This is a genomic window from Pontibacter lucknowensis, assembly GCF_900156415.1.
Lineage (GTDB): Bacteria > Bacteroidota > Bacteroidia > Cytophagales > Hymenobacteraceae > Pontibacter > Pontibacter lucknowensis.
The window spans coordinates 1-57671 of the sequence record NZ_FTNM01000004.1; the positions used below are offsets into that span (position 1 = coordinate 1).

A 57671-nucleotide genomic window follows, 5' to 3' on the forward strand; every position below is an offset into this window, starting at 1 on the left:
AGGTGGCCGCCAACCCCAACAACGCACGGCCCCTGATTCGCAAGAGTCAGGGGCCGTACGCGTTTAATACCCCCCACCGCAATGAAGGGGAAGGCTGCAAGTTGGGCTAAAAGCACGAGAGGCCGGGAGAAGTAAAGTGCAGGAGAGTAGAGTACTAAGCGTAGAATCCTTTTATATTTCCTTTCATAGTATCAGATTATGTTAGAAAGCGTATGGTAATGTTCGGCTGGTGCGTTGTATATTACAAACATCCTCTCTAACTTGTTGACATGGCATTCCTCTATCCTTCTTTTCTATGGGCTCTTGCAGCGATCGCTATTCCGATCGTATTACACCTCATACAGTTACGGCGAGCAAAACGGGTAGAATTCAGCAATGTTAAGTTTATCCAGGTTTCCAAAGATCTTACGGCTAGTCAGCGAAATCTGAAGGAATTACTTATTCTAGCTGCCCGTATTCTGTTCATTACCTTTCTGGTATTAGCATTCGCACAACCTTTTCTACCTGCCTCAGAAACGGTGCGCCCTATCGACTCTTCTCAGGTAACGATTGCGCTGGATAATTCATTGAGTATGCAGAACCTTCATGCAGAAGATGATCTGACACTATTGACTGTAGCTGCTGATCAGGCCAAAAAGGTTCTGGATATTTTCCCCTCTACAACAGCTATCAGCATCAATACTAATTCAAATTATAACAGAGCAGTAACAATGGGTACAAATGATGCTGTGAATGAGCTTGATCAGTTATCCCATTCCACCAGGCCTTTTGTGAGTCAACAGGTGATGAGTGCCAGCCAGGTAGCTGCTGAGCATGTGTTTCTGTTCTCTGATTTCCAGAAGTCATACTTCGAGCCCTCTTTGCTGAGTCGCGTTGACAGTAACCGGGTTTATCATCTTGTACCACTAAAAGCTGAAGGTACTTCCAATGTATTTGTAGATTCAGTATACCTGGCTGATGAGTTTGTTCGACCTGGTACAGAGGGCACTTTATATGTCAGGCTTTATAATGCGGGGGATAAGGCCATTGCTGATTGTCCTGTTAAATTAGTGATTGACAATGTGCAGCTTGCAACTTTAAGTATCGATCTGCCACCAAAGCAGATTACGGAAACAGCGATTAATTTCATAATAAGAGGCGAGGGAAGTAAGCGTGCCTGGGTAGAAGTAGAGGACTATCCAGTGGAGTTTGATAATCTTTATTATTTTGTTCTTCAACCTTCCGGCCGACTGTCAATCACTGAAATCAGTGGAAATGAAGCAAGCCCTCTGCAACGGTTATACCGGAACGAGCCATTATTCCAAATTCAGCGCTTCTCCCCTAATAATATTGATTATGCCCGTCTCAATAGTTCTGACATTATCATACTTCAGGGGGTAGATGAAATACCAGCTGCGCTTGTTTCTACACTTGATACATATGTTAAGTCTGGCGGAACACTAGCTATAGTTCCCCCATCAACTGAGCGTAGTAGCTCTTATGTTACATTGATGCAATCGCTTTCTATACCTGCCAGTTTAAACGCCGGTAGCAGCACAAAGACATCACTTGCTATTCCCGACCGTGATAATCCTTTTTTTAAAACCATATTTGCGGACTATGACCCAAAAATGCAGATGCCTGCTTCTGTTAGAAAATTGGTATGGTCACGTTCCTCTGAGGATATTCTGAAATATAGAGGTGGTGCGCCCTATTTGTCACGTTTCGACAGAGGACAGGGGAAGGTATACCTGATGGCGGCTCCCTTGCTGCCCGAGCAGAATGAACTAGTTAATCATGCACTCTTTGTGCCGGTGATGTACCGTTTAGCGATCAGCAGTTATAAGCAGGAGCAGCAGATTGCTTATCGTTTGCAGAATATGGCAATCACAGTTCCTATTCAAAAGCAGGTAGGAGGTGAGAACATTTTTAAATTGGTGAAGGACAGTACTGTTTTCATACCGGAGCAGCAGGTCAGAGGTGGGCGCTTGGTATTTAATGTGCCGCCTGATCTAGATGAAGCTGGTTTTTATGAGCTGCAACATCAGGGAGAGGTAGTGAGTAGCTTCGCTTTCAACTTTGATAAACAGGAGTCTGTGCTTGATCAGTATAGCCCTGCAGAATTGCGGGGTTTCCTGCCCGAAGGACAGCGGCATGTGCATGTTTATGACTACAGCGATACCTTCTCTTTGAAGAGCGAATTCGAAAAACGATTTTTTGGCGTCACCCTTTGGAAATATTGCCTATTATTGTGTCTGATTTTCTTGATGGCAGAAATAGCTCTAATCAGATTCCTCTAACATGAAACTTCTTCTCAAAGCAGTCCGCATCTACGATCCCTCATCAATTTTTCATCTTCAGCAACAAAATATACTTATTGATAACGGCCTGATCACCTCAATAGGAGGAAATGATCAGCAGGCAGACCAGACGATCGAGATGGAAGGTCTTTGTGTGTCTCCGGGCTGGGTTGACTTGTACGCACAGGTCGGTGAGCCGGGGCTGGAGCACAAGGAAGACCTGGAGTCGCTGGGTGAGGCTGCAGCCGCTGGTGGTTTCACGGATGTGCTGTGCATGCCTAATGTGCAACCTGTCGTGCAAACCAAAGGTGCTATCAATTTTATAAAGGCCAAGTCTGCTGGCCTTCCTGTTAATTTAATGCCGACTGGTGCTGTGACGGTTGATACACAAGGCAAGGAGCTGACGGAGATGATCGACCTGCAGCGTGCGGGGGCCGTAGCTTTTAGCGATGGTGCAAAGCCACTGCAGGCAGCGGAAGTGATCGTGAAAGCTCTGCAATATCTGCAGCCTTTTGATGGCGTGCTGATAAACCGACCGGAACATACCCGTCTGACGGAATACGGGCAGGTGCATGAAGGCATTGTAAGCACGCAGCTAGGTATGAAAGGTATACCTGCCCTGGCTGAGGAGGTAATGGTGACACGCGACCTGCAGCTGCTGGAATACACGGGAGGGCGACTGCATTTCTCGCTTATTTCTACAGCCGCCGCCGTGGAGGCGATACGTGCCGCTAAGGCCAAAGGCTTGCATGTAAGCTGTGATGTGGCTAGTTACCAGGTTGCCTATACCGATCATACCATGGTACCCTTCGATACTAATTATAAAGTATCCCCTCCTTTCAGAAGCGAAGCCGACAAAGAAGCAATATTGCAGGGACTTGCCGATGGCACCATTGATGCCATCGTATCCGGGCACCAGCCACAGGACACTGAAAGTAAGAAGCTGGAGTTTGACCTGGCGGACTTTGGAATCATCAACCTCGAAACAGCCTTTGCCGTGGCCAATACGACGATGTGCGATACGCTGCCGCTGGAGCAATTGATTGATAAGTTTACCACCGCTCCCCGTCAGATACTGCAGATGCCGGCATTTGGTATAGCTGAAGGAGCACCAGCCTGCCTCACACTTTTTCATCCGGAACTAAAATGGACTCCGTCGGCAGCAGGAACCCGGTCCAAATCTAAAAATTCCCCTTTCCTGGGACGTGAGCTTACAGGCAAGGTTATTGGCCTGGTCAACAAAGGGCAGGTAGTACTTAATCATTCTTTTTAATATCTTTATAGCTATATTTTTGTCAGCGGTATTGCTGACGCTGAATAAGCACATAACAAATGCTGAATCAAACGATTGTAAGGGTGGGGGTACGTTATGGCGTACTGTGCGGATTGGCTTCTTTTGTGATCATACTAGCCTTGCACCTGATGGGCTATAACGCATTGGGAGATGCGGGGCGCTGGAGTTACCTACCCTTGCCGATATTTATCTTCATGGGCCTGCGTTATTTCAAGCAGTTTCACGATGCTGAGGTTGGTTTCTGGAGAGGGGTTCGCGTGAGTCTGTCGGTTACATTCTATACTGCGTTGAGTGCTGCCATGCTGCTATACCTGATGCTATACCTGGCAGGACCTGAGATCATTCAGCAACATGTAGTAGAGCTGAGAGCATTGCTTGACCAGAGTCGGGAGGCACAGATCAAGTTATTGGGCGAAGCAAACTTTGAGCAAGCTTACAAGGAACTCGACAACCTGTCGCCGAGTATGCTGGCCACACATGATTTTTTGGGGAGGATGTTAGTAGGGGCGATGTTTTCTGTAGTGGCAGCTGTATTTTTCAGAAAGTAAATCATCTTCACATAAATCTCTCTAATCATGACTGAAACCCAACCCTCTGTATCTTCTGTAGCGCTCAAGTATGGCTTCATCGGCGCACTGGTATCTGTTGTATTTACTGCAGTTCTGCTAATAACCGGCGTTAATGTAAGCGGTTGGGTAGGCTCCTTGGGCTACCTTATCCTGATTGCTTTTATGGTCATTGCCATGAAGGAGTACAAAAAGCAGAATTACGGCTACATGTCCTATGGTCAGGGCCTCGGTATAGGTACCCTGGTATCACTGGCCTTCGGTGTGTTGGGGGGGGTGTTTATGTTCATTTATACCTCATTTGTTGATACCGAATATACTTCCAATATGATGGATAAACAGCGTATTGAGCTGGAAGAAAGAGGTATGAGCGATGAGCAGATTGAGCAGGCTATTTCCATGGGAGAATCTTTCTCCAGCCCGATGATGATGATCGTTTGGTCTATTGTAGGATACCTGTTCATCGGTTTCCTGATTTCGCTTATCGTAGCAGCCGTGATGAAGAACAAGCGTCCGGAGTTTGAATAAAAAGCATGCAATACCCTTATGATATATCAGTGGTGGTTCCTCTTTTGAACGAAGAGGAATCGCTGCCTGAACTGGTCCGCTGGATCAAGCGTGTGATGCACGCACATAGTTTTACTTATGAAATCATCCTGGTGGACGACGGCAGCACCGACCGATCCTGGGATGTTATCACAGAACTCAGCGCCGAAGACAATACTGTCAAAGGCATCAGTTTTAACCGAAATTACGGCAAGTCTGCCGCTCTGAACGAGGGTTTTAAGCGCTGTAGCGGCGAAGTGGTCATCACCATGGATGCCGACTTGCAGGACAGCCCGGAGGAAATCCCAGCCCTGTATGACATGATCAAGCACCAGCGCTTTGATCTTGTGTCGGGCTGGAAACAGAAGCGATTTGATCCGGTAAGCAAAACCATTCCTACTAAACTGTTTAATGCAGCTACCCGCGGCCTTTCCGGCATTAAGCTACACGATTTCAACTGCGGACTCAAAGCCTATCGTCAGTTGCTCGTGAAGAGCATCGAAGTACATGGCGAAATGCACCGTTACATACCTGTTATCGCCAAATGGCACGGCTTCACGCGCATTGGCGAAAAAGTGGTGCAGCACCAGGAGCGTAAGTATGGCACGACAAAGTTCGGGCTCGAACGATTCGTGTACGGCTTCCTGGACCTGCTCTCCATTACGTTTGTGAGTCGCTTCAAAAAGCGCCCAATGCACTTTTTTGGTACATTCGGCACCCTGTCTTTCTTTGTGGGCTTGGGTATTACGCTGTGGCTGATCATTCAGAAAGTATTTAGCCTGTATCCGGATGGGCGCGTACGTGACGTGGTAGATCAGCCCCTGTTCTATCTCTCGCTGGTGGCGGTGATTCTGGGTGTACAGCTTTTCCTGGCTGGTTTCCTGGCCGAAATGATCTCTATGACTTCCAGTAAAAAGAATGAGTACCTGATCCGTGACCGGGCAGGTTTGATCAAGAAATAATGGCAGGGAGGCGCATTGTGATCGTGGGACCTGCGCACCCTTTGCGGGGTGGGGGCATGTCTACATTCAACGAGCGCCTGGCAATGGCATTTCAGGAGGCTGGTGACGAAGTGGAGATCGTTTCGTTCAGCCTGCAGTATCCTTCCTTTCTGTTTCCCGGCAAAAGCCAGTTTACCAATGAGCCTGCTCCGAAGGGCATCACCATTAAAGCGCTGATCAACTCCGTCAATCCCATCAGTTGGGTGCGTGCAGGGAACTACATCAGTAGCCAGAGGCCAGATCTGGTTATTTTCAGGTATTGGCTGCCTTTTATGGGTCCTGCTCTGGGCACCATTGCCCGCCTGGTTAAGCGCAACAGGTATAGCCGTATCCTGGCCATTACCGACAACGTGATTCCGCACGAGAAGCGACCAGGCGATGTTCCGTTTACAAAATACTTTTTGAGCGCCTGTCATGGCTTCCTGACCATGTCGCGGGCCGTGCAGCAAGACTTGCAGCGTTTTGAGCCAAACAAACTCAACATATACCTGCCACATCCCCTTTACGACAATTTCGGGTCAGCCGAAAGCAAAGCAGAGGCCTGTGCCGCACTCGGGCTGGATACCAATTTTAAATATCTCTTGTTTTTTGGTTTTATTCGGGCTTATAAAGGGCTCGACTTACTGCTTGAAGCCATGGCTATACCTGCACTGCAGGCCATACCTGATCTTAAACTGCTGATCGCCGGGGAGTTTTATGAAGATGCCAAACCCTACCGCGACCTGATCGAAAAACATGGGCTGCAGGACCGGCTGGTACTGCGGACAGACTTTATCCCGAATGCCGAAGTCCGCCATTACTTCTGCGCTGCCGATCTGGTGGTTCAGCCTTATAAGCATGCCACCCAAAGCGGCGTAACACAGGTTGCTTACCATTTTGATAAGCCGATGGTGGTGACAAATGTAGGTGGCCTGTCAGAGTTGGTGCCCCATGGAGAGGTAGGGTATGTAGTAGCGCCACAACCAAAAGAGATCGCAGCTGCTATAATTGATTTCTATACCTTAGGCAAAGCGCATGTATACGCGCAGCAGATCAAAACCTATAAGTTGCGTTTCAGTTGGAGTCAGTTCGTGAAAGCAGTGTATGAGCTGGCAGATAAGGTATAGCTTTATCGCCTGTGCTGTATCAATAAGAATTATGCTAACCTGAGGATTACAGATCACCGGATTTGGCTAAATGAAATTAATACAAATTAGGTAATTGCCTGTACCAAAGCCTGTAATACTATACCTACTCTGTGGCAAAATGATTTAGGCCGGTTTAACGGACACGTGCTAAGAATTATTGAACCGCCTACGATTAAGGACTTTTGGTGTTTGATAATAAGACTGAGGTGGGCAAGGTTTAAGTTATATTTCAGGGTGATGGTTTTGCCCAACTGTATGATAATATACTGTAATATTTTTTGAAATAATTTATCTGCAAGCTTGTCATAACATCAAATATACTTTATATTTAATGTCGATTTAAGTTGCAAAGCAACCTTTGATTTGATATGCGCAAAAGCCCTGCTTACCTGGTTCTCATCCTTTTAATGCCCTTTCTGCCCTTTGCTGCCATTGCCCAAGCTGACAGCAGTTTTGTAGACAATGCAGTTTCGAATGCGCTGCAGCAATACCGTACTGCAGTTGGTGTGCACGCCCATTTGTACAACGGCCCGGAGTATCATGTGCCTGTCAAGACTTACGTGGAAGGGCACCAATTCTACCTGGATAAGATCTACCAGAACGGAACCGTAAAGTATGACGGTGCCTGGTTTGAGGATGTGCCGATGCTGTACGACCTGGTACAGGACGAACTCCTGATTGTCAACCATGGAAGCGGGCAGCCTCAACGGCTTGTGAAAAACCGGGTGGAGGCCTTCAAACTGCACGGACATACCTTTGTGAAGTTGCAGCCAGACACCACGACCAGCTCAGTAATTCGTCCGGGCTTTTATGATCTGCTTTACAGCGGAGAGGTGCAGGTGTTGATGAAGCGCGAAAAGACCCTGTTTGAAAGGGCTAGCACAGACGGTCTGGAGGGTGAGTACAGGGATGCCAGTAAATTCTACCTGGTGAAGGATGGCGTGTACCATCCGGTCAGTAACAAGCGCTCGGTGATGCGTGTGCTGCAAGACCAGAAAAAGCCGCTGAAGAAGTATGCCAGCGCGAATAGACTTCGCTTCGGTAAAGAGCGGGAATATGCTATCGTGAAAACTGCGGAGCACTACGATTCGCTCAAACGATAAAGTGGCACACTTCCGATCTATCTAAAAATCTGTTTAAGCTCTCCCCCTTTTTTATGACCCATTTCTACAGAGCACTTTTGCTGGTATTGTTGTGCTGTATGACCTTGACGGTGCCGGTGCATGCCCAACAGCGGAACGAGTCCCCGCTTATAAGCGGATCATTCCGCAACATGACGTTTCAGGATTTTGTACAGCGGCTGGAAACCAGGCTACCCTACAAATTTTACTACGAGCAGGCTGTGGCCGATAGCCTGATGGTTAATCTGGAGGTAGAGGGCGAACCGCTCAACCAGGCGCTCTCTCAAATACTGAAAGGAACGGACTATAAATTTGCCATCACGGAACAGCGGCAGGTTTTTATCACGCGGCAAAACCCGATCATGACGAACCTGCCTTCCAATTTCTTCAAGGACGATGAAGAGGCAAAACGGAACAGCCAAATGGCCACGCCAGCCTACCTGCCGCAGCAGCAGGATAACAAGAAGAGGATACAGTCAGAAATTAAGCTATATGAAATAGGCACGCCTAATGGAAGCAAAACAGGTAAAGCAAACCTGGCCGGAACCCTGCGCGATGCCAACACAGGCGAGCCAATCATTGGAGCCCATATTTACATTGAATCTCCGTCCATTGGCACCGCATCAGATCAGTATGGCTACTACTCCCTTTCGCTCCCGGTGGGCCGTCACGAGCTGAACATACGGGCAGTAGGGCTAAAGAACACCAAGCGTCAGGTTATACTCCACAGTGATGGAAAGCTGGATATTGAGGTGGAAGAAGATATCCGCTCTCTGAAAGAAGTGCTGGTGGAGGCTGAAAAAGACCGCAATGTTACGGGCCTGCAGATGGGTATGGAACGCCTTGATATCCGGACGATCAGGCAGGTGCCGACAGCATTTGGTGAAACCGACATCCTGCGTGTGGTGCTGACGCTGCCTGGCGTTAAATCAGTGGGAGAGGGCGCTACGGGTATGAACGTACGCGGTGGCTCCACTGACCAGAACCTGATCCTGCTCAACGATGCCACCATCTATAATCCATCACACCTGTTTGGTTTCTTCTCCGCTTTCAACCCGGACGTGATCAAGTCGGTGGAACTCTATAAAAGTGCCGTGCCAGCCCGCTACGGCGGACGACTGTCCTCTGTGTTGGAAGTAACCTCACGAGAAGGTAACAAAAAGCAGTTTAGCGGAACCGGCGGTATCGGTCTGCTCACGAGCCGTCTCACACTGGAGGGGCCAATCATCAAAGACAAGACCTCGATCCTGGTGGGAGGGCGCTCTACCTACTCTGACTGGCTGCTCAAAAAGATTCCGAATAAGTCGTTCAGCAACAGTGAGGCTTCATTCTATGACGTGAACACGCACATCAGTCACGAGATCAACGAGAAGAACAGCCTGTACCTGACCGGTTATATGAGCAAAGACCGCTTCAAACTGGCTGCTGACACCCTTTACCGTTTCCAGAACCAGAACGCCAGCCTCAAGTGGAAGCACAACTTCCATAACAAGCTATACAGTGTGGTGACCGGAACATACAGCCACTACGGCTACGATATTTCAAACGAGGAGAATGCCGCGAACGCTTCTAAAATGGATTTTGGCATCAGCCAGACAGGTATGCAGATAGACTTCAACTACTTCCCTGATTCTAAACATACCCTGGACTTCGGTGCCAGCGCTATTCGCTACGAGGTGAACCCGGGTAGTCTGGTGCCAAACCACGCAGAGTCATTGATCAAGGCAGATAAGTTGCAGCAGGAGAAAGCCATTGAAAGTGCCTTGTACCTTTCTGATCGTTATGATATTAATCAGAACCTTTCGATTTCAGCTGGTTTACGCTACTCTTTCTTCACGGCACTTGGCCAGCGAGATGTGCTGCAGTATGCGCCAGGTATGCCAAAGACGCTGAACACGATCGTCGACACGGTTTCTTATGGCAGTGGAAAATCGATCGCGACCTACCACGGACCTGAGTTCAGGCTTTCGGCCCGTTACGTGCTGTCAGGCAACTCATCAGTGAAGGTGAGCTTCAACAGGCTGCGCCAGTACGTGCACATGCTCTCCAACACGGCTACTATGGCCCCGACTGATACCTGGAAGCTGAGCGACAGCAACATCAAGCCACAGGTAGGCGATCAGGTGGCGGTTGGCTACTACCGCAACCTGCGCGCCAATACCATCGAGTTTTCAGCGGAGGCTTACTACAAGTGGATGCAGGACTTCCTGGATTACAGAAGCGGCGCCAGCATCATCATGAATCACCACATCGAGACGGATGTAGCCAATGCCGAGGGCAAGGCTTATGGCGTGGAACTGATGCTCAAGAAAGCGACAGGTAAACTCAACGGCTGGGTAAGCTATACCTACTCCCGCACCATGGTGCGCCTGGATGATCCGGCTGTGTCAGAAGTGATCAACAGAGGGGAGTGGTATGCGAGTAACTTTGACAAGCCGCACGACCTGACCATGATCAGCAACTACCGCTTCAGTCAGCGTTTCAGCACGTCGGTAAACTTTACCTACAGCACCGGTCGTCCTATTACGCTGCCGCTGGGCAAATACTATGATGGCGCTTCACACCGCATCCTGTACTCAGACCGCAACCAGTACCGCATCCCGGACTACTACCGCGTAGACCTGGCTCTGAACATAGAGGGCAACCATAAGATTGCAAAGCTGGCGCACAGCTCCTGGACCGTGGCAGTATACAACCTGACAGGTCGTAAAAACCCTTACTCTGTTTATTTCAAATCACAGAAAGGACAGATCAGAGGGTACAAAATGTCCATCTTCGGGCATCCAATTCCTACTATCACCTATAATTTTAAGTTTTAATTGCCATGAAGATCCGGAACTGGAAAAACCCAATTGTCTGGCTTGTGATGCTCCTGGTGAGCGGTTGCGTAGAACCATATTTTCCTGAAGTACTGGAGTCGCCTAGCAGCTTTCTGGTGGTCAATGGCTTCCTGAACGCAAACGGGCGCACCAGCATACAACTGTTGCGAAGCCAAAACCTCAACGATACAGAAGCTCCACCTGCAGAAGAAAGCGCCACAGTGGTGGTAGAGTCAGAGAGCGGCGAGCGCTACGGGCTGCATGAAATAGGTTATGGTACTTACATGCACCCTAACCTGCAACTGAGAACCGATATGAAGTACCGGCTGTACATCCGTACGAAGAGCGGGCAGGAATATGCGTCGGATTATGTAGAGGTAAAACCTGCGCCCGCTATCGACAACGTGCATTGGAAAGCGGTAAATGGAGAAGTTAAGGTGTATGTGAATACGCACGATGCCAATAATAATACACATTATTATAAGTGGGAGTATGAGCAAACCTGGCAATTCAGAACCGCTTTCTACTCTGTTTTCAGATACGAAAATGAGGAAGTTGTTCAGCGCACACCAAGCGACAGTCCAATCTATATTTGTTGGAAATCAGAAAACTCAACTACTATTGAAGTAGGGTCATCGGTGAAATTGAATGAGGACAGAATCAACGACTATAACATACTTTCGATACCTTATAATTCGGAGAAGGTTAGTATGAAGAATAGCATCCTGATAAAGCAATATGCACTGACCCGGGAAGCGTTTGAGTACCTGGAACTACTGAAGAAGAACACAGAAAGCATTGGGACGCTCTTTGATCCGCTGCCATCTCAGTTGACCAGCAACATCCGCAGCCTGTCTAACCCTAATGAAACAGTGATAGGCTATATGACGGCCACTACCATGTCGACTAAGCGAATATTTGTAGACAGCCGTGATCTTCCGCGTGACTGGCGCTTGTACAATCCGACCTGTGAGCTTGATACCGTTATGAACGGCATGTTGAAGGAGCGATTTGAAGGAGGTTCGCTGGTGCCTGTTGACGCGATATATGGTATGTCACCGGACCCGATTGGTTATACTGCTGCATTACGCCCCTGCGTGGACTGCACTATGCAGGGCACCAATGTTAAACCAGCTTTTTGGGAATAAATGCCATACCTGAAACAAAAGCCCGAAATGATGATCAACTCTGAACATAATCAACCTCAGCCTGGCATGAAAAGGTATGCGCTGCGCACCTTGCTCTGCTTTGCGTTGGGATTAGCAGGTATAGGAAATGTAAGCGCCCAGTCTGGCCAGGCTAATGAGGCTGTCAACAGTCTGCAGAAGCACCGGCAGGCATCGCTGCAAGAGAAGCTATACCTGCACATCGACAGACCCGTGTATGCCTGTGGCGATGAAATGTGGTTTAAGGTATACAATGTAGACGGAAGCCTGCACCGCCCCCTGGATATGAGCAAGGTGACGTATGTGGAGTTGCTGGATGCGGACCAGAAGCCTGCCCTGCAAGCCAAGGTAGCCATGAAGGATGGGGCTGGCAGTGGCTATTTGCAACTGCCCACCACGCTGAAATCTGGCAACTACACAGTGCGGGCCTATACCAGCTGGATGAAAAACTTCGATCCTGAGTTCTACTTCCAGCAGCAGGTAACGATTATCAACACCTTTGAGCAGCTGCCGAAGCCGGAGGCGCCAAAAGCAAAGGGCTATACCTTGCAGTTTTTCCCGGAAGGCGGGAGTTTGCTTGCAGGTGTGGCCAGCCAGGTTGCCTTTAAAGTAACAGAAAGCCAGAGCGGCAAAGGAACTGGGCTGGGTGGCCAGATTTTCGATCAGGATGGAAATGAAGTAGCAACGTTTGCACCACACAAGTTTGGAATGGGCCGTTTTACGTTTACGCCCGAGCAGGACAGGCGCTACACTGCCAAACTCCAGTTGCCTGATGGAAGCACCCTGGAACAGACCTTACCGCAGGTACACGAGCGTGGCTATACCTTACAACTGGCAGATACTACTACTAACTATGTGCATATTGCGGTACATTCGGTAGGCAAACCAGATGAAAATGTATACCTGCTGGGGCATACCCGTCAGCAGGTGGTCAGCTCAGAAAGGGCGCTGCTGCAAAACGGCAAGTATGTGTTCAGGATAAATAAAGCTGACCTGGCAGACGGCATTACGCACTTCACTGTATTCAACACAGCTGGGCAGCCGGTAAGTGAGCGCCTGTACTTCAAGAACCCTTCAAAAGAACTAGCCTTACAGGTTGCTGCGTCACAGTCGCAATATAGTCTGCGCGATAAGGTAAGCCTGGAGCTGCAGGCCTCTTCACAGGCCCCGGCAAATCTGTCGCTGGCGGTGTACAAGCTGGACTCGCTGCAAATGCAGCCTCAGGCGCACATTGCCAGCTACATCTGGTTGGAGTCCGATCTGAAAGGATCCATCGAGAACCCTGGCTATTACTTCTCCAAAGAGGGGCAGGCAGACCGGCTGGGTATGGATAACCTGATGCTAACTCATGGCTGGAGCCGCTTCACATGGAATGAAATACTGGAAAAGGAACCGGCTAAGCATGCTTTTTTGCCTGAAAACCATGGACATCTGCTCTTTGGTAAGGTAACGCATAAGAGTTCGGGACAGGCTGCTCCGGGTATCATGACTTACCTGGCGTCACCGGGCAAGCCGATTCGTTTTTACAATGCCAGCAGCAACGCCGATGGCAGACTGATGTTTGAGCTGAAGGACTTCTATGGCAATAAGGATGTTGTGCTGCAAACTGATTTCACAAAGGACAGTACCTATCACTTTGAGCTGTTCAGTCCTTTCTCTTCACGCTATACCTCCAGGACGTCATCTACGCTTCAGCTTGCTGAGTCAAGAGAAGGGGACATCAGAGAGCGCCACATGCAGGTGCAGGTGGAGCATGCTTACTACGGGGCGCATCGCAATAGATTCCACACGCCAGGCATAGACAGCACCGCTTTTTATGGGCAGCCATCGGAGCGTTACCTGCTCGATGATTACAAGCGCTTTAAAGTAATGGAGGAAGTGATGCGGGAGTATGTACAGGGTGTACAGGTGCGCTTGAGAGGCCGCAGTTTTCACTTCATGGTCCTGAACCGCCCCTACAAGTCTATTTTCCGCCAGAACCCGATGGTGCTGCTGGATGGCGTGCCGGTATTCAACATTGACAAGATCATGGCTTTTGATCCGCTGAAGGTCAAGCAGCTGGATGTGATTGCGAGCCGTTTCTTCCACGGTCCGCTGGCTTACGAAGGTTTGGTGAGTTACCAGACCTATACAGGTGATCTGGCCGGCTTTGACCTGGATCCGCGTGCCCTGATGCAGGCATACGAGGGACTACAGCAGAAGCGCGAGTTCTACGCACCGGCCTACGACACACCCGAGCAGAAGCGCAGCCGACTAGCCGACTTCAGAAATCTCCTGCACTGGTCTCCTGAGATCAGGCTGCAGCCTGGCAAAGGAGAGCAGGTGAGTTTTTATACCTCCGATCAGCCGGGTACGTACCTGGTGGTGGTGCAGGGCCTGACAGCTGCCGGCGAAACCGGTTACGAACTGCTGCAGATCAGGGTGAACGGCCCGGTTGCGCAAGGGCAGTAATCAGTTAGCACAGGTATAGAAAAAGCCCCTACCAGTACGAACCGGCAGGGGCTTTTTTATGAAGGAGGCTATACCTTACAGCAGTTGCACACCGGTATAGGTATAAGGACTTATTTTTTTCAATTCAGCCTTGATGGCATCACTCACCTGCAGGGTGTCGATGAAATTGGCTATTGTCTGCTCGGTGATCTTCTCGTTTTTGCGGGTCAGGTCTTTCAATGCCTCGTAAGGCTGCGGGTAGCCTTCGCGACGCAGCACAGTCTGTATACCTTCTGCCACAACAGCCCAGTTTTCTTCCAGGTGATGGCGCAGGGCAGCCTCGTTCAGTTCCAGTTTTCCTATACCACGCTCCAACGATTTCAGGGCTATGAGCACATGAGCCAGCGGCACGCCAACGTTTCGCAGAACGGTAGAGTCTGTGAGGTCGCGCTGCAGGCGGGAGATCGGCAGCTTGGCCGAGAGATGCTCCAGTACAGCGTTGGCTATACCTAAGTTACCCTCCGCGTTTTCGAAATCGATCGGATTAACCTTGTGCGGCATGGCTGAAGAGCCTACTTCGCCGGCTTTGATCTTCTGCTTGAAATAGCCCATCGACACATACTGCCACACATCGCGCGAGAAGTCGATCAGGATGGTGTTGAGGCGCTTAATGCCGTCGAAGTAAGCGGCCAGATTGTCGTAGTGTTCGATCTGGGTAGTGTACTGGCTACGGCGCAGGCCCAGGGCCTCCTGCACGAAACGGTTTCCGAACGCAGGCCAGTTTACATCCGGGTAGGCCACATGGTGGGCGTTGAAGTTACCGGTCGCTCCGCCAAACTTAGCCGAAAAAGGCACCTGGCGCACCTGCTCCAGCTGGGCTTCGAGCCGCTCAGCAAACACCATGATCTCTTTGCCCAGTCGGGTAGGAGAGGCAGGCTGTCCGTGGGTATGGGCCAGCATCGGGATGTCTTTCCAGGATTTTGCCAGGTTCACCAGCGTCTGGTGCAGCTGCTGGTATAGCGGCATAAGCACCTTTTCATCGGCTTCGCGCAGGGAGAGCGGGATGGCCGTATTGTTCACATCCTGCGATGTCAGGCCAAAGTGAATGAACTCCTTGTACTGGCTGAGGCCGAGGTTGTCGAATTTCTCTTTAATGAAATACTCTACCGCCTTCACATCATGGTTGGTGGTCTTTTCCGTTTCCTTGATGCGCAGGGCATCGGCCTCTGAGAACTGCTCGTAAATGGCCCGCAGTTCAGCAAATTGGTAGGGAGGTACGCCTTCCAGCTGTGGCAGCGGCAATTCGCACAGGGCAATGAAATACTCCACCTCTACCAGCACGCGGTAGCGGATCAGTCCGAACTCAGAAAAATAAGCAGCTAGCTCTGAAGTATTGCGGCGGTAGCGGCCATCCACCGGTGATATGGCCGTGAGTGATGTCAGATTCATGGAAATGAGAATGTTTCGTCTGTCAAAGATAAGCAGTAATGCCAATGCACGCCAAATAAGCAGATGCCTATTTAGCAGGTATCGGTGGCTTAGGACCAATTGTAGTGTTATGGCACATAAAAAAGAACGGAAGGGTGAATTTGCCTGTTAGTTTAATGTAAAATGCTGTTAATGAAACAATTGGTATCTTTCTTGCGGTTGAAGCAGCCAGTTAGTGCCTGAAGTCATATCCAAATCCGACTAAGGTCGTATGCGGGGTAGATAACATATACCATACGGTATTACGTATGCGTGATGAAGTGATATATTATATCAGCACTATATTTTGATACTAAATCTTATTAGCGTAATTCGCATCTTGATATTTTGGACCAGCGATTGAAAAAAAGAATACTGATAGGAGTCGGCGTTGTGCTGGGCTTCTTCCTGATTCTCCTAATCTCCCTTTTAGTGTTTAGGAGTAGCCTGCTTAGCTATACCGTAAACCGTGTGGTAGAGAAAGTGGAGAACCGTTATCCTGTTGATTTTAACATCGGTAAAGCAGAGTTCAATGGCCTAACCTCTGTCATACTCAGTGATATAACCCTGGTGCCGCACGGGCAGCCCCAGCTTTTCAGAACCGACAGCGTGCATGCGACCGTTGGCTTTCGCTCCCTCTTTAAAGGGCGCATTGTGCTACGCAGCCTAGATGTAGCCAATGGTTATCTTACTGCCGTGAAGGACGGGGACCAGAATAACTTCGCCTTCCTGTTTAAGAAAGACGATACACAGCCTGTCGACACCACTGCTAAAACTGACCGAAACTACGGTGAGCTGCTTAACCGTGTGCTCGAAACTGCTTTTGATAACGTGCCCGACCAGGTGGACTTCAGCAATCTGAACGTGACTTATACTTCTCCGAATCGGGTCATCGACGTTAAAATGCCTTTCCTTACCATAGAAGACGGCAACATTGCATCACAAGTATCTATTCGCACTGACTCCCTGATCAATAACCTGATAGTGAAAGGTACAATTGATCCGCGTGACTACAACATCATGGCCAGTCTGTACACCGCTGATACGTCCGGCATCAGACTGCCTTATGTAAAAGAGAAATTTGACGGTATAGTGGCTTTTGACACGCTGCACCTGGGCCTCAACGAGAAGCGCTACCGCCGCGATAGGCTCACTGTAAAAGGAAGAGCCATGGTTAATAATCTGCTTTTGAACCACGAAAAGCTTTCAGATGAGAATATCTACCTGAAAGAAGGCGCTGTAGACTATGTGGTATCGCTGGGACAGAACCTTTTTGAAGTGGATAGCCTGACGGAAGTGCGCGTGAACAAGGCTCGCGCCAATGTATACGCCTCTTACAACAACGCCGACTCCAAGATCATCGCTCTGAAAGTGCGCACTGAGGCACTCCCTGCTAACGATTTCTTCGAGTCTTTGCCTAACGGCCTTTTCGAAACGCTGGAAGGTATACAGGCTGAGGGAAAGCTGCAGTACAAAATGAACTTTCACGTCAACCTGGACAGTGTAGAGCGTGTCGTGTTCGATTCTGACTTGGATGCTTCTGAGGATTTCAGGGTAGTAAAGTGGGGCAAAGCCAACCTGGACAAGCTGAAAGGCCCGTTTATGCACACCATGTACGAGTATGGCAAACCGATCCGGACCTTCATGGTGGGGCCTTCTAACCCGTTCTACGCACCGATTGGGCAGATTTCGCCCTACCTGCGAAATGCCGTGCTCACAGCAGAAGATGCTGGTTTCTACAGTCACAAAGGCTTCCACGAAGAGGCTTTCCGGCAGGCCATCGCGACCAATATCAAGAACAGGGAGTTTGTGCGCGGCGGTAGTACCATCTCGATGCAGCTGGTCAAGAACGTGTTCCTGACGCGTAAGAAAACCGTGTCACGCAAAGTGGAGGAGGCCATCATTGTGTGGCTGATCGAGAACCTGGAGATCGTGTCGAAGAACCGGATGTTTGAGATATACCTGAACATCATCGAATGGGGGCCGGATGTATACGGTGCCAAAGATGCTTCGAGATTCTACTTCGGTAAGCAGCCTTCGGAACTTAACCTGGCGGAGTCTATCTTCCTGACCAGCATCATTCCGAGTCCGAAGCGCTACCGCTCCTCATTTGACAGCTATGGTAACCTTCGTAGCTGGAAGTCGGGCTACTATCGCCTGATCGGTGGCATCATGGCGAGGCGGGGACTCATTTCGCAGGCCGAATACGAGAACCTGCAACCAAACGTGCGACTTTACGGTCGTGCCCGCGACCTGATCGTGACGGCACCCGATGCAGACTACGAAGATACCACCGAGTTTGAACTGGAAACCATTGATATGCTGGGCTTTTAAGTCCTGATTATACCTAAAACAACGGCCGTCGCTTGTAATTGCGCCGGCCGTTGTTTTGTTTTGGAGCCAGCTATACCTGATTTTTACTTTCATATGAACAAAGCATACCTGTGAGCATACCCAAGACTCCTCTGCCTGACAATCCTGATCCCCAAGCGACGAAGCCAAAGTTTGGGGTGCGCAGTGTGCAGGAGCTGTTGGTGCGGGCTGGCTTCGACTGGTTTCTGCTGGCGCTGATCGGCATGATCGTGCTGGCCTGGTTGTGGCCGGAAGGAGGTATAGACCGGGAACCTGTCTCCCTGAGTGATGTCGCTGGTATAGGTGTTTCTGTCATCTTCTTTTTCTACGGACTGCGTCTGAGTCCCGAAAAGCTTCGTGCAGGCTTGGGAAGCTGGCGACTTCACCTGGTGGTGCAGGCATCCACCTTTTTGCTTTTTCCGCTGCTGATCATCCCCTTGCATGGCTTTTTTGAAGGCACCTCATATGAGATGCTCTGGTTGGGAGTATTCTATCTGGCTGCCTTACCTTCCACGGTATCATCGTCGGTGGTCATGGTATCGATTGCGGGGGGGAATATACCTGCAGCTATCTTTAATGCCAGTATCTCGAGTCTGGTGGGGGTGTTTATCACACCGCTCTGGATGGGACTATACCTGACGGCGGGCTCTGGTGATTTTGATATGGGGCAGGTGATGGGTAAACTGGTGCTGCAGGTACTGGTACCAGTAGCCTTGGGTGTGGTGCTGCACCGTTATTGGGGAAGCTTTGCAGAGCGTAACCGTAAACAGCTTCGTTTATCTGATCAGGTGATCATTCTGCTGATCGTCTATACCTCTTTCTGTGAATCTTTTGCCCGCGATATGTTCAGTGGCTACAGCCTTGGCAACCTGCTGCTGCTCGGGTTAGCTATGATCGGCCTGTTCTTTCTGGTGTATGGCATCGTGCATATTATCAGCCGCCTGATGGGCTTCAGCCCTGCTGACCGTATTACGGCAATCTTCTGTGGCTCGAAAAAGTCGCTGGTGCACGGCACGGTGATGGCCAAAGTGCTGTTCCCCGATGCTGACATGGTGGGCCTGATGCTCTTGCCGATCATGATCTACCATGCGCTGCAACTGCTGGCCTCCAGCGTGATTGCCCAATCTATCGCCCGCCGAGCCGGCATCAATGTGCAGGGCGAATAAGTACTTTTTCTGGTCGCTCAGGACCTTTCCAAACTTTAACTTTTGATTAACCTTTCGTTAACAGTCCTTAACACCTAGGGATAACATATTGCTGTACTTTTATCAGAAAAAAGATAGCATATGAAAAACTTCTTCTCCGGAATACTGACACTGGCGCTGCTGCTGTTGGCAGTGGTTGTTTACGCCCAGGAGGGTGTGATTACCTACGAAAACACGATGAACATGCACCGTAGACTCGGCTCTGAGCAGGAGGCTATGAAAAGCATGATCCCGGAGTACCGCACCACCAAACAGCAGCTCTTCTACAATGCCCAGGAATCGCTTTACAAGGCACTGGAAGAGGACGAGGACCAGTTTACGGCAAGTGGCGGCGGCATGCGCATCAACATGCGGGTACCGCTCAACGAAAGTTATTACGATCAGGGCACAGCCCGGAAAGTGTTGCTGACCGAGTTCATGGGCAAAAAGTACATCATAGAAGACTCCATCCGCATCAGCCCGTGGAAATTTGGAACGGAGACCAAAGAAATACAAGGCTATACCTGCAAGCAGGCCTACTACGAAGACGAGGCAAAAAAGCTAGCGGTGGTAGCCTGGTATACTGACAAACTCAGGCCGGCACTTGGCCCTGAGTCCTTCAACACACTGCCGGGGGCGGTGCTGGCTGTTGATATCAACAATGGGGAGCGTGTGATCAAGGCGATTAAAGTAGAGCAACGCCCGCTCAGGAAAGGAGAGATGTCACGTCCAAGCAAAGGTCAGAAAGTCACTCAGCAGGAGTACCAGGCGATGGTAGACGAGCAGATGGAGCGCATGCGCCAGAACGGCGGCCGTAACGTGATCATCCGCTAATAGGGGAGCGCTAACCATACGGCTATGAAAAAATCTATACTTCTCTCACTTGTCGCCTTTCTTTGTCTGGCTGACTTTGCGACAGCCCAGCGCTATACCTTAAAGGGACAGGTGCAGGACGAAAAACAGGCCGGGTTGCCGGGTGCCACCGTGCTGATCCTGCAGGCAAAGGACTCCTCCTTGGTAAGTTTTGCCGCCACCAATCCGCAGGGTGAGTTCGAGATCAAAAACGTAAACAAAGGCGACCTGCTCCTCAAGGCGACTTTTCTGGGCTACTCGCCTTATTTCAATCAGCTACAGTTTCCGGAAGAAGGAAATATACTGGATCTGGGTAAACTCACAATGCGACCACTTTCGAATGAACTGAAGGAAGTGATGGTGCAGGGCGAGAAAAGCCCGGTGGTGTTCAAAAAAGATACCATTGAGTACAACGCCGGCTCCTTTAAGACCCAGCCCAATGCCGTAGCTGAAGACCTGCTAAAAAAGCTGCCCGGTGTGGATGTGGAAACAGACGGCTCCATCTCAGTGAAAGGCGAGAAGGTGCAGCGTGTGACAGTGGATGGCAAGGAGTTCTTTGGTCGTGATCCGAAGCTGGCCACCCGCAATCTGCCCGCCGATGCTATCGACAAGGTGCAGGTTTTCGATAAGAAATCAGACCAGGCCATGTTTACAGGTATAGACGATGGGCAGCGCGAGAAAACCATTAACCTGCAGCTGAAAGAAGAGAAACGCAACAGCGCCTTTGGCAACGCCATGGCAGGTATAGGCACCGATGACCGTTACCAGGCCAAGGCAAGCCTCAACCGGTTCAGCAATGGCAAGCAGCTTTCTTTCCTGGGTATGGCCAACAACGTGAACGCACAGGGCTTTGGCTTTGACGAATACATGACCTTTAGCGGTGGCATGCAGCAGATGGCTGGCGGTGGCGGGGCTCGTATAACCATCTCATCCGATAACAGCTCCGGTGTGCCCTTAAATTTTGGAGGACGCACTAATGGTTTGATGGACAGCTATGCAGCCGGTCTGAACTTTAACAACCAGCTAAGCAAAAAGGCTGAGGCCAATGGCAGTTACTTCTTCAACAAACTCAATCACACCATAGCCCGTGACCTGGAGCGCCTGGAGTTTCTGCGGAATGCAGATGTACGCACAGACCAGCGCAGCCGCCAGCTCAACGGCAACAGCAACCACCGCGCTAACTTCACGGTCGACTACAAAATAGACTCGGCTAATTCGGTGAAAGTGACGGGTGCCATCGGGTATAATGAAACGAGTTCTGATCAGCGCAGCCAGGTTGAAACTTACAATGGAGAGAACCAGCTTCAGAACCAGAGCGCTAATACAGCTTTTTCGGATGGCTCTGCTCTCAATGCTAACGGTAGCATCCTGTTCCGGCACCGCTTCCCGAAGGCGGGTCGAACTATCTCCTCTAACACCGAGTTCAGAACCGGCATCAACAATAACGAGGGTGCCCTGCAGGCTGTGAATACCTTTGCCGATGGACTTGTGAATGTGCTGGACCAGGAAAACAAACAGGAAACGGAGAACCATAGCCTAAGCACCAACCTGGCCTATACCGAGCCGCTCGGTAACCGACGATACCTGGAGGCCAACTACAATTACCGCCAGAACACCAACAAAGTTGACCGCCAGGTATACGACCTGGAAGAAGATGGCTCACGCCTGTACAATGAAATGCTTAGCAACAGCTATACCAGCAATTACCAGTACCACCGCGCGGGTATGAACTTCCGGATGAACAGGAGAGAGTATAGCCTGACGGTCGGCTCCAGCCTGCAGCACACTGACCTGACAGGGGAGATCCTGGGATTTGAAGATGATATCCGCCAATCGTACCAGAACGTGCTGCCTACTTTGCGATTCAACTACGAATTCACGGGCAACCGACGCATCGACTTCAACTACGAGACCATGGTGCAGGAGCCTACTATACGCCAGCTGCAGCCTGTTGTGGATAACTCTAATCCGCTGAACATTTACGAAGGCAATCCTGAGCTGCGACCGGCCTATATGCACCAGTGGCGCCTCAACTTCAGTACTTTTGATCCGGGTACGCTAATCAACTTCTTTACGTTTGTGAACGCCTCCTATACTAACAATGCCATCACAAACGCTCAAAGCTACACCGACCGCCTGATCCGTATCACACAGCCGGTCAATGTGAGTCACAATACTATGGTCAGTGGTTTTGCCTCCCTGGGTTTTCCGGTTAAGAAGTTAAACAGCCGTTTTAACCTCGGAGCAAATGTGCGGCAGCAGGAGAGCATCAACCTGGTGAACGAGGTGGCAAACGACATCCGGATACAGAATCTGAATGGCAACCTGCGCTACGAGTACCGCCTGAAGGAGCTCTTTGATTTGAACCTGCGGGCAAACTGCACTGTACAACGCACGAGGTATGAGTTCGGAGACGATCAGCAGTTCTTTAACCAGACCTACTCAGCCGAAACGAACCTATACCTGCCGAAGCTCTTCAACTTCAACACTAACTTCGACTACATGCTGTTCGACAACCCGGGCTTTGACTTTAGCCAGCGTATACCGATGCTGAACATGTCAGTATCGAAGCAGTTCCTGAAAAACAATAGTGGAGAGTTGAAGCTATCTGCCCTCAATGTGCTCGACGAGAATCTGGGCGTGAACCAAACGGCCAATATTAACTATGTAGAGCGGGAGACGCTGAACTCACTGGGACGCTATTTCATGCTGAGTTTTACTTACTCCATCAATAAACATCTTAACCCAATGGCTAACCGTGGTGCTCGTGGAGGTGACATCCGGATCGTGAACTAAGGCTTGAGGCTTAAAAACAAAAAAGGGCTGCCCACGTGGGGCAGCCCTTTTTGATACTATTGGCTAAATAGTTGAGGGTTGTTGTTATGCAACCTGCTTTTGTTTGGCAGGCTTCTCTTTTCTGTTTTCCTCTTCTTTGAGCAGTTTCTTATCCAAAATAAAAGGTCCGAATGGCAGGAGCGATGCGATCACCGCAGCAGCTACTTTCTTGATAGACCAGTTATGTGTGAGTGTTACCTCCAGTACCGACACCATATACAATACAAACAGCACACCGTGTGCCCAGCCAGTATACTTCACCATCTCAGGCATACCTGCCATATACTTCAGCGGCATAGCAATGCCGAGCAGGAGCAGGTAAGATATACCCTCGTATATACCAATGGTGCGAAGTCTTGAAATAGGGGTTCTCATAATGTATAGCTTTTGTTCAGCTGCAATTTAGCACTTAACAGCCGAGTTACCTGAATCGTGCCATTGGAATGCATAAAATTACGGCAGATAGCAGATATAGCTACCATAGAAAAGCAAACAGGCTACCCCAAAGGTAGCCTGTTTGCTTTAAAAGGGATGATGCAATTAATTTACAGTTACTGGGGGTGCAACAATTTTAATTTTTTTACCAGTATCATTTGTGCCTTCAACAGACCAATCGCCTGTAATTTCACCTTCCTGGTTATTTTTAAAGTTCTTAAATGTGATGGTAAATGTATTGCTGTAACCAGAAGTTAAGTTGCCTAATTGCCATGAAATTTTGCTGTTGCTCTTATCATTGCCTATAGCCGTATCTTCCTCTTTTGCTCCTACATCATTTCCGTCAACTGCTGAAACAAACTCAGTAAATGCTGTCAAGCCTCCTTGGATTTTGGCATCATTGATATTAATACAAGAGTTAAAAGTATATTCAACTGTATACTGAGTATAAGCACCTTTATCCTCTAAACCAGTTTTTGTTTCAGAATCAATTAATCTACCTGTTAACTCCGTCTTTTGGCAACTTGCAACTACTTCAAGCTGAGAACGAAAAGTATTAATATTTTCTATATTTCCTCCAGCTCCTATATATTTAATATTATAGTAAATGAAACCAACAGATTCAGGAGTAAAGGTGTAGATAATACTTTCTGATTTTACAATTTGAACCCATTCTGTTCCGATAAGTTGCTGTAACATTAGTTCACCTTTTGGTAATATAGTGCCATCTGGTGCTGTAGCTGTAATAGTCATAGTTACAGGTTGTCCTACGATTGCAGTGGACGGAGAATAAGTTACAGTGATTACGGGAGTCAACTTATCATTGCCATTATCAGCACTCACTTCTTTCTTCGCCGCATCAATAGACGAAGCGTTCAAGCCAACCTCGTCGAGGTCTTTCGTACAGCTTGTAAATGTTCCGGCTAGCATAAGTAGCGCCGTAGAGATAGTGTATAATTTCTTCATTTTGATTTTTATAAGGGTTGTTAGTTAAATATAGATATATTTTAATCTTCGTGCTTTAACTTATGTTATGGTAAAATTGTTTCAATTAATTTTATTATTCAAATATTTAAATAGAAATATTTTTAAATAAAAGCAGTATAGTTATAACATTGATTTTGGAATTAGTATTAAAAGTGGTGTGATCTAATAGGAGTATTGGGTGAAAATGCAGAAAATAAGATGATTGCTGATATTTTTAGATTCTTGATTGCACAGAAAAGCCCTCCTCTGTAACTGCATATCCAGCTTCAGAGGAGGGCTTTTTTTGTAACTAGCGATTAGCTAAGAACTCAAGCCGTAGTTATACAGGTGTGTACGGGCATATTGAGAGCGTACTTCCTGGAATATGGTTTTCACAAAAGACTGGTCTATACCTGCGCTGCTGGCTTGGTGCAGGAGGTTTTCCAATACCAAATCCCAACGTACCGGATCAGGCGACTCTACAGTCTGCTCAGCGGCATTGCCATAGTCGCCGAGCTGCGCTGTGACTTTGGTACGGCGTGACAGCAAAGTCAACAACTCATCGTCCAGGTGCTCGATCTCTTTGCGCAACTTTTCCAGCTGGGCACTCTGCTTCAACTTCTCGGCAGGGGCCTGCTGTTGCTTCAAAGCCTGCAACAGCATGTGCAATTCCTGCGGCATGATCTGCTGCTGGGCATCGCTCAAGGCGGCAGCAGGGTTGTAATGCGACTCTACCATCAGGCCATCATAGCCCAGGTCGAGGGCACGCTGACTCACCGGGCGCAACAGACTGCGACGACCTGCTATGTGACTGGCGTCGCAGTACATGGCCAGGTCAGGTACCTGCTGGCGCAACTCAAGGGCATGCTCCCACTTCGGGTGGTTGCGGTATGGGGCACTGTCCAGGGTTGAGAAGCCACGGTGCATGGCACCAAGCTCCGTGATGCCGCTGTTGTGCAAGCGCTCCAAAGCGCCAAGCCACAAGGCCAGGTCCGGGTTTACCGGGTTTTTTACAAGTACAGCCACCTGCACGCCTTTTAGAACATCGGCTATCTCCTGCACCAGAAAGGGGTTTACCGTCGTGTGGGCACCGATCAGCAGGATGTCCACGCCATGCTGAAGGGCCTGCTCTGTTTGGGTAGCATTGGCTACTTCACAAGCGGTGCGCAGACCTGTTTCCTGTTTTACGGCGCGCAACCACTCTAGCCCGATTGTGCCTACTCCATTGAAGCTGCCCGGACGGGTGCGTGGCTTCCAGATGCCTGCTCTGAATACCGATACTCCTTTTACCTTTTTCAGGCCAAGGGCGGTTTGCAACATTTGCGCTTCACTCTCAGCGCTGCACGGACCCGCAATCACCATGGGGCGCTTCTGGCTTACCAATTGGCTCTGTTGTCCTGCTAATTTCATGCTGCTGTGTGCTGCTGTACTCATGGGTGTATGTAATTTAAAATATGCCTTAAAACAAAAAAGCCCCGCTTGTGGCGGGGCTCCTGTGGTACCTGTGTATGTTGATGTTTTACCTAACGCACAAAGTTCTACCAGGGAGCCCCGTCGGAGGCACCAGCATAGAATTCGTAAAAATGGAGGCGTTAGCGAAAATCATTTCTTCTCAATTAATATGCAATTGAAGTTATTAATACTGACAAAAGCAAATATAAGCAATGAATTTTAGTGAAAAGTTTTAAAGTCCAGCTTTAAGGGAGTGTAATGTCAGGCGGCGGTGGCAGTTCATTATCCTTCTTCGGGAAGAGGAGTGAAGCAACAATGGAAACCGTCAGTATAGTGCCTACTACGAGCAAAGCATAGCGCATATCCAGATGGTAAATATCGCTCAGCAGCAGCTTGGCACCGATGAAAACCAGGATCAGCGACAGGCCATAGTGCAGGTAATGGAACAGCTGCATGATGCCGGCCAGAGCAAAATAAAGTGCCCGCAGACCCAGCAGCGCAAACACATTGGAGGTATAGACGATGAACGGATCTTTTGAAATTGCCAGGATAGCAGGTATAGAATCGGCTGCAAACACCACATCGGTACTTTCTACCATGATCAGTACCAGGAAGAGTGGCGTGGCGTAGAGTTTGCCGTCAATCCTGGTGAAAAACTTACCGCCTACGGCTGTTTTTGTAAAAGGCAGCTTTTGGCTGATCCAAACGATGAATGGATTTTGCTCGGGATGCAATTCGTCATCATCTTTCGTGAAGGCCATTTTGGCACCGGTGTATACCAGAAAAGCGCCTAGAATGTAAATGATGAAGTGGAACTTGGCAATTAGCGCCACACCTACCAGGATGAAAATACCACGTAGCACCAAAGCGCCTATGATACCCCAGAACAGGATCTTGTGCTGGTACTGGAGCGGCACTTTGAAGAAATTGAAGATCAGGATAAAGACAAAGAGGTTGTCGACGCTCAGCGACTTCTCGATCAGGTAGGCCGTCAAAAACTCCAGGGCGGGAGCGGGGCCTTTCCAATAATAGATGATCGCATTGAACGCCAGCGACAACGCCACCCAAAAGGCGCTCCACAGCAAGGCTTCCTTTATCTTGACTTCGTGCTCCTTTCGGTGAAAAACGAAGAGGTCGAGACCCAGCAACAGCAGGATGAATGCGTTGAATATGACCCAAAAAAGTATGGTATCCATAGGCTAGCGAAACTTGACAGGTATAGACTTTCTTTATCAAATAGGAGCTACACCTAATTCGTAAAGTTAGTCGATTTAGCGCGGGATACGCAGCTTTGTGGTGAGAATATATTTTGAAAAAAATTGAAGCCTATCAGGTATGGTCGATAGCTAGTAACGGTCAAAATGACGGAAAAAGCTGTTCACCTTCATGCGGATTACCCCCAGTACCGCTTCCTTAAATATACCCTTTGACATCTTGGACTGACCCTTAGTGCGGTCAGTGAAAATGATGGGCACCTCCTTGATCTTGAAGCCATACTTGAAGGTGAGAAACTTCATTTCAATCTGAAATGCGTAACCCACAAAGCGAATCTTGTTGAGTTGGATAGTCTTGAGCACTTTGCGACGATAGCACACAAAACCTGCGGTAGTATCGGCAATGGGCATACCCGTGATCAGGCGTACATACAGGCTGGCGAACCAGGACATCAATACCCTGCTCATAGGCCAGTTCACCACGTTAACGCCCTGCACGTAACGGCTGCCAATCGACATGTCGTGTCCTTCTTCGGCACAGGCCTGGTAGAGGCGCACCAGGTCATCGGGGTTGTGCGAAAAGTCAGCGTCCATCTCAAAAATGTACTCGTAACCCTGACGCAAAGCATATTTAAAACCATGAATGTAAGCCGTACCCAAGCCCAACTTGCCCGTGCGTGACTCGAGGTGCAGGCGCTCTGGAAACTCCTGCTGTAAGCTGCGAACAATATCAGCCGTGCCGTCAGGGGAACTGTCATCCACGATCAGCAGATCAAAGGGGTAGGGGAGTGACATCACCTTCCTGACAATAGCCTCAATATTTTCCTTTTCGTTGTAGGTGGGTATGATCACCAGCGAGTCATTCATACCGCAAATATAGTTATTAGGCTATTGAGCGAGAAGCGGCGCGGGTATTAATTTTGGCGGCAATGGCTTTGGCTTCGCGCACGCAGTCTGGTACCGAAACGCCGGCATACCAGTTGGCAGAGATGAAAAGACCGTCCTGCTCGAGCACCTCCGCCATATGGTGGGCATCCTCAATGTAAAGGTCGAACTGCGGCAGGGCGTGTTGCCACAGGTGCAGGTGCTGGTATACGGGGGCCAGGGCCTTGATCTGATAGGTTTGGCAGAGCTCCTGGTGCACCTGCTCAAGTAGGCTGCGTTCCTCGAGTTGGGCATGTTCGGCAAAGCGCGTGCCACCTACATAGGATGTAATCAAAACCTCGTGAGAGCGGCAACGCCCCTCAAACAGGGAGCTCGTCCAGATAGAGCCTGACGTGAAAGACTGCTCCTCCCAGGGATGGAGCGCCCCGAAGCCTTGCAGCGGGTGTCCAACTTCCGCACGGTTGTACACGGTGTGCACCACTGCCATAGGCGGGTAATTGATGTTCTGGAGCGCTGCCGACATACCCGGGTAGGTAAACTCAATCAGCTCGGCTGCCTGATGGGCAGGAAGGGCCAGTACCAACTTATCATATTCTTCATTGTCATGGTCGCCGTTGGATGCGCAGCTGATGATGAACTTGCCTTTGATGCGGGTGATGAACTCTACTTTGTGGTCGAGGTGCAGCGAGATCAATTTGTCGGCAATGGCGTGTGGCAAGGTGGACATACCGTTGCGGAAAGAGAATGCACGCTGGAACACGCCACGTTTCTTTTTCTGCACCATGCCTTCCAGCACCGAGCCATACTGCGTTTCCAGTTCTTTGAGCTCCGGATGCGCTTTGTTTACCAACAGCTGCCTGGGATCGCCGCCGTAAAGGCCGCTGATCATAGGAGCCGCCAGGTAGTCCATCTGCTTTACTCCAAAGCGTCGCTCGAAAAAATCCGATACGGTTTCATTTTCTACTTCGGCTGGCGGTTGCTTGCGTTCCTGCAGAATCCTGTGCTTTTCTTCATTTGAAAACAAGTCGTTGGCCAGAAATGATTTGGGGCTGGCTGGCACCGGGTATAGCTTGCCATCGTGCAACACATACCTTTTGTTATTGCGCGGCGTCAGCGGTAGCAGCTCGGTCTCCAGTTTAAGTTCGGTGATGAGCTGCAACAGCTCCTCGTTCATCTGTAAAGTGTTGGGTCCCAGTTCGAAGGTATAGCCATTTTTACGCAGGGTACGCATATTGCCACCCACCTCGCTGCCGGCCTCAAACAGGTCGTAGGCCACGCCTTGCCGCTGCAGGTAATAGGCCAAGGACAAGCCCGAAATTCCCGCTCCGATTATCGCTACTCTCATGATTTCTTGCTTGTAAGCTGTTAATATTTGTGCCTTTCTGCTGCAGTATTGCTGCCGGGGCATGCATATCCAACGTAATAATTCTAATTTTAGCGCCTCAACCTATAGACTGACAATGCAGCGAAAGTGCGTATTCCTGGACCGCGACGGTGTGCTCAACCGCGAACGAGGAGACTATACCTATACCCTGGAAGATTTTGAAGTGCTGCCGGGCGTGCCGGAGGCTTTGGCGCTTTTGAAGCAAAACGGCTTTTTGCTGATTGTGGTTACAAACCAGGGCGGTATAGCCAAAGGCCTGTATACCAAGGCTGATGTGATAGCCTGCCATCAGAAATTGCAGGACGCCTGCGATCACCTGATCGATGCGCTCTACTACGCTCCATCGCATCCCAAATACTCCGAATCGCTCTCCCGCAAACCCGACAGCCTGATGCTTGAACGTGCCATCGCCAGGTATAATATAGACCCTGCCCAAAGCTGGATGGTAGGCGATTCCCACCGCGATCTGGAAGCTGCTGAGAAGGTAGGTGTGCGGAGCATTATTGTTGGCGATAAGTATAACCCCGGCAGCTATACCTGGCAGGTAAATGACTTGTGTGAAGCGGCGCAGGTTATTTTAGGGGAAGAGGGAAAGAAAGACTAAGATTTATACATAATTTCTTATATTTAACATAAGTGGAGTTGCTTTTAGCAGACAGCCGTTTGCTGGGGAAGCGTATGTTTCCGCTTTAGAGCAAGTTGGTAATAACTCTTTTACAAAAAAACCAATTAGATTTAAATATTAAGAGCTAAGTTCATTAGCACCTTTACTTTCATCTTCTGGAATTCAATGATGCATCCAACAACCATACTTAAGTTAAAACCATGAATAAGGCTGTTGTTCTGTTATTACTGTTCATCTCTTCCTACCAGGGCTTTGGCCAGGCGAAGCTAGGGTTTAAGGCGGGTGCCAATTTAAGTACTGTCATTGCTGACAAGGATGTTGTTGCTCTTTCGGAATACGTGGATATAGAGGAACCAAGAATCGGGCACTACATGGGCGTTTTTTCTTCGATACCATTATTCAAGAAGCTGAGTTTGCGCCCTGAGCTATTGTTATCTTTGAGAGGCTTTAAGAGTGAAAGCACCCATCCTGACAGATACAGGTACACCACTAATCTGTACTACCTAAATCTGCCTATATTATTGAGCTTTAAACCTTTTCCCAAGTTTACTTTGCTGGCAGGGCCTGAATTTGGGTTACTTCTCAGGGCAAAATACAAAGGCGATTTCATAGAGGGATGGCGTACTTCAACCGGCTATAAAAAAAGCGACTTTGGGGTAACCGCAGGATTGAATTACGACTTCCTGCCCAAGTGGGCTATGGAAGGCAGGTATAGCCACGGCATTACCTATTTAACCGAATACCAACAGGTAAAGGATGCCCGCAACAGGGTATGGCAAGTTGGGGTAGCGTACACCTTGAAATAAAAATATAACAATTGCTAACCACACCCATAAGCCAGCTGCTCCACCTTATAGCCAAATCCGTTAAATCATCCGACTCCCCAGGCTTCTTCTCTCTTACTTCTGTGGTCCCTACTTGCATCTGCTCAGAAATAATCCCTTAATTACCTAGCATTACTCTTCGATCACAAAGAAATAAAGATGAATCCTACTTTCTTTTCACATTTTTCTGAATTTAGGAAATGGCTGGAGGAGCACCACAGCACACACTCAGAACTGGTTGTTGGTTTTTATAAAGTAGATAGCGGTAAACCCAGCATGACATGGAGCCAGTCCGTTGACCAGGCGCTTTGCTTTGGGTGGATTGATGGTGTGCGAAAATCGATCGACAGCACTAGTTATCTCATTCGGTTTACGCCACGAAAGTCCTCCAGCATATGGAGTGCTGTCAATATCAGGAAAGTGGCTGAACTTACGGGGCAAGGACTCATGCACGAGGCTGGGCTGGTCAGTTTCAACAACCGGACAGAGAGTAAATCAAAGATTTACGCTTATGAAAAAGCCGAGGTCACGCTTTCACCTGAGTTTGTACAGATGTTTGAAGCAAACGAAAAGGCATGGTCCTACTTTCTATCGCTTGCTACTTCTTACCGCAAAGCCTCCATCAATTGGGTGATGAGCGCAAAGCAGCACGTTACGCAAACGAAGCGCATCAAAGCACTTATTGCAGATAGCGAAGCGGGAACGAATCAGTGGAAAGACAATAAGTACCAGAAAAAAAGTAATTGAGTGAAGAACACACTTCAAGATTATTATAAGAAACCAATAAGCCTTTTGAATTGACCAAATGCCTATCGTTAATAAAAATTCCCTGTAACATGACCCGGTATAGATCTTTTGAAACCGAACGCCTGCTGCTGATCCCAACTTCGGAAGATGATGCGGCTTTTATGTTGAAACTGCTCAATAGCCCGACCTGGATCAGGTATATTGGTGATCGGAACGTGCATTCTGTAGAGGAGGCGGCTGCTTATATCCGCAGTAAAGTCACTGCACAACTAGAGCGACTTGGGTATGCAAACTACACCGTTATCCGGAAGACAGACCAGGAGAAGCTGGGGGTTTGCGGGCTTTATGATCGGGAGGGGCTGGAAGGCATTGACATAGGGTTTGCATTCCTGCCGGAGCACGAGAAGAAAGGCTATGCCCTTGAAGCTGCCCTGGAAATAAAGCGAGCCGGTATAGAGGAGTTCGGCATTACCCAGATGAAGGCAATCACAGTAAAAGACAATGTGGCCTCACAAAGGTTGCTGGAGAAACTAGGCCTGAAGTTTAGCAAATTAGTAGAGCTGCCGAACGATCCGGAAGAGTTGCTTTTATACGAGTTGAAAGTCGATGACGAGGCAGCACACGCAAAGCATACCTACATCCATCCTGAATCAATCACATAGAAATCAATATGAACCCAATCCTGAGAAACATTTTAGCCGTTGTGGCCGGAGTCGTGGTCGGCAGTGCCGTCAACATGAGCATTATTATGGTGAGCAGTGCTGTTATTCCGCCACCTGCAGGTGTGGATACCACTACATCGGAGGGCCTGTCGGCAGGGATGCACCTGTTTGAACCGAAGCATTTTCTGATGCCCTTTATGGCGCATGCGCTGGGAACATTTGTGGGCGCACTGGTAGCTGCTTTTGTGGCTGCCACTCATAAAATGAAATTTGCGCTCGGTATAGGCGTCTTCTTTCTGGCCGGAGGTATAGCCAGTGTCTGGATGCTGCCTTCGCCAGTGTGGTTTGCCTTTGTTGACCTAACCATAGCCTACCTGCCCATGGCTTACCTGGCTGGGCTGTACGCCACCAGATGGCGCAGGAGCACAGCAGTGTTACCTGCTTAGTGGAAATGTATAGCAACAAAAAAACCGGCTTAAGGGCCGGTTTTTTTATATCCATAGGTAATCCGCTCGGATTAGCCTTTGATCACTTCAGTTTCTTGCACAAGGTCAGTTGCCGGGGCGTTTTGCTCAGACACCTCAACACTGGCAAAGTTGTAGGCTGGGCAGTAGGTCTTACAAGAAGTCATACCCAGTGCCAGGATGAATGCGCCGAATGCTGCTAATTTCTTCATGATAATATAGTTAGGTAAACGATGGTAATCCAAAAATACAATTTTTACTATAAATGCAAAACAGTATACGCAAATTTAACGCGCGCGGTCTTAAATTTCGTATCCCAATATGTTTAGCATCGATTCATAGGTCTGCTCTGGCGCAAACTGCCAGCTGATCAGCTTCCCGTCCTCATCACGATCCACCAGGATATGCTGTGGCGAAGGAATCAGGCAGTGCTTGATGCCACCATACCCGCTTAGCTGCTCCTGGTAGGCTCCAGTGTGGAAGAAACCAATGTAAAGCGGCTCATCTTTTGGCGCTTTCGGCAGGAACACCTGGAAGGAGTGCATCTCAGAGTTATAGTAGTCCTGGCTGTCGCAGGTCATACCGCCAAGCTGAATTTTGCGGTATTCCTTGTTCCAGTGGTTGATGGCCAGCAGTGGCCAGCGCTGGTTCAGTGCCCAGGCATCCGGCAGGTTCGTGATGAACGAGCCATCGATCATGTACCAAAGCTCCTTGTCGTTCTGCAGCTTCTCATCCAGGATAGAGTAGATGTTAGCGGCGCTCTCACCTACGGTAAAGATGCCAAACTCTGTGAAGATGTTCGGCTCCGGCACACCCTCTTCCTTGCAGATTCGCTTGATCGTGCGCAGAATTTCCTCGGTCATGTACTGGTAGTTGTAGTCCGCCTGAATGGAGGTTTTGATCGGGAAGCCACCGCCAATGTCGATGGTGTCCAGCTCCGGGCATACTTTTTTCACTTCGCAGTACTTGTGCACAAAGCGGCTCAGCTCCGACCAGTAATAAGAGGTGTCCTTTATACCTGTGTTGATGAAGTAGTGCAGCATCTTGAGCTCAAAACGGTCGTCTGGCTTTATTTGCTGCTCATACAGGTCGATCACGTCGTTGTATCGCACACCCAGTCGGGAGGTATAGAATTCAAACTTCGGCTCTTCGTCCGAAGCCAGGCGTATACCTACTTTAGTCTTCGTGTTCACGTGCTCCTTGTAGTAGTCTATCTCGCCCAGGTGGTCGAGTATCGGCATACAGTTCACAAAGCCGTCGTTGATCAGCTCCGAAATCCACTGGCGGTAGCGCTCACGCTTAAAGCCGTTGCAGATGATGTAGGTGTTCTTGTCGATTTTGCCCTTCTTGTGCAGTGCCCGCACGATCTGCATATCGTAACCCGATGAAGTCTCGATGTGAATACCGTTTTTGAGAGCTTCCTCCATTACGAAAGAGAAGTGCGAAGCCTTGGTGCAGTAGCAATAGGTATAAGTACCCTGGTAATCCAGTTTCTGAATGGCATCGTTAAAAAGACGCTTTGCCTTCTGAATCTGAGAACTAATTTTGGGCAGGTATGTTAATTTTAAAGGAGTACCATACTGCTTGATCAGGTCCATCAGAGGAATACCGTTGAAGTACAATTCGTTGTTCTCTACAGTGAATTCTTCCGTTGGGAAATCAAACGTTTGGTGTATTAGGTCAGTGTATTTATCCATTATGGTGCTTGTGCTCTTAAGAAAACATGCAATATTGTTCGTTATTTACCATCTTTGCAAAAACTTAGTTCAATTTATATGAATCGTTCATGAAATTGTTCCTATTAGGCTCTTTATAGCCGGAAAATTTTGTGAAAGATGGAAGCTAGCGACGCAGAACATATAGATCTATGAAAAAGATTAAACTTATAGAAGTCAGGTCAGAGTTGGGGGCCGGAACACGCGGGGCGAGCATGGGAGTTGACGCGCTGCGGGTTGCCTGCTGGGATAAGGGCTGCGACTACTTCAAACGTTTCAACTCTATCAGCGTACCCGACCTTAACTATACCCTGTTCGACAGGGATCTGTTCCCGAATGCACACCGCATCGACAGTATCCTGACGGTGCAGAAGAACATTGCCAATGCCGTAGAGCAGACACTGGAGCTGGACATGTTTCCGCTCGTGCTGTCGGGCGATCACTCCAATGCCCACGGCACGATAGCAGGTATAAAATCAGCATACCCTGATAAAACGCTGGGTGTTATCTGGGTAGACGCACACGCCGACATCCACTCGCCGTATACCTCGCCATCGGGCAACGTGCACGGCATGCCGCTGGCCATGGCGCTCAACATCGACAACCTGGAGCGTCAGATAAATGACCCGGCACCAGAAACCGTTTTCTTCTGGAACTCGCTGAAGAAGCTGGGTTATGACGGTCCTAAGCTGAAGCCCGAGCACCTGGTATACATTGTCGTGCGCGATACCGAAGAGCCGGAAGATTACCTGATGAACAAACATGGCATCAAGAACTTTACCTATGCTGAGCTTAGTAAGAAGGGGCCGGAGCAGGTAGCCGCCGAAGCCCTCGGACGCCTGCAGGACTGCGACATCATCTATGTGTCATTTGACGTGGATAGCCTCGATTCGAAATTCTCAAAAGGAACCGGTACCCCGGTAGAGGTGGGCCTGACCGTAGAGGAGGCGAAGCTGCTGAATTACCACCTGTTGCAGGACCCGCGTATTGTGTGCTACGAAATGACCGAGATCAACCCGACGCTAGATACTGAAAACACCATGGCTGAGAACGCTTTCGACATACTCGAGACAGCCACCGACGCCATTTTACACAGAGAATTTAATAAAACAGCTATACATTAATTCACTTAATGCAACTTCAAAACGCCATCAGCCAAAGCATTAGCCAGGCACTTCAGGCTTTGTTTGGCCTTACTGTTGACGCTTCTACTATCGCCCTCCAGCCAACCCGCAAAGAGTTTGCCGGCAGCTTCACGTTCGTAACTTTCCCTTACACCAAGCAGGCCGGCAAAGGCCCTGAGCAGATCGGAGAGGCATTGGGTGCTTACCTGAAAGAGCATGCCACAGAGGTGAAGAACTTCAACGTGGTGAAGGGCTTCCTGAATCTGGAAGTAGAGGAGAAGGTATGGGTGCGTCTGTTCCGTGAACTGATGACCAACCCAAGCCACGGGCAGGCAGCAGACTCTGGTAAGAAAGTGATGGTGGAATACTCTTCGCCAAATACGAACAAGCCGTTGCACCTGGGGCACCTTCGCAATAACTTCCTGGGTTACTCCGTGTCGGAGATTATGAAGGCCAACGGACATAACGTGATGAAGGCGAACCTGGTGAACGACCGTGGCATCCACATCTGCAAGTCCATGCTGGCTTACCAGAAAATGGGCAATGGCGAAACCCCGGAGAGCAGCGGCATGAAAGGCGACCACCTGGCTGGCAAATACTATGTGTTGTTCGACAAAGCTTACAAGGAGCAGATCGACGAGCTGGTAGCTGGTGGCATGGACAAGGAAGAGGCGAAGAAGAAGGCGCCGCTGATGCTGGAGGCACAGGCCATGCTGCAGCAGTGGGAGCAAGGCGACGAAGAAGTGGTATCCCTGTGGAAGACCATGAATGGTTGGGTATACGAAGGCTTCGATGCCACTTACCGCAACATCGGCGTTAATTTTGATAAGTTCTATTACGAGTCTGAGACTTATACTTTGGGTAAAGAGCGTGTGGATGAAGGCCTGCAGAAAGGCGTGTTCTTCAAAAAGCCAGACGGCTCGGTATGGGTGGACCTGACCGACGAAGGATTGGACGAGAAGCTCCTGCTCCGTTCTGACGGTACCTCGGTATACATTACCCAAGACCTGGGTACAGCCGAGCTAAAATACAACGACTTCCCGTATGACCAGTCGGTATACGTGGTGGCCGATGAGCAGAACTACCACTTCCAGGTACTGAAGGCTGTGCTGAAGAAGCTCGGCAAGCCATACGCAGAGGGTATCTACCACCTGTCTTACGGCATGGTGGACCTGCCATCCGGCAAAATGAAATCAAGGGAAGGTACGGTAGTGGACGCCGATGAGCTGGTAGCCGAGATGATCGACACCGCCCGTCAGCAGACAGAGGAGCTTGGAAAGATCGAAGGCTTTACGCCGGAGGAAGCACAGCAGCTTTACCATACCCTCGCGATGGGCGCCCTGAAGTACTTCCTGCTGAAGGTGGACCCTAAGAAGCGTATGCTCTTCAACCCGCAGGAGTCGATTGACTTCCGTGGCAACACAGGGCCATTTGTGCAGTACACGCACGCTCGAATCTCTGCCATCCTGCGCAAGGCGGGTGAGATGGGCATTGCCGTAGACGCCGCTTCTTTCGGTGACTTCAACAACCTGCACGAAGCAGAGCAGGAGGTGATCGTGCAGCTGGTAAATTATCCGGAGGTGGTGAAAGAAGCCGGCAAGCTTTACGCCCCGTCTGTTATCGCGAACTACGCCTACGAACTCGCCAAAGCCTATAACCGTTTCTACCAGGAGATCTCGATCTTTAACGAAACCGACGAGCAGGCCCGCAACTTCCGCATCGCCCTCTCTGCCATGGTAGCCCGCTTCGTGCGCGAAAGCATGAGCCTGCTAGGTATAGAAGTGCCGGAGCGAATGTAAAGATAAGGGAAGCTAGCTTGGGGATGTGTCATCCCCCTGCCCTCTTCAAAGGGGGACTTTTCATGGAGCATGTATAATCCGCAAAACAAAACTACCCTAAAGAGGTTTTAAGCCAGTATCTATACCTTAAGTAAAGCTAACATGAAGCGCAGCACACAACTTTTGACAGTAGCAATGGTACTAGGTGTATCAGTAGCCTGTACAGGCGGATCATCTAATGCAAACCAAACAAACGATATGGCAACAGAGACCAATCAGACGGCACAAACTAACGGATTCCATTCCTTCAAAATCGAAAGTCTTGACGGGAAAGAGATTGACTTCTCGAAGTTCAAGGGTAAGAAAGTGCTGGTGGTGAACACCGCTTCGGAGTGTGGCTATACCCCACAGTATGCCGACCTGCAGAAGCTCCACGAGACGCATGGCGATAAGGTGGTAATTCTGGGCTTCCCGGCAAACAACTTTGGCGGACAGGAGCCAGGTTCAGAAGAGGAGATTGCGGCTTTCTGCCAGAAGAACTACGGCGTGACTTTCCAGATGATGGAGAAGGTATCCGTGAAAGGCGATGACCAGCACCCGCTTTACCAGTGGCTGGCCAAAAACAGCCCGAACAACGACGAGCCGAGCTGGAACTTCAGCAAGTACCTGATCGACGAAAACGGCAAAGTAGTGGCCTTCTATCCGTCTAAAGTGAAGCCGATGGGAGAGGAAATTCTGGCGGCGATTCAGAAGTAATGACATCAGGTATAGGCACTGATGCTATACCTGATATTTGAGAAAAATACCTTGAACACAACACAACACATTCCGCAGAATCCAGGTCTGGTAAAGGCCTGGATTTCCGCTTTTAGGCCGCGTACGCTGCCACTGGCCTTTTCCTGTATCGGTATGGGGGGCTTTATGGCCGCTGCTTACGGTGCCTTTGATGCCGTAGTGGTGGGCCTCTGCGTACTCACGACACTCTTCCTGCAGATACTCTCCAACCTGGCCAACGACTACGGCGACTCCATACACGGCGCCGACAGTGAGCACCGGGAAGGACCGAAGCGGGCGGTGCAGGCGGGCCATATCAAAGCCGAGCACATGAAGAAGGGGATGGCCGTGTTCAGCCTGCTGTCGCTGGTGTCGGGTTTGCTGCTGTTGTGGGTGGCTTTCGGTGCCGAAGGCATATACCTGTTCCTGGTCTTTCTTGCTCTTGGACTGGCTTCTATCTGGGCCGCCATTAACTATACAGCTGGCTCCAAACCTTATGGTTATGCCGGCCTGGGCGATATCTTCGTGTTCGTATTCTTCGGCTTGGTGGGTGTGCTGGGTACTTTCTTTTTGCAGGCGCAGTCGCTGCCCATGCTGGTGATTCTGCCGGCCATGGTTTGCGGCTTCTTCTCTACAGCCGTACTCAACGTGAACAACATTCGCGACATCAAATCCGATGTGCTGGCAGGCAAGCGCTCCATCCCTGTGCGTCTGGGACCTGTGCGGGCGCGCATTTATCACCTGGTGCTGCTGGCCGGAGGCGTGCTTAGTGCATTGGCTTACGTACTGCTCAACTTTTATAGCGTGTGGCAGTTTCTGTTTGTGCTGGCTGTACCACTTGTGTTAGTCAATGCCGTGAAGGTATGGCAAAAGCAAACGTCATCAGAACTCGACCCATACCTGAAGCAGATGGCGATTACGACCATGCTGTTTGTGCTGCTTTTTGGGATAGGCCAAGTGGTGGCTTAATCAGTTTTGATCAGTTACTAAAGCAGGTCGCTGCTCTGTATGATTTTTCCGCCGCTGGCCAGCATGTCGGCACGAGCAGCGGCATAGCCTTCCTGACTGATCGGGCGGGTCGCATCTTCAATAAAATACTTTTCAAACCCTTCGCCGAGAGCATCTTTGGCGGAGTAGTACACGCAGTAGTCGGCGGCAAGCCCTGCCAGGTATACCTGAGTCACACCTTTGCCACGCAGGTAGTCCGCTAAGCCAGTTGATTTTAGACGACCATTGTCATAAAAGCCACTGTAGCTGTCGATCTCCGGGTTGGTGCCTTTTCTGAAAATAGCTTCAATTTTTCTGGTCTCGAGGGCAGGGGCGAGGTCGGCTCCGGAGGTGTTTTGCAGACAGTGGTCAGGCCAGAGCACCTGTGGCAGACCGAGTAGTTCGGTCGTTTCGAACGGGCTTTTTCCTTCGTGGTTGGAGGCAAAACTCTTGTGGTCGGCCGGGTGCCAGTCCTGTGTCGCCACCACCAGGTCAAACTGCTCCTGTAGTTGGTTCACGATAGGGATGATCAGATCACCTTCCGGAACTGCGAGTGCGCCGCCAGGTAAGAAGTCGTTTTGTATGTCGATGAGCAATAATGCTTTCATGGGTATAAGCTAGGTATAAGTATAGGTGCAAGCCAGTCTGATATGCTAAGTTAAGCATTGCTTGCCTAAATCGTATCAGGTTACCCCGCTGTTCATGGCCTTGCCTGATACCACTATAAGGTTCTCAATATAATAGTAAAGTTAATGCTTTACTCCAGCCCGTCCGTCAGGTTGGCCAGCGGAGGCTTGTGGTCTTCCTGGTATATTTCGAAGTAAACCGTGTCGCCGATCGACTCCACCACATTCGCCTGCTTAATCACGTCCTGGTAGGTGTCATAACAGTTCAGTGCCTTCTTCATGATTTCTATGTCCTCGGGTCGCAGCTTCACTTCGCAGTCGATGAGGTCGGGCCTGCTGTGCTTCATCAGGAATTTGCCGGATTGCAGCGGCTGTTCTGTTTTGTTTGGCAGCGTCAGGAAAGCCAGCCTTTTCAGGTAATCAGAGCCGCCCTCTTTCATCTCCAGGAATACCCGCTTAACGACGGCGTGCATCACGAGGTGATCATGAAAGCCGCTTACCCCATGCACCGGGTAGGATACGATGACCTGCGGCTCTATCTGCCGGATGTGCGCCTTTACCACCTTCTCAATCTCACGTGGGTCCATCTCGGCCAGTTTGCTGTCGGGCAGGTCGAACACCGTCATGCCTGTCAGGCCGAGCACCCGCTCCACGGCCAGCATTTCCTTGTACCTGACATCGCCCATCTCTTCCACGCTCAGGCCCAGTTCATGCCGCACCTTGGTGGCACCGCCCCTGGTGAGGGTGAACAGGTATACCTGGTGCCCTTGCTCCAGTTGCTGCCACATAACAGGGGCCGGACCGAAGGATTCATCATCGGGATGCGGGAAGATATAGAGAATGCGCATGATGGGGGTTTTGGTTTAAGTGTTTGGATGCTCACTTAAACGGAGAAAAGCGCCGGAACGGTTTGCAGGATATAGGCAAATCGGGTTTAGCAGGATGTCCTACAGGCTACAATGGTTTGGGTTGGAGCTATTTGGCTTGTTAAACTTGAAACTCCCCCTTTCAATTCTGATAAATTCCTCAGGGTTTTGTTCATGAAAGAGAATGCCTTCGAAGCTTCCTTTTATGGACTGAAGTGCGACATAGCCTGGCAGCGGCAATATTTCATCTACCCTTACCTGAAAAGAATTAGGTGTATTCACATACCTGGTAGAAGTGCCATCGGCGTGCGTGATCAGGTAATAAGCATAGGAGTCGAAAATTTCCTGATAAGTGCCGGTCGTATGGTAAGTGCCCTTTTTATGTACTCCTGTAATTTGGATCTCAAGCAGGTCATCTGCTTGCATGTCACTCTTGCCGGAGTTGCTGTGCGCTGTGATTGTAAAAGCTGGTGAGGAAATGTCATTTACCGTATGAACTGACCAGGCGCCGTTAAACCTGCTTCTGCATTTATCGCCATCAATTGCTGTCGGCTGCCAGCTCTGACCATCAAGCTCCAAAGCAAGTTCATTAACCACAGTAGGTTCTTCGGGACCAGGATCCTTCTTCTCACAGCCGGAAAATAGAAACAGCGCCAGGCACAGGAAAGCAAGCGCTTTGTTCTTCTGAATAGCTATTGACTGCATCTGTACTTATTTAACAGTGTGGGGTTAAGTTGTTTACTTGACTAGCCTGCTTTTGTTGTAACTCTGTGTTATTCCTTTATTTGATTGAGAAGAAAGCTATTATTCACCTTTTTTCAACCCGCTCAGGATAGGAGAGTAAAGTTGTCTCACAGCTAATTTCCAATTCCCCTTCTCGTCTTTTTCATTCAGAATCGGTGCTCCTTTGTTTACTTCTCGCACAATTCCGTTTCTGTCCACAAAGATATTTGGTTTTCAGAGCAGTCTCTTTTGCTTCTGTTCAGAGAAAGGCTTTTTAAGTTAGACCAGGAGCCACCTCGCTGAGCGGCTCCCGGAGCTAACCTAACAAAATTTTAATTCGCACCGCCCCCGCCTGACTGCTCTCCGGCTTTCACATCGTCATTTTTGATGCCACGCTTCTTGCGGGCAATGTCTCCCTTCAGTTTGCCGAAGCGGTAGTTGAAAGCAACGCTGTAGCGGCGCATTACATTGAAATTCTCTTGGCGCTGCGTGAACTGCGGATCATTGATCTCGTTCAGGAAGCGACGGTTCTTCTGGAACGGGCTGTTCACTGAGAAGCTGAGGGTCGCTTTATTGTCTTTCAGGAACTGCTTGCTTACCGAAAGGCTATTCCAGATATACCCGGCTGAGCGGCCCTGCAGCAAAATGCGTGACGAATAATAGCCAATGTTGCCGCTTGCCCGCCAGCCCTTGTCGAAGCGGTAGCTCGAGTAACCAAACACATTGTAAGTAAAGCCCTCGTTGTTCTGTGGCACGCCGTCGATGACGCTGGTCAGCTTCACGTAGTTGGTAGTGGAGTTCAGATTGATGCTCAGCTTTTTGAACAGTGTGGTGTTGCCGCTCAGGGAAAAGCCGTAAGTCTGGTTGCGGCCTATGTTGCCATAGGTAGTACGGGCAACGGTGTCAGATCCAAGCGTGGTATAGCTCTGGATGGAGTTGTTCGTGAAGTTATGGAAGATGCTTGCATTTACAGATGTCCCCTTCACGAATGTGTTATAAGCCAGGTTGAACACATTGTTTGTGGCAGGATCGAGTTTCGGATTACCAAAGCTGATGTTGCGCGGGTCGATCTGATTTACATACGGGTTGAGGTAGTAAAGACTCGGACGCTCGATGCGCTGTGTATAGGACAAACGCATGGTGCTGGCACCTTTCAACTTGCGCGACAACGTAATGTTCGGGATCAGGTTGAAGTAGTCCGGAGTAGCCACTGTTCCCGATGACTTAAAGTTCGCGTCGATTTTAGTCTCTTCCAGACGTGCACCGGTTTTCAGACCCCAATCGCCTTTTTTGAGGCTGAGAGAGGTATAGGCCGCATAAATATCCTGGCGGTAGTCGAAACTGTTGGTCAGGTTCTCATCGATCACGAAATTGCCTGTTTCGGGGTTTTGGTTGCTGTAGAAATAATCGCTGCTGTTCAGTCGTAAGATTGTTTTCACACCAAACTCGAGGGTATGCTTTTTGATCGGCTGCACATAATCAGCCTGCATGGTGTGTTCTACTGAACTGCCGTCATTGTCCGTCTGGCTTACCTGGCCATTGAAGTTGAGCACTGGGTCCAGTATGAAGTCTGAGCCGCTGCCATTGCCGCTGTTACTTAGCCTGTAAGAAAGGGTGAACAGCTGATCTTTGTTTTTCTTGAAGGTGCGCTGGTAGTCAGCACCAAAGTCGCTGCCTCTCCAGGTAAAGTTGCCATTGTTCAAACGTGTGTAAGCCTGGGTCAGTGCCCCTGTGGAGTTAAACAGATCGACACGCTGCGCCAGTGTGTTATTACCGTTGTTCATGTTCATGCTGAAGTTGGCCGTGAACAGGTTTAGGGTGTCCATTTCGTAGCTGAACTCACCGCTCGCATACTGATAGGTGTTATCGTTTCGGCTTTCTCCAATCTGCTGCAGCACCGTCTGGCGTATGTTGTCTTCACGGTACAGGTTGTTGCTGTTAGGTGGGCTGTAATAGGAGCCGGTACCAAAATAGCCTGAAAAACCCGCCTTGCCAACTTTGGCTGTCAGGTAGCCGCCAAAGTTGCTTCCTCTTGGGGTGGATACCTGCGCATTCACAGAGCCATTGTAGCCGCCAATGTTCTTTTTATGTGTGATGATGTTGATGATGCCGCCCACGCCTTCGGCTTCGTATTTGGATGGTGGGTTGGTGATCACTTCAATGCTTTTGATGGTACTGGCTGGCATACTACGGAATACGTCTTTCGGGCTGCGTACAAACAGTGATGAGGTTTTGCCATTGACAAGTACCCGGTAGTTGCTGTTGCCATTCAGTTTGATGTTATCCTCAGCATCCAGGCTCAATAGCGGCACCTTGCGGAGCATGTCCAGGGCCGTCATGGTCTGGCTTTCGGGGTCGGCATCTACGTTGTAGGTGAGCTTGTCGATGTCCTGCTCCACCAGCAGCTTCTCCGTCACGATCTGCACTTCCTTTAGTTGTTTGGCCGATGAAACCAAGGGCAACCTGCCCAGGTCGATGGTTGTGCCGGTAAAAGCCGGAAGAGGCAGCACTTTTGTTTTGTAGCCTACATATGAGAGCACCAATTGGTATTGCTTCAACTCAAGGCCCGTCAGCTCAAAGGAGCCATTGTCTTTCGTAAAAGTGCTTTTGATTGCCTGGTTCTTTCCTGCTTCCTGTATCACTACCGTGACGTAGTCCAGAGAGGCCTGTGTTGCAGAGTCAGCTACGATGCCTTTGATGGTGCCTGTCGGTGCCGGTAACTGAGCAAAAGCCGGGCATGCCAGGCACCAGAGGAGTGCCAGCAGTAAAGTTTGTTTCATATAGAGTTAAAAATGGTTAGAATGACGCTGGCAGCCTTTGGTTGCGAAGCCAAAGGTCCTCTCTTCACATGAACCTAAACCAGGCATACATGCAGTGGAGGGTTAAACTGTAACGAGTAGAAAGGTATCATATAATATATATTATTCTGTAAAATATTATATAAATCCCCGTTTTCTATAGATGAAAACGCCTTTTGACCTATAAAATTAGTTGTTTGGCAGACTAAGGTATAGGAGATGAGCGCATGTCAGGTATAGCCCATGTCAAACAGAAAGGGCCTCTCCGGTAGGAGAGGCCCTTTCTGTTTAGTTATTGTCTTACGAGATTGGCGGCTTGCTATTCTGTGGATTGGAATCGTTTGGCTTCTTGCGGTTACGGTTCCTGTTCCGATTGCGGTTTGGCTTCTGAACGCCTTCCTGTCCCTCTGCCTTGGATGTGCCTTGCTCACCTCTTGGCTGTGGGTTGGCTGCCTTTATAGGACGGTTGTTCCCATCTTTTTGTGGAGCAGCACCTTCTGGTTTGGGCCCTCTACGGCGATTGCGATCTCTGCCGCCGCCTTCACCTGAGCGTTGGCCACCGCCTTGTCTGCCACTGCCTGGCTTTCCGCCGCTTTTGCCACCACGGCCACGGCCCATATCACGGCGCGTCGGGTCGAATACCGGAGCAGGGCCAAAGCCCTCCGGAAGCGGAAGTTTAGGAAGGTCGCGCTCAATGAGTTGCTCAACCTTGCGTACACGGTACATGTCGTTCTCGTTCACGAACGTGATGGCCATACCTGTAGAGGCGGCCCGGGCTGTACGGCCCACACGGTGCACATAGTCTTCAGCATCCTGCGGCATGTCAAAATTCACCACATGGCTCAGGCTATCGATGTCTATACCTCTGGATAGGATATCCGTAGCCACCAGAATCTGGTACTTACGATTCTTGAACCCCTGCAGCGCTTTTTCACGCTCCTCCTGTGTCAGGTCGGACATAATGCCCTCGGCTTCAAAACCCATCTTGCGCAGCGAGCGCACAATTTGATTTACGTTTGACTTGCGGGAGGTGAAGATGATCATGTTCTGCACTTCCAACTCCCGGATCAGGTGCTCCAGCAAAGGCAATTTCTGATTGTCGTAAGTCAGGTAAAGGCGCTGGTCAATCCCTTCGGCCGGCTTGGATATGGCCAGGTTAACCTCTTCAGGCTGCTGCAGGATCTGCTGCGACAGGTCACGGATCTTCTTCGGCATGGTAGCTGAGAAGAGGAGTGTCTGGCGTTCGGCAGGCAATGCACGCACGATTTTCAGGATGTCATCCATAAAACCCATGTCCAGCATCTTGTCAGCCTCGTCGAGTACCAGGTACTTCAGCTGGTCCAGTTTCACGTAGCCCAGGGCCATATGCGACATCAGACGTCCTGGCGTGGCTATGATAATATCGGCTCCACCGGTGAGGGCGCGCTTTTGTTGCTCCCACTCGTCGCCTTTGCTGCCACCGTAGATGGCAATAGAACTAACCGGGGCAAAATAGCCCAGGCCTTCTACCTGTTCATCAATCTGCTTCGCCAGTTCGCGGGTAGGAACCAATATAAGGGTGCTGGTGAAATCATAATTAGCGTGCGAAATGCGATCAATCAGCGGTAGCAGGTAAGCGGCAGTCTTGCCAGTACCTGTCTGAGCGCAGGCGATAATATCCTTCTGCTCTAGTATAAGCGGGATGGCTTGCTGTTGTACCGGGGTCGGGGTGTTGTATCCCATCGACTCAATGCCGGTGATTACATCATCGTGTAAGTTAAATGAACGAAAATCCAAAGTTATCTCCTTAAAATTATTTTTATGGCCTAGCGGCCTTTAAACCGCGATAATTGTGGTAAAGATAAGATTTTTATACCTTATTTGAGAAATATTTTAAAATACTGTTATATATTCAAAAATTAATGTTAATATTGCATCGTTGGAACAGCAAAATAGAACTTAACTTCTATAAAGTTGAAAAGACATCCGAAATGTTCAAAGTATATAATACTAGCTATATAGTTAAAAAGCTTTGAAATTCGCCTGAAAACAAACAATACCCAATTACATAATAGTATTTAAGCAGTATTTAATTTTGCTTACATAGATTTTTTTATATTAACGTCAAACTTTTAATAAAACCTGGCGTAAACAACCCAAAAGTTACTTTAAACCATCATTTAAAAACATATAGAAAAAAGATTTATTCTTAATTAAAATGAAAAAAGCTATAAAAGAATCTCCGAACTTCTATCTTCTACTGGGCGTGAACATCATTAATGCAATATTTTTCTTGATTTAATCGACCCTTTGCTCGGAACCTAATCCAATACATAGCGAAAACATACGTGCAGCTCTTCTTCGGGAGAGCTGCTTTTTTTATATCCTTTTTGATAGCTTTGTTACATGGCGATTGACTGAAACCAACTCTCGCTGAGATTATACCTAATGACGATGGCTGAACCCGTTTTCAAAAATATGCTGGTGTTCGAGCTGGCCAGTGTGCTGGCAGGGCCTAGTGTAGGACAGTTTTTTGCAGAGCTTGGCGCTACGGTGGTAAAGCTTGAAAATGCCGCTACCGGGGGCGATGTCACCCGCACCTGGAAACTGACAACGGAGCAGGGGAGTGCGGGGGCTTCCACTTACTTTTCGGCGGCCAACTGGGGGAAGCTCTCTGTAGGGCTCGATATCAGGGAGCCCACTTCACTTGATGTTGTTCATCAGTTAGCTGCCAAAGCGGACATTGTCATAGCGAGCTACAAGCCCGGTGATGCCGAGAAGTTGCAGGTCGATTACGGTACTCTTTCTCAACTCAACCCCAGGCTGATCTATGGGCACATTACGGGCTATGGTGCCGAAGACCAGCGTGCAGGGTATGATGCCGTGATTCAGGCGGAGAGCGGATTTATGTATATGAATGGCTCTCCTGACGGACCACCCACCAAAATGCCTGTTGCCCTGATGGATATTCTGGCAGCCCACCAGTTAAAGGAAGGTATACTGACGGCGCTCCTGCTGCGTGAGCGTACCGGGGAGGGCAGGTACGTGCAGGTTTCGCTGTTTGATGCCGCTGTTTCAGCATTGGCCAACCAGGGTACAAACTACCTGGTGGCAGGGCATAGCCCACAGCGCATGGGTTCTGAGCACCCCAATATTGTACCCTACGGCAGTGTGTTTACCTGCAAAGACGGCCTGCCTTTGGTTCTCGCCATAGGTGACGACAGGCAGTTCAGGCGATTGTGTCAGGTGCTGGGGGAGGAGGCACTGGCAGATCATTCACACTTTGCTACCAACAATGCAAGAGTGCAGCATCGGGAGGCTATTAATCAACAGTTAGAGCGGCTGATCAGGCAGCAGGAGCGGGCCGTGCTATTACAGGAGCTACACAGGCTGCATGTGCCGGCCGGTGCCGTGAACAGCATACCCGAGGTTTTTGAGCAGCTACAGGCCAGGCGCATGTTGCTTACCCAGCCAGGTGGACCCAGCGGCATCAGGCAGGTAGCTTTTGTAGGGGAGGGGATGAAAGCGGTTGAAGTGACGCCTCCACCGTCTTTTGCGCAGCATCATGAGCAGGTGCTAAGGCAATTTATAGCACCTGTTAATTAAAGTGATCATCAGTCTGTTAAATGTAAATCAGTAAGGCTGGTATACCTTGGGAAAACCGCTTGAATAACTATTTCTGAAGATTAGAGTAAAAAATACAGCACCCGAAACAAGCACAAGTATGAAAGATAGACTCGACGATATAATACAAGGCTTGCAGCAAAAGTCGGCTACAAAGCAGGCGATATACCGCAATACCTACCAGACCTTTACGCGGATGAAGGAAATTTCGCAGGAGATTGTAGAGGAGCTGACCAATCGGATCACGACGCACAATTCGGATGTTGTGATCGAATACAAGGCGATTACCGATCTGGAATTTCAGATCAAATTTTCTGGTGATCTGCTGGTTTTTGTCATGCATTCCAACATCGTCACGTTCCCTGACGACTACGAGATAATGCGCAACGATTACGTGGAAGAGGACTTCCGCCGCCGGTTTTTCGGACACATCATGGCGTACAACTTCATGGCAGATACCGTTAAGTACAACCGCCTCGACGACCCTGGTTATCTGGTGGGCAGGATGCTCATTAATATCGATAACCACTTTGCCATAGAAGGTGTGAAGCAGATGGACTTGCCTTACGACCGCATTGCCCGCAATGTGATAAATGATGACATGCTGCGTCTGATCGTGGAAAGCGCCATGGTGGCAGCTGTGAACAACGACCTGATGGGGCAGGATGTCTCGGATATTGAGCGCATCACCTATAAGCAGAAACTCGAAAACTCCCAGCTGTCAAGACCACGCAAGCTTGGTTTTATGATCAACCACGAGCTCACGCACTAGAGCAGATCAGTTGAAAGAGTTAAGTCCCGCCAGCAAGAGGTAGTCTATACCTGATGCTGGCGGGAATTTTTATGTCAGGCAGTGGGCACAAGCACATCCTGGGTGCGTAGCTGCTGCAGGGCCGTTTCTATAGCTGGCAGGCTCTCGAGCAGCTGCTCAAAGCTGTGGATGCAGAAGTACTGGCTCTGGAAGGTCTCTTTTATGTAAGCTGTGTTGAGGATATGGTCTACATCGAAGCCGAACTTCACACTCTCATCAGATACAGACAGGTTGCTCTCAGCCACTGAGGAAAGAATGCCGGCTCCGTAGATCTGTGCCTGCTGGCCTGGTTTGCGGAACAACCCGAATTCGATGGTGTACCAGTAGATGCGTGTAAGTCGGTCGATGATGTCGGGGCGGTCGAGGTGGGAGAGGGCCAGCTCGGATAGCTTGGCCAGGAACTCGCAGTACACCGGAATAGTGAGCAGCGGTACGTGGCCGAACACGTCATGGAACATGTCGGGCTCCTCGAGGTAGTCGAGCTGATCCATGCGGCGCACCCACACAGTGGCCGGGAAGCGCTTGCTGGCGATGAGCTGGAAGAACAGTGCATCATCGACTATTCCGGGAGCTGCCACCACTTCAAACCCCGTTAAAGGCCTGAGCTTTTGATTTATCTCATTAAAGTCAGGTATACGGTCGCGGCTGAAACCGACTTTTTCCAAACCTTCCCTAAACTCAGGTATGGCTTTTCCGGGTAGGTTGCGTAATTGGCGGTCGAACAGGATGGCCCATACCTGGTGGTTTTCGGCTGTGTAGTTACTGTAGTTCTGTGTCAGGTCCATGGATGTCATATGGCGTAATTTTAGTTTTTGGAATAGGTATAAAATGAAAAAAGCAGAGCTTTCGCTCTGCTTCAGTTGTATCAGTCAGGGACCCGTGGGCTTTTCCTGTTTAAGTGCGGTATGTTAGTCGCCTGATTGCCTGAGAGAGCGCAGTAGAGTAGCGGTAATAATAACCGTAGCAATAATAAGCGGCACGATAGCAATCAGCGGAAACAGCATGCAGTAGCGCAATGCCTGAAGGCATTGTTAAGTGGAGGTTCGCTATGGCTGCTGGTTGTTGCATGTGATGTTTAATGTTCGCAAGAAGTCAATTATCGGGATTAAACGCAAACTATTCTGCAGGGTTTTTCAGGAGCTAAGCCCGGAGGTACCGCTTTTGCCTGATCTTTAGCAGAACTCGTATACCTGATTATAGGAGTTTAGTTTCTATTAATTGCATTGGGTATGGGAGCATCCGAATACTACAGGCAGGCTTCATTACGCATAGGAGGCAGCAATTGGCTGTTTCGCTTGCTGATTGGGGCAGTAGTGGCTGTTGCGGCATCCTGTGCTACCTCGCCAACTGGAGAGAAGGTCGAGGGATTGCAGACTGAGAATGTCATTATAGTCGTGATCGATGGCATTCGGTATTCGGAAACCTGGGGAGCAGTGCCAGGTATTATTCCCAACATGTCCACCGATTTGCTCCACAGAGGCACCTTCTGCAGAAACTTCCGGAATGATGGCTATACCTACACCAATTCCGGCCATGCGGCTATCACGACTGGGGTGAACCAGCCGATTGATAACTATGGAGATGAGCTGCCGGCTAACCCCTCTTTGTTTCAGCAGTGGCTCAAGCAGAAAGGCAGACCGACCACCGCCGCCTGGATCATTTCAAGTAAAGACAAGCTGGATATTTTGGGCAATACCCTTCGGCCTGATTGGAAAGACCAGTTTTTGCCATCGCTTAACTGTGGCGTGAGCGGCCCTGGCAGTGGCTATCGGGCGGATTCTCTCACGCTGGTGGAGGTAATGAAAGTGCTCACCACCCACAGGCCCAACCTACTGCTGATCAATTTTATGGAACCGGATGGCTATGCCCACGCCGGAAACTGGGATTACTACCTGAGAGGCATCGCCCGGTCCGACCGCTATGTGAAGCAGCTCTGGGATTTCCTTGAAAAAGATGCGCACTACAAAGGAAAAACAACAATGCTTATTACCACGGACCATGGCCGCCATCTCGATTCGGTAAAGAACGGATGGATAGACCATGGCGATGATTGTGAAGGCTGTCAGCATATAAGTCTGCTCGCCCTGGGACCAGATTTTAGAAGAGACGCTATCGTCGAAACCAAGTATAGCTTGGTTGATATTTCCGCTACGGTTTCCCGGATGCTCGATTTTGAGATGGACTCTACTGTCTTAGTGCCGCTTGTAGACACTGTAGTAGTAGACCTTGCCATGGATACGACCCTGACGGCTTTCCGGAAAGACTCTATTCGGTTGGAGGTGAAAATGGATACAACTGCACTGAAAGGGAATGTGATGAAAGACCTGTTCTCCAGGAAAGCACTGAAGCAAATGGGGCTCTAAGCCTGCCCTGTTATAACTGTCGCAGCACAGGCAATTAAGTTTCTAGTTATGTTACCAATTGTTATACATCGAAACAATCGCCGCATGGCCGATCGCTTTGTATACCTGTTGGTTTTTCTTTTGCTGGGGTGGCAGCCGGCGCGGGCTCAGGAAAAGCCGCTCTTCGAGGATGAGGCAGTGCTTCAATTCAAGTTGGTTGCCGACTTTCAAAAGCTGTTAAAGGACCGTGGCGATGATAGAAAGTATCATGCCGCTACCCTCTTTTATCAGGATGCTGCAGGTGGGGAGATCTCTTTGCCGCTGCGGGTGATGGTGCGGGGCAACCGCCGTCGCGATGTCACCGTCTGCCGCTTTCCGCCGCTCATGCTTAACCTGATCCGCAAAAAAATGCCGGCAGGAACCGTGTTTGAAGGGCAAAACAAACTGAAGCTGGTAACACACTGCGTAGGGGAGGAGTACGTGCTGCGGGAGTACCTGGTATATAAGGTATACAACCTGCTGGCTGAAGAGAGCTTTCGGGTGCGCCTCTGTCAGGTGACCTACGAAGACAGCCTGGGAAAACGCAAACCAGAGGTGCGCTACGCCTTTCTGATAGAGGATGACAAAAGCATGGCCAGTCGGCTGGATATGAAGCTTATACCTAGCAAAATGCGCATAAGTATGGACCTTGTCGATCCGAAGGCTATGGCCCGGTTAGCCCTTTTCCAGTACATGATCGGCAACACAGACTGGTCTGTGCCTTACCGGCATAACATAGATCTGCTGGCACCTGACTCACTTTCAGAACCTATACCTGTGCCTTTCGACTTCGACTACGCAGGTATAGTAGGGGCACCCTATGCTGCACCGCCTCCCGAGTTGGGTATAAAGTCAGTAAAGCAGCGCCTGTACAGAGCGTATACTTTCCCGGATAACATCCACCGGGAGATGGTTAACACGTTTAATGCTTACCGTACTCCGATTTATGCAGTATACAGGCAATGTGAGCCCTTGAGTAAATCAGGGTTGCGGCAGTCGCTTAAGTACCTGGATAGTTTTTACGCCATCATCAACCACCCCCGCAAGTTTGACCGGGAAATCGTGAAAGTGGGGGAGCGTAACGAGAAAGCCTACGTGACAGTGAAAGGCCTGAAATGAAATCGCCGAAACAAACAGGTTGCTTCGGCGATCTTAAGGTATAGCTGTGAGTTGCTTACATGATCTCGGAGAGCTCGAGCCAACGCATCTCTTTTTCTTCCAGTTGCTCGTTTAACTGCTCCAGTTCTTTGGCCCAGGCATTAAGCTGCTCGTGGTCAGTGGTAGTGCCGGCATTCATGGTTTCGATGATCTCTGCTTTACGTGCCTCGAGTTTTGGCATCTCCTTCTCCAGTTCTTCAAACTCTTTTTTCTCCTGATAAGTCGGTTTGCGCTTTCCTGTCATGGGTTGCTCCTGTTTCTTTTCGATTACAGGGGCAGCCTGCTTTGGTTCCTGGTCGGTTTTTTCCTGCTCCTTCAGCCACTCGCGGTAGTCGGTATAGTTGCCCGGGAAGTTGCGAATCTTGCCTTCGCCCTCAAACACAAACAGGTGCTCTACCAGCCGGTCCATGAAGTAACGGTCGTGCGATACCATCAGCAGACAGCCGCCAAAGTTGAGCAGGAAGTCTTCCAGTATGTTGAGCGTGATGATGTCGAGGTCGTTGGTTGGCTCATCTAGGATCAGGAAGTTGGGGTTCTTGATCAGCACGCGCAGCAACTGCAGACGGCGCTTCTCCCCACCGCTCAGTTTGCTTACAAAGGTATACTGCTGCGGCGGCGCAAATTGGAAGTGCTGCAGGAACTGGCTGGCTGTGATCACCTCACCATTGGCCATCTCCACTACCTCTGCAATATCTTTCACGATGTCGATCACCCGCTGGTCTTGCTTGTACTCGAGCTCATCCTGGGTGTAGTAACCAAACACAGTAGTTTGGCCGGCATCGATGGTGCCGCTGTCGGGCTGCAGTTTGCCGGTGAGCATGTTCAGGAAAGTAGACTTACCTGCCCCGTTCGGCCCTACGATGCCAATGCGGTCTTTTTTCTTAAACACATAAGAGAAGTCGTCCACGATTTTCTTAGGTCCAAAGGACTTCGAAATATGGTCTACCTCGATGATCTTGCCGCCCTGGCGTGTCGTCTTTACGGAAAGCTCCAGTTGCGGAGCCGCTGTTTTTTTGGCTGCTTTCTCTTTCAATTCTTCAAAAGCATCGACTCTATACTTGGCTTTGGTACCGCGGGCCTTTGGTTGACGCCGGATCCAATCCAACTCTTTGCGCATTAGGTTGCGGGCTTTCTCGGTTTCTGCAGCGGCCATTTCTTCACGCGAAGCCTTCTTCTCCACAAAATAGCTGTAGTTGCCTTTGTAAGTATAGAGCTCACCGTTGTCGAGTTCGGCTATTTCGTTGGCCACCTTATCCAGGAAGTAGCGGTCGTGCGTCACCATCAGCAGGGTGGTGTTCTGCGTGGAAAGCAGGCCTTCCAACCACTCAATGGTGTCCAGGTCCAGGTGGTTAGTGGGCTCATCCAGAATGAGCATGCTAGGCTCCTCAATGAGCACTCGGGCCATGGCCACCCGCTTGCGCTGCCCGCCCGAGAGCTGTTTTATCTCCTGCTCAAGATTGTGTATACCTAACTTGGAAAGGATCTGCTTCACTTTGATCTCAAAATCCCAGGCTTGCAGCTCGTCCATACGCTCCATTAGGTGCTGCATCTTCTCCGCACTAGTGTCGGGGTGGGAGATGGCTACTTCGTATTCGCGGATGACGTCGAGTACTTCGCTCTGTCCACCAAAAATGGTCTGCTGTACCGTCAGCTCTTCATCAAACTCCGGGTTCTGGCCCAGGAAACCGATCGTGACTTCTTTGCGCACGCTCACGCTACCCTCGTCAGGGGGTAATTTGCCTGCCAGCACATTGAGCAGCGTGGTTTTGCCAGAGCCGTTCACGCCAACCAGGGCGACACGTTGCCCCTGGCTGATGCCGAAGTTCAGGTTTTTGAAAAGCCAGCGTTCGCCAAAGCTTTTTGATATATTTTCTGCGGATAGGTAATTCATAAAGCAAATTTAGGCATTTCTGCGCTATAGGCAGACAAAATAAAACAGGCTGACTTGATGGAGTCAGCCTGTTGCATTACACATGGTTTATATCGCTTATCGCATGGTTTCTTCGTGTGCTACATTAGTTTTGTAAGCTCTGCTTGGTGTACGATGTGTCGTTAGCGATGCCAGTATAGAGAATACACCGAAAATCAGGTGTGGTGTATACACATAGTCGGCAAAACCAAACAGCCATGGAGACAGTGCTAGTATGACGCCAATGCCAAAGTCAAGCATCAGGTGTGTCTGCATTGGAATCTTCTTTACCAGACCCATCTCAAAGTCTGTCAGGATTGTTTGCAGAAGCACGATCGCGCCTATGACTACAGGTACCCAGGTTTCAGAACCACCTGCGGCAAAATTGAACAGCCAGGGCGATGCAATAAGTAAAATACCATATACATAATCCAATATACCGTGAAAACGGGTTGGGATAAATCGCATGATTACCTCCTTTCTTGTTGTTATACAAGGTATAATATACGATTCGTACTTAGAGGTGTTGGATATATAGTAGAAAAATAGTGCAATTTATTGCTCAGTCATCACTAGGGTGCGGGCTACATAATCGTGCAGTGCCTGCTTACGGCGGGTAAATTGTATGAGCAAAAAGCCAAGTAACAGCGGTAAAGCCGAAAGGATGCGTGAGAAATAGCGCGCATTAGCCTGAAGAAAAGAAATGCGCTTGCCCCGCAAGTCCGTTACTTTCAGCCCCAAGGTAAACTTGCCAATAGTAGCCTGCTTGGGGGAGGCCTCCAGCAAGGTATAGTAAAGCCAGTGCAGTATAGGAAAATACAGACTGTAAAAAAATAACTGAAGTACAGCTTCAAACTCAAGCATACTAATGTTGCCATCTACCACCACTTGTTTCCAGGTGTTGAACTGCAGCGAATTTTCGGCCATAGAGTAAAGTATGATCGAGTACCAGAACACGAGTATAGTCGTGTCGATCAGGAAGGCCACAGAGCGACTGATAAAACTACCATACAAGGGAGTTCGTTTCACCACAGGTGAAGCGGACGAGATGATGAAAGCGGAGTCAGTGATAGCTGTAGACATAAGGGCTAGGCTAGGAGGTGGATAATCTGCTTTATCTGCTCTGTTGATAAAGCCGCCGGGTGTCGTACTCAGGGAATGGAGAATTAAGATAGCAATTCCCTTTGTATAAAGTAGTTAAATATAACCAAATAAAATTTATTTACAAAATATATTGTAAAAATAATATTTAATGCCGTCGCTCTGAATGATAAGCTGTTTCATAACTCAATAGTAAGTTTGAAAAATTCAATCATAATGTCAAAATAAGTGAATGATCTTAAAATCATGGTGAACATCTAATTTTGTGGGTTTTAGCATAACTTCGCACCATATGGGAGAGAGAAAAAATATGCACCCGATCGGGGTATTTGACAGTGGCATAGGGGGGCTTACTGTAGCGCAGGCAATCGTGGCAGAACTGCCAAATGAAAGGCTTATATACTTTGGCGACACTGCCCATTTGCCTTATGGGGATAAATCTACGGCTGCCATACAGGCTTATGCCGTAAAGATTTGTGATCTGTTGCTCAGGCAGCATTGCAAAGTGATTTTAATCGCCTGTAACTCGGCTTCAGCGGCTGCTTATGAGCTTGTAAAGGAATATGTGGGCAGCAAGGCACGTGTGCTGAATGTGATAGAACCGGTGGTGGAGCATATTGGAAAGACCTATGCAGGCAAAACGATTGGACTTATCGGGACAAAGCAAACGGTCAACTCCAATGTGTATCGCAAAAAGATAGATGAACTGGACCTCGATATTACCCTGAAATCACATGCCACGCCGCTGCTAGCTGCCATGATCGAAGAGGGCTTTTTCAATGATTCTATTTCTGAAAACGTGATTCACGCCTACCTGTCAGCGCCCGAACTGCAAGGTATAGAGGCACTTATTCTGGGTTGTACGCACTATCCGCTTATCAAAAGACAGATCGAGAATTACTACCAGGGGAAAGTAGATGTACTGGACGCCAGCCAGATCGTGGCCAGGCATGTTCGGAGATTTCTGGAAACCAATGACCTGACCTCTGGCGAGTTGCAGGGCGATCATGCATTTTTTGTGTCTGATTTTACCAGGTCATTCGAAGAAAGTACCCGCATCTTCTTCAAGCGGAAAGTGCACCTGGAGCATTATCCCTTGTGGGAGTAGAGGAGTTTCAGTGTCAGGAATTTCAAAATGACAGGTCGTGACCTGTCCAAATTATGCACTGGTAATCAACAATGCAGCCATCCTCCAATCCCTCACTTTCAGAAATCCCGTAAAAAGAGTACCTTTATATATCAACGGAGATAATCTTATGAAAAAGCGATATTTGACCATCGGGGACTTCAAGCGCAATGCCTTTATCATGGCCGCCGCCGCTACCATGGGACTCACCAGCTGTGACTCAAACACGCAGACAAATGATGAATGGAATGCGGGTACAGAAGTGCCTGTGCCGGATGGGATTGTAACGGAACTAACTGAGGAGGCACCTGACCAGTGGAAGATCACCGATGAGCGTACCACAGCACCGGGCCAGAGCATGGCGATCTTAAAGTATAATGATGGCCGCGTAGATACGCTGCAGGGCCTGGCACTCGAGAACCAGATGCGTGACATTGCCCAAAATGAGCAGCAATATACCCAGGGCGGCTTCGGTTTGGGCAGTGTGCTATGGTGGAGCGGCATGGGCTTTATGGCCGGTCGCATGATGTCACCCAGACCTGCTTATTATGCCAACCCGGGTGTGATGAACAATACAGCCGCCTGGCGCCAGAATGTGCAGACTTACCGTCAGCAGTCTACAGCGCCTCGTACAGGCCGAAGCGGTTACTTCCGTGGACGCAGCGGCGGAGCGGGAGCCTAATCTTAAGGTATAGGAAAAGCATATTTGCTGTTTCGCAAGGAGAGTATCCCGACAATCAGGTATAACGGTATGCTCCTTTTGGGGTTCATGCCTCGTATGGAAGGTATCAGTATAAGCTATGCTGCTTGTGCCGATACCTTCATTTGCGTATCAACCTTTTATTTCTGAGTATTTCATGCTAGAAAATTCTAAGACGAGCATCCAGGTAAAACCTCATACAGGTGATGTGGAAAAAGCAGTGCGCGGACTGGGCTGGGAGTGGTGTGTGGAGGACGGATGCGCCAACTATGTGCCCGGCGAGGCAGTGGTGATTACCGAAGACGAAGCAGAAGAATTACTCGATGCTGCCAGCTCGCTTTACAACATGATGGTGCAAGCCATTCCGAATGATCTTCCGGACGCCTTCCTGCAAGTGCTGGGTATACCCGAGAACCTATGGCAGCTAGTGCGCCAGTCATGGAACGACGACCGACAGGTGCATCTGTATGGTCGCTTTGACCTGGCGATGACGCCGGATGGCCCCAAAATGCTGGAATTTAATGCCGATACCGCCACTTCTATACCTGAAACCGCTGTAGTGCAATGGGCCAGTCTGGCCGTTGCCGGCAAAAACGATGCCCTGCAGTATTCTGGCCTGTACGAAGCTCTGGTAGAACAACTCAGGGTATGGCGCGAACGAAACGAAGACCTAGCACCTGCCTTGCTCGTTACTTACATTGGGGCAAGTGCAGAGGACGAAGCCAACTGCTCGGTCATAACCCAGGCTGCCAACGAAGCTGGTTTTGAAGCCCATCTCTGCCCAATCGAAGAAG

General features: G+C 49.4%; 49 protein-coding genes (1 of these 49 running past the window's edge). 30 read left to right on the forward strand and 19 right to left on the reverse strand.

The window, feature by feature from the left end; translation table 11 throughout:
• Positions 1–269 precede the first annotated feature (269 nt).
• The 10 genes from BW972_RS13100 (at position 270) to BW972_RS13145 (ending at position 14370) form a co-directional block, all read left to right on the forward strand.
• Positions 270–2279: a BatA domain-containing protein gene (locus tag BW972_RS13100; protein ID WP_076422477.1), complete on the forward strand. Its 2010-nt coding sequence runs from the start codon at positions 270–272 to the stop codon at positions 2277–2279.
• A 1-nt stretch (position 2280) separates the two neighbouring features.
• Positions 2281–3552, forward strand: coding sequence for a dihydroorotase (locus BW972_RS13105; RefSeq protein WP_076422478.1), 1272 nt, complete (start codon positions 2281–2283; stop codon positions 3550–3552).
• Positions 3553–3611: 59 nt separating this feature from the next.
• Positions 3612–4121, forward strand: a complete 510-nt coding sequence (locus tag BW972_RS13110; protein ID WP_007652921.1) for a DUF4199 domain-containing protein — start codon at positions 3612–3614, stop codon at positions 4119–4121.
• A gap of 27 nt (positions 4122–4148) precedes the next feature.
• Complete coding sequence (locus tag BW972_RS13115) at positions 4149–4667, forward strand: DUF4199 domain-containing protein (protein WP_007652922.1); 519 nt, start codon at positions 4149–4151, stop codon at positions 4665–4667.
• Between the two features lie 5 nt (positions 4668–4672).
• Positions 4673–5647, forward strand: coding sequence for a glycosyltransferase family 2 protein (locus tag BW972_RS13120; protein ID WP_076422479.1), 975 nt, complete (start codon positions 4673–4675; stop codon positions 5645–5647).
• Between the two features lie 56 nt (positions 5648–5703).
• Positions 5704–6792: a glycosyltransferase gene (locus BW972_RS13125; protein ID WP_234986376.1), complete on the forward strand. Its 1089-nt coding sequence runs from the start codon at positions 5704–5706 to the stop codon at positions 6790–6792.
• A 389-nt stretch (positions 6793–7181) separates the two neighbouring features.
• Positions 7182–7916 carry a hypothetical protein gene (locus BW972_RS13130; protein WP_076422481.1) on the forward strand — a complete coding sequence of 245 codons (735 nt, stop codon included), beginning with the start codon at positions 7182–7184 and terminating at the stop codon, positions 7914–7916.
• Between the two features lie 53 nt (positions 7917–7969).
• Positions 7970–10753 carry a TonB-dependent receptor gene (locus BW972_RS13135; RefSeq protein WP_076422482.1) on the forward strand — a complete coding sequence of 928 codons (2784 nt, stop codon included), beginning with the start codon at positions 7970–7972 and terminating at the stop codon, positions 10751–10753.
• A gap of 5 nt (positions 10754–10758) precedes the next feature.
• Positions 10759–11901: a DUF4249 domain-containing protein gene (locus tag BW972_RS13140; RefSeq protein WP_076422483.1), complete on the forward strand. Its 1143-nt coding sequence runs from the start codon at positions 10759–10761 to the stop codon at positions 11899–11901.
• Complete coding sequence (locus tag BW972_RS13145; RefSeq protein ID WP_083674178.1) at positions 11902–14370, forward strand: hypothetical protein; 2469 nt, start codon at positions 11902–11904, stop codon at positions 14368–14370.
• Between the two features lie 75 nt (positions 14371–14445).
• Here the strand turns inward: BW972_RS13145 and purB are convergent, their stop codons facing one another.
• On the reverse strand, positions 14446–15798 hold the full coding sequence (gene purB, locus BW972_RS13150) for an adenylosuccinate lyase (protein WP_076422484.1): 1353 nt from the start codon (positions 15796–15798) through the stop codon (positions 14446–14448).
• A gap of 378 nt (positions 15799–16176) precedes the next feature.
• On the opposite strand from purB, the gene BW972_RS13155 reads away from it, so the two are divergent.
• The 4 genes from BW972_RS13155 (at position 16177) to BW972_RS13170 (ending at position 23000) form a co-directional block, all read left to right on the forward strand.
• Positions 16177–18150, forward strand: a complete 1974-nt coding sequence (locus BW972_RS13155; RefSeq protein WP_071530822.1) for a biosynthetic peptidoglycan transglycosylase — start codon at positions 16177–16179, stop codon at positions 18148–18150.
• Positions 18151–18326: 176 nt separating this feature from the next.
• Positions 18327–19334 carry a bile acid:sodium symporter family protein gene (locus tag BW972_RS13160; protein ID WP_076422706.1) on the forward strand — a complete coding sequence of 336 codons (1008 nt, stop codon included), beginning with the start codon at positions 18327–18329 and terminating at the stop codon, positions 19332–19334.
• A gap of 120 nt (positions 19335–19454) precedes the next feature.
• Positions 19455–20186, forward strand: a complete 732-nt coding sequence (locus BW972_RS13165) for a GLPGLI family protein (RefSeq protein WP_007652940.1) — start codon at positions 19455–19457, stop codon at positions 20184–20186.
• 24 nt (positions 20187–20210) lie between these two features.
• Positions 20211–23000, forward strand: coding sequence for an outer membrane beta-barrel family protein (locus BW972_RS13170; RefSeq protein ID WP_076422485.1), 2790 nt, complete (start codon positions 20211–20213; stop codon positions 22998–23000).
• An 84-nt stretch (positions 23001–23084) separates the two neighbouring features.
• Here BW972_RS13170 and BW972_RS13175 read toward each other — a convergent pair whose 3' ends face one another.
• From BW972_RS13175 to hemG, 6 genes are all read right to left on the reverse strand, one after another.
• Entirely contained in the window at positions 23085–23414 is a 330-nt protein-coding gene (locus tag BW972_RS13175; protein WP_007652945.1) for a DUF3817 domain-containing protein, read from the reverse strand.
• A gap of 165 nt (positions 23415–23579) precedes the next feature.
• Positions 23580–24440: a hypothetical protein gene (locus tag BW972_RS13180; protein ID WP_076422486.1), complete on the reverse strand. Its 861-nt coding sequence runs from the start codon at positions 24438–24440 to the stop codon at positions 23580–23582.
• A gap of 321 nt (positions 24441–24761) precedes the next feature.
• Positions 24762–25874 (reverse strand): chorismate mutase, encoded by a 1113-nt coding sequence (locus BW972_RS13185; protein WP_234986377.1) that lies wholly within the window; start codon positions 25872–25874, stop codon positions 24762–24764.
• 263 nt (positions 25875–26137) lie between these two features.
• Positions 26138–27088 (reverse strand): TerC family protein, encoded by a 951-nt coding sequence (locus tag BW972_RS13190; protein ID WP_007659640.1) that lies wholly within the window; start codon positions 27086–27088, stop codon positions 26138–26140.
• Between the two features lie 150 nt (positions 27089–27238).
• Entirely contained in the window at positions 27239–27973 is a 735-nt protein-coding gene (locus BW972_RS13195) for a polyprenol monophosphomannose synthase (RefSeq protein WP_007659642.1), read from the reverse strand.
• 16 nt (positions 27974–27989) lie between these two features.
• On the reverse strand, positions 27990–29336 hold the full coding sequence (gene hemG / locus BW972_RS13200; RefSeq protein ID WP_007659643.1) for a protoporphyrinogen oxidase: 1347 nt from the start codon (positions 29334–29336) through the stop codon (positions 27990–27992).
• A 115-nt stretch (positions 29337–29451) separates the two neighbouring features.
• Between hemG and BW972_RS13205 the strand changes: the two genes are divergently transcribed.
• From BW972_RS13205 to BW972_RS13225, 5 genes are all read left to right on the forward strand, one after another.
• Complete coding sequence (locus tag BW972_RS13205; RefSeq protein WP_007659644.1) at positions 29452–29979, forward strand: D-glycero-alpha-D-manno-heptose-1,7-bisphosphate 7-phosphatase; 528 nt, start codon at positions 29452–29454, stop codon at positions 29977–29979.
• 221 nt (positions 29980–30200) lie between these two features.
• Positions 30201–30806 carry a porin family protein gene (locus tag BW972_RS13210; protein ID WP_076422487.1) on the forward strand — a complete coding sequence of 202 codons (606 nt, stop codon included), beginning with the start codon at positions 30201–30203 and terminating at the stop codon, positions 30804–30806.
• A gap of 177 nt (positions 30807–30983) precedes the next feature.
• Positions 30984–31571, forward strand: coding sequence for a YdeI/OmpD-associated family protein (locus BW972_RS13215; RefSeq protein WP_076422488.1), 588 nt, complete (start codon positions 30984–30986; stop codon positions 31569–31571).
• Positions 31572–31660: 89 nt separating this feature from the next.
• Complete coding sequence (locus BW972_RS13220; RefSeq protein WP_076422489.1) at positions 31661–32233, forward strand: GNAT family N-acetyltransferase; 573 nt, start codon at positions 31661–31663, stop codon at positions 32231–32233.
• 8 nt (positions 32234–32241) lie between these two features.
• The gene (locus BW972_RS13225) at positions 32242–32679 is read left to right on the forward strand and encodes a hypothetical protein (protein WP_076422490.1); all 438 of its coding nucleotides are present in this window, start codon (positions 32242–32244) and stop codon (positions 32677–32679) included.
• Positions 32680–32750: 71 nt separating this feature from the next.
• On the opposite strand, the gene BW972_RS19895 is transcribed toward BW972_RS13225, so the two are convergent.
• Positions 32751–32909 (reverse strand): hypothetical protein, encoded by a 159-nt coding sequence (locus BW972_RS19895; RefSeq protein ID WP_155800585.1) that lies wholly within the window; start codon positions 32907–32909, stop codon positions 32751–32753.
• 90 nt (positions 32910–32999) lie between these two features.
• Positions 33000–34394, reverse strand: coding sequence for a type III PLP-dependent enzyme domain-containing protein (locus tag BW972_RS13230; protein ID WP_007654330.1), 1395 nt, complete (start codon positions 34392–34394; stop codon positions 33000–33002).
• A gap of 170 nt (positions 34395–34564) precedes the next feature.
• Between BW972_RS13230 and rocF the strand changes: the two genes are divergently transcribed.
• From rocF to BW972_RS13250, 4 genes are all read left to right on the forward strand, one after another.
• Complete coding sequence (gene rocF / locus BW972_RS13235; protein WP_076422491.1) at positions 34565–35536, forward strand: arginase; 972 nt, start codon at positions 34565–34567, stop codon at positions 35534–35536.
• 8 nt (positions 35537–35544) lie between these two features.
• Positions 35545–37335, forward strand: a complete 1791-nt coding sequence (gene argS / locus BW972_RS13240; protein ID WP_076422492.1) for an arginine--tRNA ligase — start codon at positions 35545–35547, stop codon at positions 37333–37335.
• A gap of 237 nt (positions 37336–37572) precedes the next feature.
• Positions 37573–38070, forward strand: a complete 498-nt coding sequence (locus BW972_RS13245; protein ID WP_143732077.1) for a glutathione peroxidase — start codon at positions 37573–37575, stop codon at positions 38068–38070.
• Between the two features lie 51 nt (positions 38071–38121).
• The gene (locus BW972_RS13250) at positions 38122–39057 is read left to right on the forward strand and encodes a 1,4-dihydroxy-2-naphthoate polyprenyltransferase (RefSeq protein WP_143732079.1); all 936 of its coding nucleotides are present in this window, start codon (positions 38122–38124) and stop codon (positions 39055–39057) included.
• A gap of 17 nt (positions 39058–39074) precedes the next feature.
• Here the strand turns inward: BW972_RS13250 and pncA are convergent, their stop codons facing one another.
• From pncA to BW972_RS13275, 6 genes are all read right to left on the reverse strand, one after another.
• Positions 39075–39683: a bifunctional nicotinamidase/pyrazinamidase gene (pncA, locus tag BW972_RS13255; RefSeq protein WP_007654334.1), complete on the reverse strand. Its 609-nt coding sequence runs from the start codon at positions 39681–39683 to the stop codon at positions 39075–39077.
• A 149-nt stretch (positions 39684–39832) separates the two neighbouring features.
• On the reverse strand, positions 39833–40549 hold the full coding sequence (locus tag BW972_RS13260; RefSeq protein ID WP_076422493.1) for a PIG-L deacetylase family protein: 717 nt from the start codon (positions 40547–40549) through the stop codon (positions 39833–39835).
• A 99-nt stretch (positions 40550–40648) separates the two neighbouring features.
• Positions 40649–41272, reverse strand: a complete 624-nt coding sequence (locus BW972_RS13265) for a DUF5025 domain-containing protein (protein WP_076422494.1) — start codon at positions 41270–41272, stop codon at positions 40649–40651.
• Positions 41273–41371: 99 nt separating this feature from the next.
• A complete protein-coding gene (locus tag BW972_RS19900; RefSeq protein WP_155800588.1) occupies positions 41372–41509 on the reverse strand; it encodes a hypothetical protein in 138 nt (45 codons plus the stop codon).
• 113 nt (positions 41510–41622) lie between these two features.
• The gene (locus tag BW972_RS13270) at positions 41623–44070 is read right to left on the reverse strand and encodes a TonB-dependent receptor domain-containing protein (RefSeq protein WP_076422495.1); all 2448 of its coding nucleotides are present in this window, start codon (positions 44068–44070) and stop codon (positions 41623–41625) included.
• A gap of 318 nt (positions 44071–44388) precedes the next feature.
• Entirely contained in the window at positions 44389–45810 is a 1422-nt protein-coding gene (locus BW972_RS13275; RefSeq protein WP_076422496.1) for a DEAD/DEAH box helicase, read from the reverse strand.
• Positions 45811–46521: 711 nt separating this feature from the next.
• On the opposite strand from BW972_RS13275, the gene BW972_RS13280 reads away from it, so the two are divergent.
• Both BW972_RS13280 and BW972_RS13285 read left to right on the forward strand, forming a co-directional pair.
• Entirely contained in the window at positions 46522–47673 is a 1152-nt protein-coding gene (locus BW972_RS13280) for a CaiB/BaiF CoA transferase family protein (RefSeq protein WP_234986378.1), read from the forward strand.
• A gap of 118 nt (positions 47674–47791) precedes the next feature.
• Complete coding sequence (locus tag BW972_RS13285) at positions 47792–48463, forward strand: hypothetical protein (RefSeq protein WP_076422498.1); 672 nt, start codon at positions 47792–47794, stop codon at positions 48461–48463.
• Positions 48464–48537: 74 nt separating this feature from the next.
• On the opposite strand, the gene BW972_RS13290 is transcribed toward BW972_RS13285, so the two are convergent.
• Entirely contained in the window at positions 48538–49296 is a 759-nt protein-coding gene (locus BW972_RS13290; RefSeq protein ID WP_076422499.1) for a phenylalanine 4-monooxygenase, read from the reverse strand.
• Positions 49297–49731: 435 nt separating this feature from the next.
• Here BW972_RS13290 and BW972_RS13295 point away from each other — a divergent pair, with 435 nt between their 5' ends.
• Together BW972_RS13295 and BW972_RS13300 are read left to right on the forward strand one after the other, a co-directional pair.
• Positions 49732–50865, forward strand: coding sequence for a sulfatase-like hydrolase/transferase (locus BW972_RS13295; RefSeq protein WP_234986379.1), 1134 nt, complete (start codon positions 49732–49734; stop codon positions 50863–50865).
• A 48-nt stretch (positions 50866–50913) separates the two neighbouring features.
• Positions 50914–52002, forward strand: coding sequence for a hypothetical protein (locus BW972_RS13300; RefSeq protein WP_143732081.1), 1089 nt, complete (start codon positions 50914–50916; stop codon positions 52000–52002).
• A 55-nt stretch (positions 52003–52057) separates the two neighbouring features.
• Here the strand turns inward: BW972_RS13300 and BW972_RS13305 are convergent, their stop codons facing one another.
• The 3 genes from BW972_RS13305 to BW972_RS13315 all read right to left on the reverse strand — a co-directional run bounded on the left by BW972_RS13305 (position 52058) and on the right by BW972_RS13315 (position 55033).
• A complete protein-coding gene (locus tag BW972_RS13305) occupies positions 52058–53932 on the reverse strand; it encodes an ABC-F family ATP-binding cassette domain-containing protein (RefSeq protein ID WP_076422501.1) in 1875 nt (624 codons plus the stop codon).
• Positions 53933–54028: 96 nt separating this feature from the next.
• The gene (locus BW972_RS13310) at positions 54029–54418 is read right to left on the reverse strand and encodes an SPW repeat protein (protein WP_007656709.1); all 390 of its coding nucleotides are present in this window, start codon (positions 54416–54418) and stop codon (positions 54029–54031) included.
• An 87-nt stretch (positions 54419–54505) separates the two neighbouring features.
• Positions 54506–55033 (reverse strand): RDD family protein, encoded by a 528-nt coding sequence (locus tag BW972_RS13315; RefSeq protein ID WP_076422502.1) that lies wholly within the window; start codon positions 55031–55033, stop codon positions 54506–54508.
• Between the two features lie 310 nt (positions 55034–55343).
• Here BW972_RS13315 and murI point away from each other — a divergent pair, with 310 nt between their 5' ends.
• The 3 genes from murI to BW972_RS13330 form a co-directional block, all read left to right on the forward strand.
• Positions 55344–56159, forward strand: a complete 816-nt coding sequence (murI, locus tag BW972_RS13320; RefSeq protein ID WP_007656707.1) for a glutamate racemase — start codon at positions 55344–55346, stop codon at positions 56157–56159.
• A 148-nt stretch (positions 56160–56307) separates the two neighbouring features.
• Positions 56308–56859 carry a Cj0371 family chemotaxis-regulating polar lipoprotein gene (locus BW972_RS13325; protein ID WP_040574188.1) on the forward strand — a complete coding sequence of 184 codons (552 nt, stop codon included), beginning with the start codon at positions 56308–56310 and terminating at the stop codon, positions 56857–56859.
• 175 nt (positions 56860–57034) lie between these two features.
• A protein-coding gene (locus tag BW972_RS13330) for a glutathionylspermidine synthase family protein (protein WP_234986380.1) crosses the window boundary here: on the forward strand, positions 57035–57671 show its 5' portion. Its footprint extends 551 nt past the window's final position; the window shows 637 of its 1188 coding nt (coding positions 1–637); the start codon lies at positions 57035–57037; the stop codon falls past the right edge of the window.

Bases quoted from the DNA above. Each gene is read 5' to 3' on its own strand.
- BW972_RS13325 (WP_040574188.1), top strand. From the start codon at position 56,308: ATGAAAAAGCGATATTTGACCATCGGGGACTTCAAGCGCAATGCCTTT.
- BW972_RS13195 (WP_007659642.1), bottom strand. From the start codon at position 27,973: ATGAATGACTCGCTGGTGATCATACCCACCTACAACGAAAAGGAAAAT.
- BW972_RS13275 (WP_076422496.1), bottom strand. From the start codon at position 45,810: ATGGGATACAACACCCCGACCCCGGTACAACAGCAAGCCATCCCGCTT.
- hemG (WP_007659643.1), bottom strand. From the start codon at position 29,336: ATGAGAGTAGCGATAATCGGAGCGGGAATTTCGGGCTTGTCCTTGGCC.
- BW972_RS13125 (WP_234986376.1), top strand. From the start codon at position 5,704: ATGTCTACATTCAACGAGCGCCTGGCAATGGCATTTCAGGAGGCTGGT.
- BW972_RS13310 (WP_007656709.1), bottom strand. From the start codon at position 54,418: ATGCGATTTATCCCAACCCGTTTTCACGGTATATTGGATTATGTATAT.
- BW972_RS13300 (WP_143732081.1), top strand. From the start codon at position 50,914: ATGTTACCAATTGTTATACATCGAAACAATCGCCGCATGGCCGATCGC.
- BW972_RS13190 (WP_007659640.1), bottom strand. From the start codon at position 27,088: ATGGATACCATACTTTTTTGGGTCATATTCAACGCATTCATCCTGCTG.
- BW972_RS13230 (WP_007654330.1), bottom strand. From the start codon at position 34,394: ATGGATAAATACACTGACCTAATACACCAAACGTTTGATTTCCCAACG.
- BW972_RS13295 (WP_234986379.1), top strand. From the start codon at position 49,732: ATGGGAGCATCCGAATACTACAGGCAGGCTTCATTACGCATAGGAGGC.
- BW972_RS13165 (WP_007652940.1), top strand. From the start codon at position 19,455: ATGAAAAACTTCTTCTCCGGAATACTGACACTGGCGCTGCTGCTGTTG.
- BW972_RS13220 (WP_076422489.1), top strand. From the start codon at position 31,661: ATGACCCGGTATAGATCTTTTGAAACCGAACGCCTGCTGCTGATCCCA.
- BW972_RS13315 (WP_076422502.1), bottom strand. From the start codon at position 55,033: ATGTCTACAGCTATCACTGACTCCGCTTTCATCATCTCGTCCGCTTCA.
- BW972_RS13130 (WP_076422481.1), top strand. From the start codon at position 7,182: ATGCGCAAAAGCCCTGCTTACCTGGTTCTCATCCTTTTAATGCCCTTT.
- BW972_RS13285 (WP_076422498.1), top strand. From the start codon at position 47,792: ATGAAAGATAGACTCGACGATATAATACAAGGCTTGCAGCAAAAGTCG.
- BW972_RS13265 (WP_076422494.1), bottom strand. From the start codon at position 41,272: ATGCAGTCAATAGCTATTCAGAAGAACAAAGCGCTTGCTTTCCTGTGC.
- BW972_RS13110 (WP_007652921.1), top strand. From the start codon at position 3,612: ATGCTGAATCAAACGATTGTAAGGGTGGGGGTACGTTATGGCGTACTG.
- BW972_RS19895 (WP_155800585.1), bottom strand. From the start codon at position 32,909: ATGAAGAAATTAGCAGCATTCGGCGCATTCATCCTGGCACTGGGTATG.
- argS (WP_076422492.1), top strand. From the start codon at position 35,545: ATGCAACTTCAAAACGCCATCAGCCAAAGCATTAGCCAGGCACTTCAG.
- BW972_RS13180 (WP_076422486.1), bottom strand. From the start codon at position 24,440: ATGAAGAAATTATACACTATCTCTACGGCGCTACTTATGCTAGCCGGA.
- BW972_RS13100 (WP_076422477.1), top strand. From the start codon at position 270: ATGGCATTCCTCTATCCTTCTTTTCTATGGGCTCTTGCAGCGATCGCT.
- BW972_RS13305 (WP_076422501.1), bottom strand. From the start codon at position 53,932: ATGAATTACCTATCCGCAGAAAATATATCAAAAAGCTTTGGCGAACGC.
- BW972_RS13260 (WP_076422493.1), bottom strand. From the start codon at position 40,549: ATGCGCATTCTCTATATCTTCCCGCATCCCGATGATGAATCCTTCGGT.
- BW972_RS13205 (WP_007659644.1), top strand. From the start codon at position 29,452: ATGCAGCGAAAGTGCGTATTCCTGGACCGCGACGGTGTGCTCAACCGC.
- BW972_RS13105 (WP_076422478.1), top strand. From the start codon at position 2,281: ATGAAACTTCTTCTCAAAGCAGTCCGCATCTACGATCCCTCATCAATT.
- BW972_RS13170 (WP_076422485.1), top strand. From the start codon at position 20,211: ATGAAAAAATCTATACTTCTCTCACTTGTCGCCTTTCTTTGTCTGGCT.
- BW972_RS13135 (WP_076422482.1), top strand. From the start codon at position 7,970: ATGACCCATTTCTACAGAGCACTTTTGCTGGTATTGTTGTGCTGTATG.
- BW972_RS13175 (WP_007652945.1), bottom strand. From the start codon at position 23,414: ATGAGAACCCCTATTTCAAGACTTCGCACCATTGGTATATACGAGGGT.
- BW972_RS13185 (WP_234986377.1), bottom strand. From the start codon at position 25,874: ATGAGTACAGCAGCACACAGCAGCATGAAATTAGCAGGACAACAGAGC.
- rocF (WP_076422491.1), top strand. From the start codon at position 34,565: ATGAAAAAGATTAAACTTATAGAAGTCAGGTCAGAGTTGGGGGCCGGA.
- BW972_RS13120 (WP_076422479.1), top strand. From the start codon at position 4,673: ATGCAATACCCTTATGATATATCAGTGGTGGTTCCTCTTTTGAACGAA.
- BW972_RS13140 (WP_076422483.1), top strand. From the start codon at position 10,759: ATGAAGATCCGGAACTGGAAAAACCCAATTGTCTGGCTTGTGATGCTC.
- BW972_RS13245 (WP_143732077.1), top strand. From the start codon at position 37,573: ATGGCAACAGAGACCAATCAGACGGCACAAACTAACGGATTCCATTCC.
- purB (WP_076422484.1), bottom strand. From the start codon at position 15,798: ATGAATCTGACATCACTCACGGCCATATCACCGGTGGATGGCCGCTAC.
- BW972_RS13225 (WP_076422490.1), top strand. From the start codon at position 32,242: ATGAACCCAATCCTGAGAAACATTTTAGCCGTTGTGGCCGGAGTCGTG.
- BW972_RS13210 (WP_076422487.1), top strand. From the start codon at position 30,201: ATGAATAAGGCTGTTGTTCTGTTATTACTGTTCATCTCTTCCTACCAG.
- BW972_RS13215 (WP_076422488.1), top strand. From the start codon at position 30,984: ATGAATCCTACTTTCTTTTCACATTTTTCTGAATTTAGGAAATGGCTG.
- murI (WP_007656707.1), top strand. From the start codon at position 55,344: ATGGGAGAGAGAAAAAATATGCACCCGATCGGGGTATTTGACAGTGGC.
- BW972_RS13290 (WP_076422499.1), bottom strand. From the start codon at position 49,296: ATGACATCCATGGACCTGACACAGAACTACAGTAACTACACAGCCGAA.
- BW972_RS13115 (WP_007652922.1), top strand. From the start codon at position 4,149: ATGACTGAAACCCAACCCTCTGTATCTTCTGTAGCGCTCAAGTATGGC.
- BW972_RS13280 (WP_234986378.1), top strand. From the start codon at position 46,522: ATGGCTGAACCCGTTTTCAAAAATATGCTGGTGTTCGAGCTGGCCAGT.
- BW972_RS13145 (WP_083674178.1), top strand. From the start codon at position 11,902: ATGCCATACCTGAAACAAAAGCCCGAAATGATGATCAACTCTGAACAT.
- pncA (WP_007654334.1), bottom strand. From the start codon at position 39,683: ATGAAAGCATTATTGCTCATCGACATACAAAACGACTTCTTACCTGGC.
- BW972_RS13270 (WP_076422495.1), bottom strand. From the start codon at position 44,070: ATGAAACAAACTTTACTGCTGGCACTCCTCTGGTGCCTGGCATGCCCG.